We start from the raw sequence: 56,504 nt of genomic DNA, 5'->3' as shown, positions 1-56,504 counted from the left end.
CAGCTGAACTCAGCCTACTGATTCCGTCTCGCAGTGCATATCGTACAAGGCCAGGTACTGCTTGACCATCTGGTCGACGCCGTGATGTCGCTCGACAAACGCGCGGCCCGCTGCGCCATGACGCCGCCCCATCTCTGGGTGTTCGACATAGTCGGCAATGACTTTCACCAGAATTCGGGGACATGGCGAATCCACCAGCACACCAGTCACGCCATCGACGACGATGTCTGGAACGCCACCCACTGAGGGGGCCACGACCGGCACGCCGCTTGCCATCGCTTCCAGGACAGCGACCGGCATTGCTTCGGACAGTGACGGCAGCACGAACAGCGAGAATGTCTTCATGATGTCGGCGATATCGTTGCGTGATCCGGGAGTACTGACGAGATGGGCAATCCCAAGGCCGGCGATTTTTTCTTTCAAGGACGTCAATAGCGGACCGTCACCAATGACGGTCAGCGAAAGTTCCGGCCCGTTTCCCCTGAAGCGATCCAGCAGGAGGACAAAGGCGTCGATCAGGGCGGCCTGGTTTTTTACCTCGCATATCCGGCCTACTGTCCCGATCAAGAATCGGCCTTGGGAAGGAGCATGTCCAGGTCCTGTAGGGAGTGATATCGGGGCAGGTGAGAATTTGTCGGTATCGACGCCATTGGCGATACGTCTGATTTTTTGCCGGTGCAGGCCAACGATGTTTACCAGCCAGCTTTCCAGGTCGCCAGATACTGCAACGCAGGAATGCATCAGCAGTCCCATCGCGCGGCGCAACGCGTTGTATTTGCGGCTGCGTCCATCGGCCTCATTCAGGTTACGGCCGTGTTCCGAATGCACGCGCACCGGAACGCCCGCCAACACCCCGGTGGCGGTGTATTCGACCGCACTGACGCAGTACGTATGCAGGACCGTCGGACGCAGGCGCCTGAGCAGTTTCCACAGCCTGATATGTGCGACAAGACCCAGCCCCGCAGGTTTGTCGAGGCTGAAAATGGGCGTCCCGGTCCCGGCGATTTGTTCCACGAATGCGGAATAGCCGCTGGTGCAGACGATGGCATGGCGGTACCTGTGGCGGGGCATGCGGCGGATGCACTCGGCGAGCAGTGTTTCCAGACCGCCGACATCGAACCGGTAAATGACATGCACGATGAGCGGCACCTCCGCATGTGCTGGATCGGCGCTGCCCGGTCCTGCCGGCCTTGCCTGTGCAGGGGCGGCCGTATCATTCCGTGTCCGCATGGTTGTTCAGGCCAGGCAGGCCGCTATCGACTGTATTTGGTGACGGACCTTGCATCGCGCATGATCCGCTCACCGGCGCTGCAGTGGCAGTTTGGACAATCGAGCGCAAAGGCGGCGCGCGAAGCGGCCGTATGCGCTGGCGTGTAGAGCATGTCGCGCAGGCGCATCTGGTGCAGGTTTCCGAGCTTGAATGTAACGTAGCACAGCTGCACCGTACCATCCGCGCCTACCCAGATCATCTCGCGCGCTGCACAGGGCACCTTCATGCCGGGCCCTTGCAGCAGCCAGTCCGGCATCGAGCGGATCGCTTCGGGCGTATGCCGGATCATTTGCGGGTATTGCTCTTTCAATGCGAGCAATTCAGCGATGACGACATCGATCGCGTCCCGATCTTCCTCACGGAACTGCAGCTCACGGTCGGGACCCTCGGTGAAGTAGGGCAGGGAATAATGGACCATATCGATCTGCAGCGTCGTGTTGTACTTGCGTGCAAAGTCGAATGCTTCATGGAGCAATGCCAGGTTACAGGTCTGGCGCCGTAGCAGCCAGTTGATTTGCATCCTGACCGTATCGCCATATTTGCGTCTGACGTCGGCAATACCCGCTTCCATCTTCCTGGCCCGTCCTGGCCGCTGGGTGTATTCGTCATAGGCGTCGCCGACGCCATAAAAGCCGATGGTCAGGTCCCTGAGTCCCGCCGCATACAACTCATCGATCCTGGATGAGAGCGCAACCGCGTTGGTCGTTACCACCGGAGAAAGACCGATGTCTCTGCAATAGGCGATCATCCTGGGCAGGTCCGGATGAAGCAGTGGCTCTCCACCATACAGGCGCACCTTGTAGATGCCGGCTTCCCTGGCGTCGTCGAGAACGTCGCGGACATGTTCCCAACTCAGCTGCGAACCCGGCATGAAGTCCCTGCCATATTTGCACCCCTGGCAGCGCAGGTTGCAATAGCTCGTCAAGGAAAGCATGATCAGATGGGGACTGGGCCGAATGACTGCAGGAGCGATTCTCCCGATGGAGTGCTGCTGCCGCAACATCCAGGTCTCGACTCTGGCGGTCGCATTGCGAACGGCTGGCTGGGAGCGCAGCGCAGTTCCAAGTTGCTGGCGCACGCCATTCCACACCAGGTTTGACACTCTCCCATTACCCATCGATAGCTACTTTCTCTCTGTTAATAATTTTGACTTAAGAGAGAGCAACAATTATGCCACGTGGAAAATAAGAGTCTATTCAGTAGCTTACGTTTCCACGTTGCATAATGTGTAAGAAATACCGACAATAACTATTGTCAATCTGGTAGTTTGCCGGGGTTCAGGTCACGCCTTGCGCCAGCATCGCATCTGCTACTTTCACGAAGCCGGCGATATTGGCCCCATCGACATAGCTGATGCTGCCATCGGCGTGCGCGCCATACTTGATGCAGGCCGCGTGGATGCCCTGCATGATCTGCAGCAGGCGGGCGTCGACTTCGTCGCTCGGCCAGGACAGGCGCTCGGCGTTCTGGCTCATCTCCAGGCCCGACGTGGCGACGCCGCCGGCATTGCTGGCCTTGCCCGGCGCATACAGGACGCCCGCGGCCTCGAACGCTTTCGCCGCTTCGATGGTCGACGGCATATTCGCCCCTTCGGCCACGCACAAGACGCCGTTGCGGATCAACACGGCGGCATCGTTGGCGTCCAGTTCGTTCTGGGTGGCGCATGGCAGCGCCACGTCGACTGGCACATGCCAGGGCCGCACGCCGGCTTCGAAGCGGCTGCCGGTGCGCTCGGCATAGTCGCTGACGCGGCCATACAGGTGGTTTTTCACGTCCATCAGGATCGCCAGTTTCTCGGCCGTGAATCCTTCGCTGTCGATCACGGTGCCGCTCGAATCGGACACCGTGATGACCTTCGCCCCCAGTGACATCGCCTTTTCGATCGCGTACTGCGCCACATTGCCCGAGCCGGACACGCTCACCCGCAGGCCATCGAAAGAACGGCCGCGCGTCTTGAGCATCTCTTGTGCGAAATAGACGGTGCCGTAACCGGTCGCTTCCGGCCGCATCAGCGAGCCGCCGAAGCTCAGGCCCTTGCCGGTGAAGACGCAGTCGGCCCGGTTGCTCAGCTTTTTCATCATGCCGGCCATATAGCCGACTTCGCGGGCGCCGACGCCGATATCGCCAGCGGGTACGTCGGTATCCGAACCGACGTGACGGAACAACTCGCTGACGAAGGCCTGGCAGAAACGCATGATCTCGCCCTGGCTCCTGCCCTTGGGGTCGAAGTCCGAGCCGCCCTTGCCGCCGCCCATGGGCAGGGTGGTGAGCGCATTCTTGAACGTCTGTTCGAAGGCGAGAAACTTAAGCACCGACAAGTTGACCGAGGGGTGGAAGCGCATGCCGCCTTTATACGGCCCGATCGCCATGCTGTGCTGGATCCGGTAGCCGCGGTTGACCTGGACCTGGCCATGGTCGTCCACCCACGAGACCCGGAACATCACCACGCGCTCGGGCTCGACCAGCCGGTCGAGCAAGCCATGCTCGGCATACCTGGGATGCTGGGCGATGAACGGCCACAGGCTTTCCATCACTTCGGTCACGGCCTGGAGAAACTCGCCCTGGCCGGGATTGCGGTCGGCAACGTGTTGCAAGAACTGGTGTACGGATTCGTATTTCATGGTGGTCCTAAAGTGCGCAAGAAAGTCGGAGTTCAGGTACCTCGCCATCGATGCCGGTGTGCGACCTCATGTGGGGGAGGGAGGGGCAGCGTCACCTTGTGGGATCGGCGGCGCCGTAGCAGGAAGGGGCGGATCGCCACCCGATGGACGACAACGTGGTTGAGCAGGTCGCTCGCGTTTCGCCAGAGGATGATGTTATCAGATGTGTTGACCGCCCCGAAATGCGCTATGCCCGATTGTCCGGTGGTAAGCTATTCATGTTGCCACTTCAAGCCGAGGGAATCCTATGAAACCGCTGTTCTCCTCCGACGAGGAAGCGAACGCCGCGCCTGCGGCGCCAGTGACGCCCGCTGCGGGATTTCCACCCTTGCTCGATCCGGCCCGCGCGCCCGATTCGCTGCCGGCCTTGCATCCGCAGGCAAGCGCGGCGCCAGTGGTCCGGGTCGACCTGACCGGCATCGACGACAAGGCCATCGAGACGCTGGGCAGCGCCGCCGGCCCGGGCGTGGCGAAGGTCTCGGCCAAGCTGCTGGGCACCGTGCGCGCGTCGGACGCGGACGTGTTCGGCACCCAGTTGAACGAACTGATCGCCACTTCGAAGGGCCTGGACCCGGCCAAGCTGCGTTCCGGCGGCCTGCTGTCGCGTGTGTCGAACATGTTCGGCTCGGTCAAGGAAAAGATGCTGTCGCAATACCAGGTGGTCGAATCGCGCATGGACACCCTGGTCGCCGAGATGACCCGCCATGCGAACGTGCACCGGGCGCGCATCCACGATTTCGACGAGATGTACAAGGGCCTGGAAGCGTATTACCAGGGCCTGGACGCCGACGTGAAGAAGGGCGAAGCCTGGGCCGAGCGGCTGCGCCAGGCGGTCGCGCAACAGGGCGCGGCGGCCAACGCCTTCGAGGCGCAGCAGGCGACCGAACTCCGGCGCCGCCTGGAGCGGCTCGAAAAGCGCATCGACGACCTGCGCCGCGCGATGCTGATGGCCACCCAGATGGTGCCGCAGATCCGCCTGTCGCAAGATAATGCGCGCGCCCTGACCGACACCTTTACCGATATCGTCAATGTGTCGATTCCGGCCTGGCGCAATGTGTTCTCGCTGTATCTGCTGCAGCTCGAAGCCAAGCAGAGCGCAGCGGTCGCCAACGCCGCCTACGATGCCACCGACGCCGCCTTCCGCGCCCAGGCCGACATGCTGCTTGAAAATACCGAGACCGTGGCGCGCGCCAAGCAGCGCTCGATCGTCAGCCTGGAGACCGCCCAGCATGTACAAACCCAGCTGGTCACGGCCTTCGACAAGCTCGAGCAGATCTCGAACGAAGGCCAGCAGCGCCGCCGCGACGAGCTGCCCAAACTGCAGGAGCTCGAGCGCGAGCTGATCGCCCGCTTCTCGCCCGGCGCGTGACCCACGAACAACCCATTTTCACCATTTACAAGGAAAGCTCATGTCGACGACGCTCCAGACTGGCCATCGGATCAACCTCGAAAAGACCGCACCGGGCTTGAAACGCGTACGTATCGGCCTCGGATGGAAGGTCAATGCCGCCGAGGGCCATGCCTTCGACCTCGACTCGTCGGTGTTCCTGTGCCGCAAAGACGCGGACGACCATCCGGTCATGATCAGCAACGCCCACTTCGTCTACTACAACCACACGACCTCGCCCGATGGCGCCGTGGTGCACTCGGGCGACAACCGCACCGGCGACAAGGATGGCGACGACGAAGTCATCACCGTCGACCTGGCCAGGGTCGACCCGGCGGTGATGGAAATGCCGATCGTGGTGACCATCCACGACGCCGAGCTGCGCAAGCAGAACTTCGGCAGCGTGTCCGGCGCCTACGTCAAGGTGTACAACGACGAGAGCGGCGAGACGATCGCGCAATACGACCTGAACGAGGATTACTCGGACAAGACCGCGCTGCAGTTCGGCTCGCTGTATCGCAGGGATGGCGAATGGCGTTTCCAGGCCGTCGGCGCCGGATTCAAGCTGAACCTGGCGACCTTCATTCGCAAGCTCGGCGGCACGGTATAAGACGAGACGCACCGCGAACCATGCACGATGGCAGCCACCGGCAAGCAGGCAGATGAAACACGGCACGCCCAAGGCATTCGATTTTGGCAACGCGCAAGATGACGCGGCGGGCAAGGACGAGCGTGGCAGTCTGCCCAAGGCGCTGTCGTTCGACGATGTGCCGGCGGCGCCGGCGTCGGCCGCCCTGACCAGGAAAACCGCGGCCCGGCCCTTGTTCGACAGCGAGGACCATCCGGCGGTGCGCGACGCGCTCGCCATCGTCCACGCCGACTACCCGGAGCTGTTCGCGCATGCCGAACAGCGCCTGGCCACGCTGTTTCGCCGCATCCTGCCGGTCAGGCTGGCGCTGGTGACCGACTGGGCCGAGGCGCCGCTGCTGGAGCAGGCCGCGCTGCTCCAGCCCATCACCGAGCTGGTGCTGAAGTTCTCGCAGATGGGCGTGCCCGCGCTGCTCGCGGCTGCGCTCGAGACCACCAGGGGGCCGACCAGCATGTTCGGCAAGCTGTTCCGGCGCCCGACCTCACCGGCCGAATACCGGCCGGCATTGACCTCATCGCGTACCCAGCTTGCGCAGCTGATGGCCGACAGCGAGATCGCGATGCGCAACCTGGAAGCGTCGGCGCAGGGCCTGGGCCTGCACCTGACCGTGCTGGCCGTGGTGTCCAAACTAATCGAAGACGCGCCGGATGCGGTGCTGGTCGATGCGCTCGTGCAGCGCCGCACCCTGATCCAGCAGGCGGTGCGCCAGGCCGAGCTGTCGGTGCGGCAGATGGGACAGGTGCGCCAGCAGGCCGCCGACCTGATCGGGCAGATATCCTCGTTCCTCACCGTCACCTTGCCGGCGCTGGAGATGGCGCAGGCGCAGGGCGGCAGGGAGCCGGGCCGCCAGTAGCGGGGCGGCTGGCCTACGCTACGGCTGGCGCCGCGCGCGTTTCGTCGAAACACAGGATGGCCGGCGGCCATGCCTGCGCGTCGATCCCCGCCAGGGCCGCCGCCATGCGCGCCGCCAGCAGCGCATTGGCTGCGGCGGGCAGGGCGACCGGCGGCAGGTGGCGCCTGCGGCTTGCCAGCCTGACCGTCGCAAGCCAGGACAGTCCCGCAGTGCGCTGCAGCGTACGTCCCATATCAGCCTCGGCCATGCAGGCCAGGAAGCTGGCAACGACTTCGGCTTCTGGATGGCTGTCGCCAAAGGTCTCGCGCAGCCAGACCACCACCGCCGGGTCGATATCCGAGGCCAGCAGGTCGGCAAAGCTTGCATCCCACAATGCCGATGGCGTCGAAGACAGCATTCCATGCAGGGCCAGCGGCGTGACATGGCCGCGGCGGTCGTGGCGCTGGCCATGCGGCGCAGACCGCCACCATGCGGCCACGCGTTGCCAGCGCGATTGCGCGCTGCGATCGCCGGCGACGCTGGCGCCCACATCTTCCTGCTGGCGGCGCAGGAAGGCGGGTATATCGTACAGCTCGACCTGTGACGCGGCGCGCATCTCGGTGAACGTCGATTCGCGCCGCCACACCGCCGGCTGCCGGGGGAACTGGCCGGCGCCATGCACCGATCCCACGCCACCCCAGCCGGCGGGCAGCATCTGGGCCACCTGCTGCAGTTCCGGCATGGCGTGCGCCTTGTCGCCGGCGGCGCGCTCGAGCGTCAGCAGGAAGCTGGTCTGCGGCGTCACCAGGCCATAGTCGCAGGCCAGCCGCGTGCGTTGCGCCTGCGGGAGCTGGGCATCGCCCTGCAGCCGGGCATGGATGGCCATGCGGGCAAGGGCGCCATCATCCACGACTGGTGCAATGGTCGCAACGCCGATGGCGTGCTCGCCGCCGTCGCCATCGCGGCCGAACAGCCGCAGTTCGTCACCGGCGGCGTCGCCGTCGACGCAGGCGTAGACATGCACGCTGTCGTCGTTGAACACACTGTCGGGCAAGCTCGCCCACTGCACGCTGCGGCCGCTGGCCCAGGCCAGGCGCAGCTCGCCAAGACGGGGCGAGCGCAGGCGCGCGAACATGCGCTCGATCGCCCCTTCCACGGCTTGGCCCGGCGCCACGAAATCGACCGCGCCCTGGGTTGCCTGCGCCAGCCGGCGCAGATGCGATTCGGACACGGCACTGCCGATCGCCACGATGAACAGCCGGTGCCTGGCGCTGCGCGCCGCGTCGATGACGTCGTCGATCGCATGGATGTGGCCATCGGTGACGAGCAGCAGATCGCAGGGCGCCGCATCGTCGAGGGCGAAGGTGGAGGCGAGGGCGGCGGCCATCTCGGTTCCGCCCAGGTCCGCGTCGAGCTCACCAATCCAGCGCGCCGCGCCAAGGCGCGTGGCGTCGGTCGCTTTCCAGAGCCGGCGGCCGCGGTGCTGCACGGAGTCGCCGAAACGCGATAGCGAAAAACGGTCGCCCTCGCGCAAGCCGCGGATGACCGCTTGCAGCGCCTTGCGCGCGGCGGCGATGCTGTCGCCCGCCATCGACCCCGAGCAGTCGACCAGGATCTTGGTGCTGATCGGCCGGCACGCCGGTTCGGCGCAACGCGGCCGGAATCCGGCCAGCACCATGGTCTGTCCCGCTACCGTGGCGTCGGGCGCGGCGATCGCCTGCGAGGCGTGCTCAAGCCCCTCCAGGGTGAGCACGAAATCACGGTCGAGCGCTGCGTTCTGGCCCAGCATGACCCTGGCGCCTGCCGGCGTGTTGCGCACGGCGATCTTGTGGCTCGGGGAACCGATGGTCGCCGTTGCAAACCCGCTTGCCAGCTGCAGTGCGAGCGCAAACGGATAAGTTGCGAACATGTCGTGCGCTGGCACTTGGTGCGGATCGAGGCCGCCATCGCGCTGCGGATTGCCGAAACGCGGCGCGATGACGGTCGGGATGCACAGGCGCAGCCCATCGCCTTCGAAGCGCAGCGCCTGCGCGTAGCGCAGGCATACTTCGCCGGTCTCGCCGGGGCCGAGATTGCCGAAGTTGAGGCAATAGCTGCCGTCATGGGTGCGTTCGAGCATGATGGCGGTGTCGCCGTCGGCCAGGGTGTCTTCGTAGCGCGCGCTGGCTTCGCGTTGTTCGACCACGCTCCCCGTGAGCTGGCGCTCGCCCAGGCGCACCGTCAGCGACAGCAGAACCGCGTCGGCCGGGAGCGGGAAGCTGTAGACCAGCTCGAGGTGGGCGGCGCCGGGGTTGCGGAACACCTGGGTGGCCGAGACATCGAGCAGCATGCCATGTACTTTGCCCTCCACCTGCACCCCGTCGAATACGGCCCGGCCGCCATTGCGTGATTCGAGTCGTGCGTGCCTGGTGTCGCTCATGGTGTTGGTCCTTGGTCTGGGTTGGTCGTTCCGGTGATGTGCGCGTGCAGCGCCATGGCGCCGGCCAGGAATTGGCGTAGCTGCTCGGGCGACAGGCCGGCGCGGCCTGGCTCGATAACGACGTCGATCCCATCGGCGATATGAATGTGGCTGCGTACCTCGACCGAGCCTGGCGCGCGCGGGCGTGGCGCAACCGGGGGTTCGTCTCCTTGCAGAAGGTCGCGGATACGGTCCAGCGACAGGCCGGCGGCCGTCCATTTCTTGATCAAGAGAAGCTGCTCGAGCTGTCGGGTGGAATAGCGCGCAGCCCGGGTTTCTCCCTGCGGTCGATCGACCAGACCGATCTGGACGTAGTAGCGCACGGTGCGCGCTGGCAGGTCGGCCAGGGTGCACAGTTCAGCCAGCGTATGACTAGGTGTCGAATTCATACAGTTTATTAAATCAGTAACGCTGTACGAATGCAAGCGAAATCAGGCATGTGATGGCACCTTGAACCTTGCGAGCGCTGTTACACTTTGCGATCCTCTTGTAGCGCCCATTTATCGGAGTACACAAATCCTGCGTCTCTTACTCAAAGCGGTCATCGCCAGGCCAAGGCTGGCCATCGCGTTTGCCTTGCTCATACTGGTCGCCCTGGCCGGCACGATGACCTATACCGGTTTCTTGGTGGTCGGCGTACTGGCCGATTATCTTGGCACGGGCCGGGTCGTGGCAGGGCTGATCCTGGGCGGTCTTTTTGCGAGATTTCCCTGGATACGCAATGGCAAGCTGCGCATCGTCGGCCTGTTGCCGAAGCCTGTCCGTCGACCACTCATCATCGGCATTCTCGCGCTGTGCGCGTTGCACTTTGGATGGCAAGGCGACGCAGCGCCCGCGTTGTTGATGGTTTTCGCCATGGCTTTCCTGCTTGCCTACCCCTGGTTGAGGCGCGCGGTGTTCGATCGAATAACAGCGTCCGTCTTCAAATTCGAAGGGGGGCGACCTCCCCGCAAGCAGACCGATGACTTTGTGATCGAGGGTGAATTCAGGGAAAAGAAAGAGTAGTCCACGCGGCGCGAGCTGATATGCTGCGCCCCTTATCCTCCGGAGCCGCCGCCATGACCAACGAAAAACAGCCTTCCGCCAAACAGCCAACCAGGAAGCCCGCCGCCCGCGTGGACAATCCCTTCCTGGACGCCGAGTTCTACAGCCGCATGCGCGACTACACCGAACGCGATGCCGCTTTTTCAAAGGAAGTCAAAGCCATCGGCGACAGCGGCGCCGGCAAGCAAAGCACCGACATTCGCACGGCGCCCTCATTGCAATTGCTGCGTGCAGTCGTCAAGAAGGGTTTGTCGCTCGAGACCATGTTGGGTCGCATCGCGCAAGGCGTCGAATCGGGGCTGTGGGAGCCATGGATGAGCGCGTTCGGGATCGAGATCCGCGGCGTCAACTACGCCAAGCCCGAGCAGCGCAATGCGCGCCTGGCGCTCGACATGAGCCTGGCGTGCAAGGTCAATTCCGTGTTCGCCAATGCGGGCGTCGTCAATTGGCGCAGCCTGGTGGCCCAGGACTGCGCGCAGATCCAGATTGAAAAACCGACCGAAAAAACCGGCGCCAGGGTCTACGCCATCTTCTTCCTGGATGCGCCGGAAAAATAAGGCGTCAGGGCAGGCGCTGCCGATGGTCGTGCAGCCCGGTCCAATCACAATGACCAGGCCGCGCCCGGCTTAGGCCGATTCCTGGCGCGCAGGCAGCTTCCAGCCCGGCCGGATGAAGTGACAGGTGTAGCCGTTCGGATTGCGTTCCAGATAATCCTGGTGTTCCGGCTCGGCCTCCCAGAACGGCCCTGCCGCTGCGATCTCGGTGACGGCCTTGCCGGGCCAGAGGCCGGAAGCGTCGACGTCGGCGATGGTCTGCTCGGCCATGCGCTTTTGGGCATCGTCGAGATAATAGATGCCGGAGCGATAGCTCATTCCGCGATCATTGCCCTGGCGGTTCGGCGTCGTTGGATCGTGGATCTGGAAGAAAAACTCAAGGATCTGGCGATAGCTGATCTGGGCCGGATCGAATACCAGTTCGAGCGCTTCCGCGTGCGTGCCATGGTTGCGGTAGGTGGCGTTGGGCACGTCTCCGCCGGTGTAGCCGACGCGCGTCGACAGCACGCCGGGAATACGCCGCAGCAGTTCTTCCATGCCCCAGAAGCAGCCGCCGGCCAGGATGGCGGTTTCAGTTTGCGGTGTCATTGATTGTCCTTTGCATGAATGAGTGATGGGCCAAGAGCGCCTATCTTCCCACGTTGCTCGGTTCTTCGCTGTGCATGGTGCTCATGCGAGAGACCGGCTGCGGCATCGGTGCGCGCACCGGCGAGCGCACTCAGGATCAACTCGACGGTCTGGGCCGGCGCATCCCAGTGCGGGAAGTGGCCACAGCGATCGAACCAGTGCAGTTGAGCATCCGGGAACAAGGCCAGCGCGCGCGCCGCTTGACGCGGAAAGCAGACCCGGTCACGCCGTCCCCAGCCAATGACGAGCGGATGCGCGATGCTGTTGCGCGGGGCGCCTTGCTGCTCTTCGCCGTAGGCGAGTTCGGCCAGCAATTCATCGAACGCGGGCGAGGCCACATAGCTGCACAATTCATCGCTCACGGTGTCCGGCGCCAGCCTTGTCGGCCGGGCAGAAAATTGTGCCAGCAGCAAAGCGCGGCCAAGTGGATTGGCGCAAATTGCCGGCAATACGGGGCGCAGCAGGCGCAGCAGCCGGATCGACAGGTAGATCGAGCTGAAGAACGCGTGACGCTCCCATCCTTGCCAGAAGCCGCCTGGATTGAGCGCCACCACGCCGCCGACGCTGCCACCGCGTCGCGCCAGTTCCAGCACCAGCCGGGCGCCCATCGAACTGCCGACCGCGTCGATGCCGCTCAAGCCATTGGCATGCAGGAAGGCTGCGGTCTCATCGGCCAAAGTGCGGATCGAGGTTTCGCCGGCCAGCCTCGGCGTCTGCCCAAAGCCGGGCAAGTCCACCGCGATGACTTCGCGCCGCGTAGCAAGATCGGCCAGGATGGGATTCCAGCTTTGCCAATGGCCGCCCAGGCCGTGAATCAATAGCAAAGGCTTGCCAGTGCCGCGACGAATGTGATGCATGGTCGATCCTCCCGGCGCACGGGTGTGCGTATGCTGCAAGCCTACCTGAGCGGGTACGAGGGCTGCGTTCGTTAGGAATGCTGGTCCACGGCGAATTGCCTGGTTGCGATCCGCAATCGCTCGCTCGCCCGCTGCGCGCAGGGCATGACAACCACACAATGCCACCGGCGAATCGTCAATTGACGCCCCCAATTTCTCGTGCACAGCGACGAAAAAAGGTCGTCGTGACGCCTTGACAATCTGTGTTATTTGCCCCACAGAAATCCTTGAAAGTATCGTTTGTTGTCGGGAAATTGAGGAGCAATGCCTATAATCGTGCCACTCGGCAATACTTCCTATCCCTTTTCTCTCTCCTCTGCCCACGATCATGTCCATCCAAGAGAACCATAGCTCCATCGCCAGTTCCTTTTACCTAGCGTTTTATGGCCGTCCAGCTGACCCGGATGGGCTGAAGTTCTGGTCGCAGCAAATTGCCAATGCCAACGGCGACCTCAGTGCGATTGCCGATGCGTTTGCCACGTCGAGCGAGGCACAGGCGCGGTTTGGCGACAGCACTACGGCTGACCGGATCAGCGACATCTACCAGCAGTTGTTCAACCGTGCACCTGACCCGGTGGGGAAGGCGTTCTGGATTGACGCCGTCAGTAACGGCCATGCCAGCATGAGCGATGTGGCCATTGCGATTCTTAATGGCGCCCAGGGCACGGACCAATCGCTGGTTGACATGCGACAGCGAGCAATTGAAACGTTCACCGCCCAGGTCGACGCTTCGGGCAGCGATTACTCCGGCCTTGCCGCGGTCGAGGCGGCACGCATTCTGGTGCGCGCCGTGACACTCGAGACCAGCGCCGGCGATGTCGCCGCCCTTATCAACTCAACCGTGCAGTTTGCCGCGATCGCCACCAGGACACCTGCCGTCGTCGAAGCCATCGCCTCTGGTACCAATGGCTTGCTGGCATTGTTCGACACGGCACGTGGGGCGAGTAATCCAGTGGTCCTGGCCGAAGCGTTGAGCAATATGGCAACGGCTGCCGCCGATAATCCCGCGACCCTTGGCGCATTGCTGCGCGACGGCGGCATGGCCCGGGTGCTGAAAGACCTGCCCGCGGCCACATCGCTGCAGGACGTGGTCAAGGCGCTGGCCGAAGGCGGCATGCCAGCGGCGATCGAGCTCATCAATGCCCCGGCGCCGGTGATTCCGCCGACGCCAACGCCGACGCCAACGCCAACGCCAACGCCAACGCCGACGCCAACACCGACGCCGACGCCAACACCGACGCCAACGCCAACGCCTGACCCTCAGCCAGAACCGGAACCGGAACCGGAACCGGAACCGGAACCGGAACCGGAACCGGAACCGATTTTCGCGCTGGACATCGCTTTCAAGGGCGTTACCCAAGGCGCGCACGATACCAGGATCGATGGCGTTACCAATGTCGAGAAGGTCCAGGTCCAGTTCAGCTATACAGGCAGGGATCTCGGCAACAACCAGCATTTTGAATTCAGCACCGATGGCGTGCAGTGGAGTAAAGCCAATATCACGGTGTCAGAGGCCGAGAATATCGTTACCGTTGACGGCGTCAACCTGGGACTCGGCAAGCCGATGCTGCGTCCCGGCAACCCATTAGGTCTCGATAACGGAATGGATAACCTGTATACGACAGCTTATCTTCGGGCGGTCGACGCAAGCGGCGCCACGACGCCTGTGGTATCGAGGCAGATTTCCTACGACCGTTATGAAAACGCGCCTCATGTAAGCCTGGTCAACGATACGAATCGCTGGGACAAGATCACGTCGGACGGTGAATATGTGGTGGAAAGCGTTGCTCCGGATTCCATCGTGGAATACTGGATCGGTGATGCACCGGTGACAGGTGACACCTCCGGCAAAGCCTGGAGCAAGGATGCACCTGTCCCGCATGAAGGCGTGAATAACTTCGCCGTACGCGCGACCGATACGAGTGGCAACGTCAGTAAAAGCACGCAAGTGACCTTCACGGTCGATACCCTGGCCCCAACCGCGCCAGTCATTGCGCTCGTGCATGACAACGGTGCCGATGCGACCGATTTCATCACCGGCATCCCTAAAGTGGCGATCTCCGGCCTGGAGACCGCACAGCATTCATTTTGGGAATTCAGCGTCGACGGTGGCGCGAGTTGGAGATCCGCACCTCAAGGCACTAACCCCGGCGATACGGTACTCGACCTGAAGGATTATGGATTCCGCACGTTTGAACTGTTGGTGCGTCAGTACGACGTCGCTGGCAACCTCAGCGATGTATCGAACCTGCTCGAATTTACATATGACACCACGTTGCCAGCGGGAGAACTGAGTTTCCATCGCGTTGAAGCGCCGCGCTTTGCCAATAACACGACTGAGCTGAGCACGGCCGACGTCTATTTCAGGTTTGGCAGCGATCAGGAAGTAAGTGGGTTCGAGTACCGCCTGGACGATGGAGAATGGATTGCACTCGATGGCGACGCCTATCACAGTGCCTCTCAAATTCTGACGATCAGCCAGGTCGACCTGAGCCTGGCTGACCGCACCGTCGAGGTCCGTGTCGTCGATGCCTTGGGCCAGAAGGGCACGCCTGTGCGCCAGCTGATTGACAGCATTGTCAACAATGTGGCGGAGCGATCGGAGCTGACAGAGATCTCTCCCGACATGAGCGGCACCAATGGCCAGATCGTTTTCTCCTCCACCCCGCATTGGATCAGGTCCAATCAGGATGAAGGCGCTGACGCCGGCTTTGCCAACCGGGCGACTTTTGGCCTGCACGACCTGAGCACCGGCACGGCGCTGCCCACCGCGATCGACTACACCGACGGTGCGTCTTTCGGAATGGTGAACGAGACGCTGCACCTGGACGGTACGCCGGCGCTCGATTTGTACCAGCTCAGCTGGAAGGACGATACCTTCCTGACCAACGGCCCTTCGTATATCGGCTACCTGGCCGCGGGTAGCGCCGCCTTCGCCGGTGGCGTGCTTGGCGCGATGACTGTCAAAGGTTTTGCTGTCGAGGTCGCCCCACTCACCGGTGATGTCAATCACGGTGGCTGGGACTGGGTCAACACGGCCTTCATCGACGATGGTCAGTCGACCGCACGCGTGAGCACCGGCGGCGGCATGGATGTGGTTTCCGACAATGGCGGTACGCTCACTATTGCGTACACGTTCTTCGGATCGGCAGACTATGACGTCATCCTCGGTTTCGACAGTGGCAATGATGTCATCGAGATCAGCGGGCAGGCTGCCCAATCGCTTGATGATGATAAGGACGGCGTCATCGACTGGATCAGTGGCAGCGGCAAGATCATCGTTGGCAGCAGCGAAGCGGTCGCCTTGAAGACCGACGGCGCCATGTCAAGCGAATGGTGGGACGTGGAAGGCAGCCCGACGCTCGAGACGCTGAATGCGGGTCTCGATGTGAGCGGCGTGCAGTTGCGCGACGACTTGCTGATGCTCGTCAGCGGCGAGGATTACGCTGCGCTGTTTTACTATTACAACGTCGATAGCAACGGCAGGATCGATGAAGACGAACTAATGTTGGTCAGTGTTTTCGATAACAACGGCATCCAGACGAGCGACATCCAATTGCTTGGCGTTGACGTGACGCCGGCGTAATGGATCAGCGGCAGCGCGGCAGACAAGTAACACTGAGCGCTGCCGAGTTGACCGCCATTGCGCCATTGGGTAAGGCGATGGGCGTTGCTGCGAGCAAGCACGACGATCCTTAGAAGCGACAACGCCAACCTGCATGGGTTGGCGTTGTGCTTGGGATATTCTTGGTGGCCCGGGGCGGAATCGAACCACCGACACAAGGATTTTCAATCCTCTGCTCTACCAACTGAGCTACCAGGCCAAGAGCCCGCAATTATAGCAGCGTTTGCGCTGGATAAACAATCCCGTCGCGCCGACGCCTATCCCTTGGCCGCGATCCGCTGCGCATGATCCCGTTCCAGCGCCAGCCGCGACTCGCGCCGGCCCTTGGCTTCCTCGAAGCGGCGCACCTCGTCCGGCGACGATGACTCCAGCGGCGGAATCGCCGCGGGCTTCTTGTCATCCCCCACCGCCACCATGGTGAAGAAGCAGCTATTTACATGGCGCACCACCTTGCTGCGGATGTCCTCGGCAATCACCTTGATCCCGATTTCCATCGAGCTGCGGCCGGTGTAGTTGACCGCCGCCAGGAAAGTCACCAGCTCGCCCACATGGATCGGTTGGCGGAACGTCACCTGGTCGACGCTCATTGTCACCACATAGCGGCCGGCATAGCGGCTGGCGCAGGCGTAGGCAACCTGGTCGAGCAGTTTCAGGATGGTGCCGCCGTGCACATTGCCGGAGAAATTGGCGGTGTCGGGCGTCATCAACACCGTCATGCTGAGCTGGTGGGAGGGCAGGTTCATGGTCGCGTGTCGTTACAAGAATGAATCGGTACTTGATGTTGCCTTAGAAACTGCTACGCGGCAAGGCCGACCGTTGGCGGAGCCCCGGATTCAAGCGCATCAAAACACGCATATCAAAATGCAAATAAAATCGTAGGCATCGACATACGATTCGGATAGGCTCGGCAAAATGAACAGCGAATTTCCCCATCACGGCGGCTCGGTGCAGTGGCACCTCGGGCCCGTCATCGACGCATTGCGCACCTCGCGCGAATCGACCCACAATATCCGGCACCAGGGCAGGGTGCGTGAGCTGCCGTCGCGCGACGTCGTGCGCCAGATCGTGGACGGCATCTCGGCCGCCCTGTTTCCGACGCATTACGGCCGCCCCGACCTGAACGCCGAGAGCATCGACTACTATGTCGCCGACACGCTCAACGTGGCGCTCGACCGCCTGGCCGAACAGGTGCGGCGCGCGCTGCGCTTCTCGCCTGATTTTTCCGCCGACGACGACCAGACCGACGACGCCGTGCTGGCCGAGCGCGCGCGCGCCATCACGCGCGAATTCGCGGCCGGCCTGCCGGGCGTGCGTGCGCTGCTGGTGTCCGACGTGCAGGCCGCGCTGGCGGGCGACCCGGCCGCTACCTCGGTGGCCGAGATCATGCTGTGCTATCCCGGCACCATCGCCATCCTCTACCACCGCATTGCCCACTGCTTCAATCGCCTGGGCGTGCCGTTCCTGGCGCGGGTCGCGGCCGACATCGGCCACTCGCTCACCGGGATCGACATCCACCCGGGCGCGCAGATTGGCGGCAGCTTCTTCATCGACCATGGCACCGGCGTCGTCATCGGCGAAACCGCGATCCTGGGCGAGCGCGTGCGCCTGTACCAGGCGGTTACCCTGGGCGCCAAGCGCTTCCCGGTCGACGACAGCGGCGCCCTGGTCAAGGGCACGCCACGCCATCCGATCGTCGAGGACGACGTCGTCATCTACGCCGGCGCCACCATCCTGGGCCGCATCACCATCGGCGCCGGCTCGACCATCGGCGGCAATGTCTGGCTGACCCAGAGCGTCCCGCCGGGCAGCAATGTGTCGCAGGCGCAGATGCGCAATACTTAAATGGCGTGCACCGCGTGCAGGCTGTCGAGGATCGCCGGTTTCAACGGCGACAGCGCCAGCCTGCCGCGTTCGCGCGGCCACGGCGCATCGTTCGTGAACTCGGCGCGCACCGGCCCGGGCACGCCATCCATCAGCACCACCCGGTCGCTCAGATAGATCGCCTCGTCGATATCGTGCGTTACCAGCAGCACGGTCAGGCCGCGCTGGCGCGCCGCATCGGCCAGCAGGTCTTGCAGGCGCATGCGGGTAAACGCGTCGACCGCCGAAAACGGTTCGTCCAGCAGCAGCACATGCGGTTCAAGGTACAAGCCGCGCGCGATCGCCGCGCGCTGGGCCTGGCCGCCGGACAGCTGCTTGGGCAGCGCATCGCCATAGCCCTGCAGGCCGACTTCTTCCAGCAGGGCGTTGGCCCGCTCCAGGTTTGGCCGGTGATGGCCACCGAAGACGACGTTCTGCGCCACGGTCAGCCAGGGAAACAGGCGCGGCGCCTGGAACACCAGGCCGACGTCGGCATCCGGCCCGGTCAACGGGCGGCCATCGAGGCGCACCGCGCCGCGGTAATCGCGGTCCAGTCCTGCCACGATCGACAGCAAGGTGCTCTTGCCGCAGCCGCTGGCGCCGACCAGGCTGACGATCTCGCCCTGGTCCACCTTCAGGTGCAGGCCGCGCAGCACGCTGCGCGCGCCATGGCATTTTTCAATGATGGCGATGTCGAGGAAGGCGCTCATCGGTTCTCCTTGTCCACATAGCTGTCGCGCCAGGCCAGCCAGCGCCGTTCGAGGACCTGCATCGCGCTGTCGCTGGCCTTGCCCAGCAGGGCCAGCAGCACAATGGCCGCCAGCATGATGTCGGCGCGGCTCGATTCGCGGCCGTCGGTCAGCAGGTAGCCCAGGCCGCGGCTGGCGGCGATCAGTTCGGCCGCCACCATGAACATCCAGGCCAGACTGAGGCCGTTGCGCAGGCCGGTCAATACTGCGGGCAGGGCCGCCGGCAGCAAGACCCGGCGCGCCAGCGCCAGCGGAGGCAAGCGATACAACAGGCCGACTTCGGTCAGGCCGCGGTCGGCGCCGCGGATGGGTGAATCAGGCTGCCTGGATAGCGGGCAGGGGAGATGCGATCTCGATCTGGCTGCCGGGATGGCCTGGCGCCAGCCGTGGGCCTCGTCCCAGCAGCTGTTCGCGCAGGGTGCCGCCGCCAGGCATTGTTTCATAGCGGCCGCGCCGCGCCAGCTCGGGCACGATGTGCTCGACCACCAGGCCCATGTCTTCCAGCGGTAGGGCGAAAGCCAGGTTGAAGCCATCGGCGCCGGTCGCGTCGATCCACGACTCGAGTTCGTCGGCGACCTGGCGCGGGTCGCCGACGATGACCGGGCCGCGCCCGCCCAGGCCAATGAATTCGGCCGCCTCGCGCACTGTCCAGTCGCGGTCCGGATCGGCGGCGCTGAGCGAGGCCAGGGCCGAGCGGCCGGCGTCGGTGTCGATGTACTCGATGGTGTCGTCCAGATGGTGGCGCGCGAAGTCGACCCCGGTCCAGCCGGACAGCAGGGTCAGTGCGGCCTCGATGTCGATGTGGCGCCGGTAGTCTTCCAGCCTGGCCTGGGCCTCGGCCGCGGTCGCGCCGGTGACGATGAGGGCCTGGGCATACACCAGCAGGGCATCCGGAACGCGGCCCTCGGCGCGGGTGGCGGCACGCACGGCATCGACCCCGCATTTGACGACCTGCTTGCTCGGACCGCTGATGAAGGTTGCTTCGGCATGGCTCGCGGCAAAGCGCGCGCCGCGCGGCGAGGCGCCGGCCTGGTACAGGAAGGGCGTGCGTTGCGGCGACGGCTCGCACAGGTGAAAGCCCGGCACGTCATAGTAGCGGCCCTGGTGCCGGATCGGATGCACGCGCGCTGGGTCGGCATGGATGCCGCTCTCCTTGTCGCGCCGCAGCGCGCCATCTTCCCAGCTGCGCTCCCACAGCTTGTAGACGACCTCCATGTATTCGTCGGCCAGGTCGTAGCGTTCGTCGTGGCCGGGCTGGCGGCCCAGGCCCAGGTTGCGCGCGGCGCTGTCGAGGTAGCCGGTGACGATGTTCCAGCCAACCCGGCCGCCGCTCAGGTGGTCGAGCGTCGAGATGCGGCGCGCGAAGGTGTACGGGTGTTCGTAGGTCAGGGCGGCGGTGACGCCGATGCCCAGGCGCGTGGTGGCGTGGGCGATCAGGGGCACCAGGGCCAGCGGATCGTTCAGCGGCACCTGCACGCCGTGGCGCAGCGCGGCGTCCGGGCCCTTGCGGTAGACGTCGTACACGCCCAACACATCGGCCAGGAAAATGGCGTCGAAGCCGCCGCGTTCCAGCGTCTGCGCCAGCTCGACCCAGTAGCCGAGCGTCAGGTAACGCTCGCTGTTGGCGCGTGGATGCCGCCACAGCCCCGGCGACTGGTGGCTGGGGGTGTTCATCTGGAAGGCGTTGAAGCGGATGCGGCGCGCCATCACCTGGCTCCGGCCGTCGGCGTTTGCAGTGCCAGCTGGTAGTCGGTCTTGGCGTAGTCGGCGAAGTGCCTGTTGGTGACGTCGAGGAAGGCGCGCGAGCGGTAGGCGGCGGCCAGGTCGCGCGCGAACGGCTTGTCGCGGTCGGCGCTTCTCACCGCCACCAGGTTGGCATAGGCCGGCGAAATCTTTTCGGTGCGCAGCGCGTCGCGCAGCTTCAGGCCCGAGGCCAGCGCATAGTTACCGTTGACGAAAGCGTAGTCGGCGTCCTGCAGGGCGCGCGGCAGCTGGGCCGCCTCCAGTGGCAGCAGCCTGATGCCTTTCAGGTTGGCGGCGACGTCGCGCTCGGAGGCGCGGATCGGATCGACGCCGGGACGCAGCCTGATCCACCCCAGCCGGTCGAGCATGACCAGCGCGCGCGCCTGGTTGGTCGGGTCGTTCGGCAAGGCCACGCTGCTGCCGTTCTTGACCGCGTCGAGGCTCTTGTGGCGCCGGCTGTAGATCGCGATGGGCGCGGTCGGCACCTTCACCAGCTCGGCGATGGCCAGTTTGTGCTGGGCTGCGAAACGCCGCAAGTAGGTCGCGTGCTGGAATACGTTGGCGTCGAGCGCGCCTTCGGCCAGCGCGAAGTTGGGCTGGATATAGTCGTTGAACTCGACGATGCGCACCTTGTAGCCCTGTTGCTCGAGGATGGGCTTGATGCCCAGCTTGACCTGGTCGGCGTAGGGGCCGGCGCTGGTGCCGATCACGATTTCCTTCGGGTCCCTGGCCTGGGCATCGGTGGCGACGGCGAGGGCGATCGCCAGCACCAGGGGACTGGCGAGCAGGAAGCGGCGGGACAGGCTCATGATGGTTCCTTTTATTGTTTGATTTCGCTACTTAGCGGCTCAGCGCTTGTCGAGGCGGCGCGCGATGCGTCCGCCGCCGAACTGGATCAGCTGCACCATGGCGATCAGGATCGCCACCGTGATCGCCATGACGTCGGTCTCGAAGCGGTAGTAGCCGTAGCGGATGGCCAGGTCGCCAATGCCGCCGCCGCCGACCACGCCGGCCACCGCCGAATAGGACAGGAAGCTGATCGCCAGCACGGTCAGCGCCAGCACCAGGCCGGATCGCGCTTCCAGCAGCAGCACCCGGGTGACAATCTGCAGGCGGGTAGCGCCCATCGCCTCGGCCGCCTCGATCACGCCGCGCGGCACCTCGTGCAGCTGTTGCTCGACCAGGCGTGCAAAATACGGGATGGCGGCGATCGACAGCGGCACGCTGGCCGCCAGCGGGCCGATCGAGGTGCCGGCGACGATGCGCGTCAAGGGCACCAGCGCCACCATCAGGATGATGAAGGGGAAGGAGCGCACCGTGTTCACCAGCCAGCCCAGCGCCTGGCCGATGCGGTGGCCGCGGCCTGGTTCGCCCGCGCCGTTCAGGAACAGGGCCACGCCGAGCGGGCCGCCGAGCAGTACCGCGGCGGTCAGGCCGATGCCCAGCATCAGCACGGTTTCGCCAAAGGCGCGCCACAATTCGGGCGCGACGATCAGGAATTTTTCAAGCATGCAGGGCTCCCGGCCGCGTCTCGGCGCTGTAGTACAGCAGTTCGCGTCCCAGCGACGTCGTGCGCGGCGCGCTATGGTCGAGCAGGTCGAACAGTTCGGCGATGCGGCCATCTTCGACCACCGCCGCGCGCCCGCACAGGCTGCCCAGCGCCTGCAGTTCATGGCTGACGATGACAACCGTCACGCCAAGGCGCGCATTGATGTCGCGTAGCGTATCGAGCACGCTGCGGGTGGTGTCCGGGTCGAGCGCCGACGTCGGTTCGTCGCATAGCAGCACGGTGGGATAGCTGGCCAGCGCGCGCGCGATCGCCACCCGCTGCTTCTGGCCGCCCGACAGGCGCGACGGATAGCTGCCGGCCTTGTCGACCAGGCCGACCAGCTCCAGGCATTCGGCCACGCGCGCCTTGAGGCGCGGCGCGTTCATGGCGCCGTGGATGCGCAAGGGGAAGGCCACGTTTTCGAACACGGTGGCGTTGGCGAGCAGGTTGAAGTGCTGGTAGATCATACCGATGCGGCGGCGCGCTTCGCGCAGCGCGCGCGGGCTGAGCGAGGTCAGCTCCTGGCCGGAGACGGTAACGCTGCCGCTGTCGGGCTTTTCCAGCAGGTTCATCATGCGCAGAAGGGTCGACTTGCCGGCGCCGCTGCGGCCGACCAGGCCGAAGATCTCGCCCGGCAGGATGTCGAGCGAGATGTCGCGCACGGCGTCGAAGCGGCCGCCTTCGGGCAAATCAAAAGCCTTGCTGGCGCGCTCGATGCGGATCACCGGTGCGGGAGTCGGCGTCGTCATGGCGGCCTCGCTCACGAATAGGGTGTCGGATCGGGCACGCGGCCGCTGAGCGCATAGCGCCCGAGGTCGCGCAGCTTGTAGTCGACCGGGTCGTGCAGGGTATGCACGCGGGCATTGCGCCAGAAGCGGTCGAAGCCGAAGCGCGCCGAGGTGGCGCGGGCGCCGAGCAGCTCGAACATCTGGTTGCTGATCTCGATCGCGGCGCGGTGCGCCAGCACCTTGGCCTCGGCCACCGCGATCGCGACGGCGCCGCGTTCGCGCTCGTTCACGGCCTCGCCCCGGCGCAGCGCGGCGTCGAGCTGGCGCGCCGCCTCGTCGGCCAGCAGCACGGCCGGCCGCACGGTCAGCCACAGCTGGCCGTAGCGGTGCTGGGTGAAGGGATCGTCCACGGCGTCGTCGACGCCCGCCGCGAACCAGGGCCGCGCCTGTTCCAGGGTGTAGTCGCGCGCGGCCTCGAACGCGCCTTGCGCGATGCCGAGGTACAGATTGGTCATGACCAGCTGGGCGACCTGGGAGCGCAAGGTGGAGCGCGCGCTCGGGGCCTGGCCCGGGGCTTGCAGCACCAGTGCGGTGGGCAGGTAGACCTTATCGAAATGGACGTTGCCGCTATCGGTCTGGCGCTGGCCGAAGGCGTCCCAGTCGGCCTCCACGTGCACGCCGGCCTGCTCGGTCGGCACCACGGCGATCAATGCGGCATCGGCCTCCTTGTCCCAGGCCGACACCGTCAGCCAGTCCGAGCCCACCGAGCCCGATGAAAAACTCTTGACGCCGTCGAGGATGTAGCCGGCCGGCGAGGCGCTGGCGCGGGTGCGCTTGTCGAGCGGGTTCAGGGCGTTCCCCCAGAACAGCTTCTGGCGCACGGTGGCGGTGAGCAGGCTGCGCTGCTGCAGCTCGCTGCCATACAACTGTATGCCGGCCAGTTGCAGGTGGTGAAAGCCAAACAGGTGGGCCAGCGCGCTGTCGGCCTTGGCCAGGATGCGCACGGCCGCCATCACGGTGGCCCAGTCGGCGCCCTGGCCGCCGAATTCGGCGGGGATCGAGAGCGTGAGCAGGCCGGACGCGCGGATCAGTTCACGCTCGTGCTTGGGGTGGCCGCCGGCGCGGTCGCGCTCGACCGCGGTGGCCGCCAGGCGCTCGGCCAGGTTGGCGGCGATGGCCAGCGGATCCGGCACCGGTGCCGGGGCGTAGGCGTCTTGTGGACGCAGTTGTTGCAGGATGGAAGACATGGATGGACGCTGCCGATCTTGGATGAGATGCCATCTTGCTCCCGCAGGCGGCGCCGCGTGAACGAAGAAATCCGGTCATGAATATGCGCGAAAAGTTAAAACGGCGAACGCATATCGATGGGCGAAACGATTCGTTGGGAAGCCCGGGCGCGCGCATTACGCTGTGGCGATCGTCGTCAACACTGAAATGCACCATGAGCGTCATCTTGCTGGGCGGTAGCCCGTCGTCGCAGTCGTCCTGCAGCCGCCTGCTGCACCATGTCGGCGAAAAACTCGCCATCCACGGCTGGCGCACGACGCGCATCGAGGTGCGCGAGCTGCCTGGCCCGGCCCTGCTGCGCATGGATGTCAACGACCCCGAGCTGGCCCGTGCGCTGGCGCTGGTGGCCCAGGCCGACGCGCTGGTGGTGGCCACGCCGATCTACAAGGCGGCCTACACCGGCATGCTCAAGCTGTTCCTCGACCTGCTGCCGCAGGATGGCTTGCGCGGCAAGGTCGTGCTGCCGCTGGCGACCGGCGGCAGCCAGTCGCACCTGCTGGCGCTCGACTATGCATTGCGGCCGGTGCTCGCTTCGATGTCGGCGCGCGCGATCCTGTCGAGCGTCTATGCGACGTCCGAGCAGATCGCCTGGGACAGCGAACGCGGCACCCGCCTGGCGGCGCCGATCGCCGAGCGCGTGGCCGAAGGCATCGAACAGCTCGACGACGAACTCCAGGCGCGCGTACGCACCGCCGCCGCCGCTTGATCCACCGAGGAGTCACCGTGTCATCCCCGAATATCTTCTGGTTCATCCCCACCCATGGCGACAGCCGCTACCTCGGCACCAGCAAGGGTGCGCGCGCGGTCGACGCCGATTACCTGAAACAGGTCGCGGTCGCCGCCGGTACCCTCGGCTACGACGGCGTGCTGCTGCCCACCGGGCGCTCCTGCGAGGACGCCTGGATCGTCGCTTCGTCGCTGATTCACGCCACCACCAGGCTCAAGTTCCTGGTCGCGATCCGGCCCGGCCTGTCGACGCCGGGGCTGGCGGTGCGCATGGCGTCCACCTTCGATCGCCTGTCGAACGGGCGCCTGTTGATCAATGTCGTCACCGGCGGCGACCAGGGCGAGCTCGAAGCCGACGGCCTGTTCGCCGACCATGCGAAGCGCTACGAGATCTCGAGCGAGTTTTTCAAGGTCTGGCGCGCCAGCATGGCGGGAGAAGGCGGCGCGGCGGGCTACGATTTCGAGGGAAAGCACATCCAGGTCAAGGGCGCCAAGACCTTGTATCCGGCCGTGCAGAAACCGTATCCGCCGCTGTACTTCGGCGGCTCGTCGGAGCCGGCGCACGAGCTGGCGGCCGAACAGATGGACGTCTACCTGACCTGGGGCGAGCCGCCATCGGCGGTGGCCGAGAAGCTGGCCGACATCCGCGCGCGCGCCGCCCGGCATGGACGTACCCTCAAGTTCGGCATCCGCCTGCATGTGATCGTGCGCGAGACCAATGAAGAAGCCTGGCGCGCGGCCGACCAGTTGATCAGTCACCTGGACGACGACACGATCGCCAAGGCGCAGGCCGCGTTCGCGAAGATGGATTCGGTCGGCCAGCGCCGCATGGCGGCCCTGCATGGCGGGCGCCGCGACCAGCTCGAGATCGCGCCCAATCTGTGGGCCGGCGTGGGCCTGGTGCGCGGCGGCGCGGGCACGGCGCTGGTGGGCGATCCCGAAACTGTGGCGGCGCGCATGCGCGAGTATGCACAGCTGGGCATCGAGACCTTCATCCTGTCGGGATATCCGCACCTGGAAGAGTCGTACCGTTTCGCCGAGCTGGTGTTCCCGCTGCTGGGCAAAGGAAAGGCCCAGGGCGAGCAGTCGATCACCGGCCCGTTCGGTGAGATCATGGCCAGCGACATCCTGCCCAAGAAGGCGGCCTGACCTGCTTCATGCGCGCGCCTTTGCTATGATGGCGCGATGACGATCCTGCTGGTTCCCGGTTATATGCTCGATGCGACGCTATGGGACGATATGCGCGAGCGGCTGGCCCCATTCGGGCCGCTGGCGCATGCCGACCTGCGTCACGATTCCACCATCGAAGACCTGGCGCGCCGCGCGCTGGCCGATGCGCCGCCGTCCTTCATCCTGGTCGGCTTTTCGATGGGCGGTTATGTGGCGCGCGAGATGGTGCGCCAGGCGCCCGAACGGGTGCGCGCGCTGGTATTGATCGCGACCTCGACCCGCCCCGATTCCGACGCTGTCCGCCAGGGCAAGCGCGCGGTGGCGAAGGCGGCGCCGTCGGTGTCGTTCGCCGGTTTGAGCCGCACCGCGATCGCCAGTTCGCTGCATGCGCGCGAACGCGGCAACGAGACCCTGATCGAGCGCGTGCGCATGATGGGCGTGCGCCTTGGCGGCATGGCGTTTCGCAACCAGTCGATGGTCGAGCGGCCGGGCGACCTGCACCTGCTCGATGCGATCCGCTGTCCGACGCTGGTGGTCGCGGCGGGGCACGATCGCCTGCGCGGTCTTGATGAAGCACAGGAGCTGCATGCGGGGATCGCGGGCGCGCAGTTCGCCGTGATCGAAGACAGCGGGCATATGATTCCGCTCGAGGCGCCCGCTGCGCTATGCGACGTGGTCGTGCCCTGGATCGCGCGCTTGAGCGATACCTGAGATGCCTGACGCCTGAATCAGGCCGGCGCCAGCGCGAAGCGCGTGCACCAGCCATCCAGGCCGCGGATCGCTTCTTCCTTGAGCTTGGCCTCGATCTCGATATATGGCGCCTCGAGATAGGACGAGGGCATGGTCGCGATCAGGTCTGAATGCTGGCGGTCGTTGAAGCCTTCGCGGCCATTCGAGATGTGCACCAGTTGCTGCGCCGGATCGGGCCAGGTGGCGCGTGCCTTGGCCACCATCGCGGCCACGCTCGGGTGCTCGTAGCTGTCCAGTTTTTCGTGCACGATGTGGTGGTGGGCGTCGAATACCATCGGCACGCCGGCGCGCACGCAGACCGCGTGGATCTCGTCGGCGCTGTAGGCGTACTCGTCGTTCTCCAGGCCGATGCGGCAGCGGATCGCGTCCGGCAGTTCGGCGATGCGCGCGACCAGCTTGTCTTCGCGGTCGGCCTTGCCGCCATGGATTTCCAGCAGCGCCCACGGCGAGCGGGGTTGGTCCAGCAAATCCATGATGTCGGCGTGCATCTGCAAGATCTTGACGCTATTGGCGACCACGTCGTCCGAATCCGAACTGAGCACCACGAACTGATCGGGATGCATCACCAGGCGGATGCCGCGCTCGATCGCGCGCCGGCCCGAGCGGCCCAGGGTTTCCTTGAACTGTTGCAGGATGTCCAGGCCGGATGGCGTGTCGGCAAACGGAAAGATCGAGGACGGCATGCGGTACAGGGCGATGCCTTCGCGCTCGCAGTAGCGCAGGGCGTTGTCCAGGGTCTGGATATTGTCGCGGTAAATGTCTTCGAGCACGCGCCGCTGGCCATCCTCGGCATGCTCGAGCAGGCGCTTGCGCGTGAGCGCGCGGTAGCGCACGTCCTTGGACACGGTAATGCAGACGAGGCCGAGTCGTGGTTGGGACTGGATCATGGGGCTGGGCCGGCACAGCGCGGCGGGAGGTTGATGTTGAAAGGCAGTCTATCCGAAGCAGCTTTTGCGGGAGGCACGCCACGCGCGCAATCCGGGACGAAAGCGGGGCAGGCTTGGCGGCCGCCATGTCGGCGGATGCGCTTGGCCCGCCTAATGCGGCGTGCCGAAGACCTGGGTCCAGTAGATGATGCCGGCCTGCCGTTGCGGGGTGACGCCGTAGGCGGCGCCCATCTCGGTGAAGTCGCGGTTCATGATGTTGGCGCAGTGGCCGGGGCTGTCGAGCCAGCCCTCGACGGCCTCGCGCGGCGAGCGCTGGCCGAAGGCGATGTTTTCGCCGACCCGGCGCCAGGTATAGCCGGCGCGCAGCGCGCGCTCGGCGGCCTGGCTGCCGTCCCGGGCGTGGTGGCTGAAGTAGCGGCGCGTCGCCATGTCCTGGCTATGGGCCAGCGCGGCGTTGCCCAGCGCGGGATTCCAGGCCAGGGGCGGGGCCGCCTTGAAGGACTGGTCGCCGCAGGCCCGGGCGCTGGCGCGCGCCTGGTTGACTTCATCCAGGATTTCGCGGCCGGCCTCGCGCCAGTCGGGATAGGTCATGGATGGCAGCGGTGGGGCCGGACGTGCCAGTACGACGGTCCAGGTCGTCCCTTCGCGATAGCTGCCCACCGCCGAGAAACGATCGCTCAGCAATACCTTGCAGTAGGTCCGCGCCAGCACGGTCATGGCGGCCTGGGCATCTTCGGGACCGGTGACATGGACCGCCTGCGCCTCCTCGACGGCATAGCCGGCGCGCTCCAGGGCGGACTCGATGAAGGTGCCGGCGCCGATGCGCAGCCCGGCCAGGGCCGGCTGCTGGGTGAGCGCGACGACGGGCGCCGCGGGACTGCCGTCGCAGGCGCCGGGCGCGGCACGGTAGGCGTTGACGGACGCCGCCAGCGGATCGGCGTTGCTGGCGGGAGCGGGCAGGGCCTGGACATTGGGCGCCAGCAGGCTGGATACCACGACGGCGGTGCCGGCGTACAGGTTTGGCAATGTGAACATTCTTCTAAAAAGCAAAATCGCCAACGGGGCGTTGGCGTGACGACTGCGTCATGCTGTTGTTGAAGATGGGGACGGCGGCAGGGATTTCCAGGCGTGATGAAGCCGTGCACGATGGCGGCATCGGCGCCTGGCTTTTTATGGCGCCGGCTGTTGCAGTTGCGTTTGTGGGGTGCGTACCAGCTTGGAAACATCCAGCCCCTGGGCCGTCAGGCGCGTGAGCAGGGCGTCGTAGTCGGCGGGGGCGACCTGGGGTGTGCGCGACAGGATCCACAAGTATTCGCGCTTGGGCTCGCTCACGGCGGACAGCTGGTATTTTTCGTCGAGGTCGATTACCCAGTAGTCGCCCCACACCATCGGAACGAAGGACAGGAATGCCGGTGCGAAGCGCACCTTGAGCTTGGGCGAGGTCGCGCCGCCGAGCTGGCGGGCGACGCCATCGGCCACGTCGGAGCTGCCATCGGCGGTACGGCAGCGGTTGACCACCTGCACCCGTCCATCCTCGCCCACGTTATAGGTGGCGGTAGTATCGCCGACGCACTTTTTTTGGAAATCGTTGGGGAATTTCGCGATCTCGTACCAGACGCCCATATAGCGTGGCACCACGAGCGTATCGATCGGCTGCAGCGGACGGGCGGCGCTCGCTGCCAGCGCCGGGACGGCGCACAGGCCGGACAGGACCAGGACGGCGCACGACGCGAAGAACGAAGGCTTGGCGATCATCGGAACCTCTAATGGATATGTGGGCTCCTAGCTTAAATGACAACTGGCTTGCTGTGTCGCCTGATTTGCGTGCACAGCGCATGGTTGAGCCGGAGATTGCCTGTCAGAGTGCCGACAGGGCTGGGCCCTCCGATTTGCCCAGCCAGGTGGTCGCAAATTGCTTCTGCACTGCAGCAAGTGCGGCTTCGTCACCGCGCTGGCGATACACCTCCATCAAGCCTCGCAGCGCCCAGCCATTGCTTGGAGTGCGTGCCAGTGAATCGCGGAATACTTTTTCTGCGGCATCTGGCTGCCCACTACGCAAGAGCGCCACGCCGAGTGACTGGCGCACCGGGTAGTACCAGTAGGGCGGTTCCATATAGGGCAGTGCATCCTGCACCGCGATCGCATTGCGGTAGGCGCCGATCGCGCGCGGCAAATCGCCCCGCGCATCGGCGATCCGGGCCTGCGCCACTGAGCGGGCCGTCTGGACAATGTCTTTGCCGGGAATATTCCAGTCATTCACGGCCTTGAAATCCCCGCTTTTTTCGATCTTGTCGAGCGCCGCGACCTCGCGCGTGGCCGCATCGAAGTCGCCCTTGCGCGCGTGGCCGACAGCGCGGGCGTAGTGCCACATCGCCTGCACCAGCACGAACTCGGGCCCGGGATCCGGCAGGGCGAGCAGGGTATCCGCATCGCTGAACTGGACATGCGCGAAATAGGGCGCCGACTTGACCGGCTGCAGCGCGCCAATGGCTTTTAACAGCTCGGGCGTGATCACTTTGTCGAGCTTGCCCGCAGCTTCGAGCGCCGTACGACCGTCGCCACCCATCAGGGCCGACACCATCACGAAATGGATATTGTGCGGGTAATAGGCGCCCCGGTAGACGGGATCGCTGGCCGCTCCGGCGAAGTAGCGCTCGTCGGTGGCCACCGCCAGGACGTTCGAGCGCAGCGCTTCGCGGTACATGCCCAGGCGGTAATAGATGTGCGAGGGCATGTGGACAATGTGCCCGGCGCCCGGGATCTGGCTGGCCAGCACGCGGGCGGCAGGCAGGGCTTTCTCTGGCCGGGTCGAGGCTTCCATCGCATGGATGTAATAGTGGGCGGCTCCGGCATGGGTCGGGTTGCGCGCCAGAACCTTTTCGAGCGCCGCGACCAGCTCGGCAGTGCGGTTCTTGGGCTGGGCGCCGCCGGCCGCCCAGTAATCCCAGGGCGACAAGTCCATCAGCGATTCGGCGAACAGCACCTGGATGGTGTCATGGGTCGGGAAGCTGCGCGCGGCCTCGGCCATGGCATCGGCATAGGCCTTGTCGAGCGCGGCCCGGTCGGCGCCGGGATCGGCGCTGTAGCGCCGTGCCACGGCGCGGATCACGGCCTGCTCTTCGGGCCGGGTGCGCGGCGCCAGGCGGCTGGCCTCGGCCGCGGCGGCCACTGCCGGTGCGACGGCCTCGGGAAACATGGGGGCATTGATGTTGGGGCCCAGCACCAGCGCCTCGCCCCAGTAGCACATGGCGCAGTTGGGGTCGGCGTCTTGCGCGGCGCGGAAGGCGCGCGCCGCCTCGGCATGGTTGAACGCGAAGGTCAGGCGGATGCCCTGGTCGAAATAGGCCTGGGCGCGCTTGCTGGTGGTGGTGACCGGCACGTGCAGCTTGCCGAGATTGTCGTACAGGGGCGGCGGGGCGGCCTTGCCCGGCCTGGCGGCAACTTTGTCGCCGGCCGTGGCCGTGGCCGGGGCCTGCTGGCCGGGTGCGAAGGGGCGGGTTTCAGGCTGGGGTTGGGCCTGGCCGCGGGCCTGGGCCTGGGATTGGACCTGCGCCTGGGCCTGGGCCCGCACCAGATGGGCCAGCAGCGGCGGTGCGCCCGCGCGTGCCGGCGCACAACTGGCGCCGTTGGTGCCAGCGAACAATGGATCGAAATCGGTATAGGCCGTGCCGCGGCCCGACCAGAGCGACGGCATGGCGGCCAGCGCCACTGCGCCGATGACGCCAATGGCAAGAATGAGCAATGCGGCAACGGCAGCAACGCCACGTGGGACAAGAAGGCGTATCATTGACGGGCTCCTCACAGAGTCGACGCAGCAAGTGGTGCCTGCTTTGTCATTGGAGTTTAGTCGGCCGGTCGAATTCCCGCTACTGGATTGAGGAGGCACAAGGTGCAGTGGCGAACCGGAAGGCGGCATGGCCAGTCATATTGAAAACATCTCTGTTCCAGGAGGTTCGATCATGACCAATCCAGTCCAACCCACCTCATCGACACCGGCTGGCCCCGCCACCCCCGGGCCCGACCTCGCCGCTATCAAGCAGCGCCAGCAGGCCACCTGGGCCAGCGGCGATTTCGCTGTCGTCGGCGTTACCCTGCAGATCGTCGGCGAGCTACTCGCCGAGGCCACCGACGTGCGCGCCGGCGAGCGCGTCATCGACATTGCCGCCGGCAATGGCAACGCCACGCTGGCCGCGGCGCGCCGCTTCGCCCGCGTCACCTCCACCGACTACGTGCCGGCACTGCTCGAGAAAGGCAGGGCACGCGCCGCCGCCGAAGGCCTGGCGATCGATTTCCGCGAGGCCGACGCCGAGGCGCTGCCTTTCCCGGACGCCAGTTTCGATGTCGCCCTGTCCACCTTTGGCGTCATGTTCGCGCCCGACCAGGCGCGCGCCGCCGCCGAGATACGGCGCGTGGTGCGGCCCGGCGGACGCATCGGCATGGCCAACTGGACGCCCGAGGGTTTCATCGGCCAATTGTTCAAGGCGGTCGGCAAGCACATGCCGCCGCCGGCCGGGCTGGTGTCGCCGCTATTGTGGGGGAACGAAGACCATGTGCGCCAGTTGTTCAGCGCCGATGCGCTCCAGGCGCGCATCACGCGCAAGATGTTCAACTTCCGCTATGCGTCGCCCACGCACTGGGTGCATGTCTTCCGCGATTACTACGGCCCGCTGAACCGGGCGTTCGCGGCCCTGACGCCAAGCGCGGCCGACGCGCTGGAACAAGATTTGCTGGCCCTGATCGACCGCTTTAATACGGCCGGGCCCGACTCGATGGTGGCGCCGGCCGAATACCTCGAGATCGTGCTCACCCGCGAGGCGGCGGGCGCCTTGCACTAGGCCCCGGCGTACGCCACACGGCAAAAGGCGGAGGGCAAACGGCGGAAGGTAAACGGCGGACGGCGCATGACCAATGGCGGGTGGCGCATATGGTTGGCGCAAGGCGCATGGTGGCGCCAGTGGACGGAGCCTGTTGCAGCGCAGCTTGGCTAGGCTTGCGCAGGGATAGTGCGCAAGAAGGTATTTACACCTTGCGCACGAACTCCGTCTTCAGGCTCATGGCGCCGAAGCCGTCGATCTTGCAGTCGATGTCGTGGTCGGCATCGACCAGGCGGATATTCTTGACCTTGGTGCCCTGCTTGATCACGCCGCCCGAACCCTTGGGTTTCAGGTCCTTGATCACGGTGACGGTGTCGCCATCCTGGAGGATATTGCCTGAAGCATCTTTGTAGACGCGCACGCCGTCGCTGGCGGCGGCGTCTGCGGCCTGGACTGGCCACTCATGGGCGCATTCCGGGCAAACATACTGGCCAGCGCCGTCTTCGTAGGTGTAGGCCGATTGGCATTGGGGGCAGGGGGGAAGTGTGTGCATGGCTGGCCTCGGAATGCAAAAACGCCACCCGAAGGTGGCGTTTTCTGAATCTTGGTGGCCCGGGGCGGAATCGAACCACCGACACAAGGATTTTCAATCCTCTGCTCTACCAACTGAGCTACCAGGCCAAGAGAGGCATGATTATAGCCAGCGATTTTCGGTTGCGCAAGTACTAGTTGCTGCAATGTTGATGCAATTGTTAGGGTAGGGTGGACGGCTACGCCGTCCACGCGTTCAGCCAACGCACGCACGCCAACGCACGCACGCCAGCTAACGCACGCGTTGCTAACGCCCCCATTGTTGCAACGCGTTTGTGATATGGGCATGCGCTATGATTGCGCGTCCTCGATCTGGACGCGTGGACGGCAGAGCCGTCCACCCTACGTCACGGTGCCGGCGACGCATGCAGGGGTTGAACGCGTGAACGGCAGAGCCGTCCACCATATGTAGTCGGCAGCGCCGATTTCCCAGCCTATCGCGCCAGCGACAGCGCAACGCGACGACAGACGACACGATCCGGTGCGGCATTGGCATATCGCTATAATGCCCCCATGACCACGCTCACGACCTCCACCACCCGGACCGATGTCTGCATCGTCGGCAATGGCGCCATCGCCAAGACCACCGCCCTCGGCTTTGCCCAGGCCGGGCATCGCGTGACCCTGCTGGCGCCACCCGCGCGTCCGGGCAGCGAGGCGCAGCCTGCCTCAACGGCCTCGGCCGCGGAGCGTCCGTGGGACGTGCGTGTCTATGCGCTCAACCACACCGCCCACGACCTGCTGGCCTCGCTCAAGGTATGGGGCGCCCTCGACCTGGCGCGGGTGGCCGCGGTCGATGCGATGGATGTGCATGGCGATGGCCAGAATGGCGGCAACCTCGGGTTCGACGCGTTCGGGGCCCGGGTCGGCACCCTGGCCTGGATCGTCGAAGACCACAACCTTAACCAGGCGCTCGATGCCGCCCTCAAGTTCGCCCACAACGTGCAGCGGATCGAAGGCCGCGCCTGCGAGCTGAGCTGCAGCGACGAAGGCGCCGCGTTGCGCCTGGACGATGGCCGCCGCATCGAATGCGCGCTGCTGGTCGGGGCCGACGGCCGCGAATCCTGGGTGCGCGGGCAATGCGATATCGGCGTGGACTACCGCATGTACCACCAGCGCGCCATCGTCACCAATTTCGCCTGCGACAAGCCACACCACGGCGTGGCCCACCAGTGGTTCACCTGCGCCGACGGCATCATCGCGCTGCTGCCGCTGCCGGGCAACCGCGTTTCGCTGGTGTGGTCGGCGCCCGAGACCCTGGCCGATACCCTGATGGACGAGTCGCTGGGCGAACTGGCGATCCGGCTCGGCGAGTATGCCGACGACAAGCTGGGCGCCCTGCGCCCGTTGCAGCCCGAGACGGTGGCCGCAGTGCCGCTGGCGCTGGTCAAGCCGCATGCGATCGTCGCGCCGCGGGTGGCGCTGGTGGGCGACGCCGCCCACGCCGTGCATCCGCTGGCTGGCCATGGCATGAACCTGGGCTTCGGCGACGTGGTCGACCTGCTGGCCACCGTGCGCGAGCGCGAGGAGCGGCGCGCCATCGGCGACGAGCGGGTGCTGGCGCGCTACGCGCGCAAGCGCAAGGAAGAGGTAGTCATGATGCAACTCGCCACCGACGGCCTGGAGCGCCTGTTCGGCGCCAACCTGGAACCGCTGCGCGTGGTGCGCAATATCGGGCTCAACTTGCTTGATAAAATGCCGGCAGTGAAGCGGCGCCTGATGGCGCATGCAATGGGCAAGTCATAATCTGAGGAATTCAAGCATGGTCAAAATGAAGCTCGCCGTATTGCTGGCGACCGCACTGCTCGCGTCGTGCGTCGATGCGCAGAACACGGTCGAAGCCAGCATCAAGAAGGCGCTCGAGCCGCACCTGGGCGGCGCCAAGATCGAGTCGGTCAAAGAGACGCCGTATGGCGGCCTGTATGAAGTGCGGGTCGCGGGCGACATCCTGTATACCGACAAGAAGGGCGAGTTTCTGGTGATCGGCCAGGTATACGACGTCAAGAGTTCGCGCAACCTCACGCGCGAACGCCTGGATGACATCAACAAGATCAAGTTCAGCGACCTGCCGCTCGAGATGGCGCTCAAGCAGGTCAAGGGCAACGGCAAGCGCGTGATCGCGGTGTTCGAAGACCCGAACTGCGGTTACTGCAAGCGCCTGCGCCAGACCACGCTCAAGGACATCGACAACGTCACCATCTACACCTTCCTGTACAACATCCTGTCCGAGGATTCGTTCACGAAATCGAAGAATATCTGGTGCGCGCCGAACCGCAACAAGGCCTGGGATGACTGGATGATCAGCGGTAAAGTGCCGCCGGCGACCCCGGCTGCCTGCGAATCGCCGAACGACAAGGTGCTGGCGCTCGGCCAGAAGCTGCGCATCACCGGCACCCCGGCCATCTTCTTCGCCGACGGCACCCGCATCCCGGGCGCGATCGACCTGAAGGCGCTCGAGGCCAAGTTCGATGCGCTGGAAGCCAAGCCGGCAAAATAAGCCGGTCGCCAGCGGCCGATCACGGTTGTCGTCCAGCCAGGGAGTGCGTTCATGCTGACCTTGAACATCAACGGAAGAGACCTGCAGCTCGATGCCGATCCCGCCACGCCCGTGCTGTGGGCGCTGCGCGACAACCTCGATCTCACCGGCACCAAGTTCGGCTGCGGCGCCGCCTTGTGCGGCGCCTGCACCGTGCACCTGGACGGCGCGCCGATCCGCGCCTGCGTCACCCCGATCGCGGCGGTCGTGGGCCAGCGCATCACCACCATCGAAGCGATGGAATCCGACCCGGTCGGCAAGGCCGTCCAGGACGCCTGGGTGCGCCACGACGTGCCCCAGTGCGGCTATTGCCAGAGCGGCCAGGTGATGAGCGCCGTCGCCCTGCTGCGCGCCAACCGGCATCCGGACGATGCCGCCATCGATAACGCCATGAGCGGCAACCTGTGCCGCTGCGGCACCTACCAGCGGATCCGCGCGGCCATCAAGGATGCCGCCGTGGCGCTGCAAGCATGAGCCGATGGCGCTGACTGGCATCCTGTTGGCCGCGGGCCGCGGCCGCCGCTTCGATCCCTCGGGGGAGCGCAACAAGCTGTTGCAACGCCTGCCCGGCGGCGAGCCGGTGCTCGGCGCCAGTGCGCGCACCTTGCTGGCCGTATGCGCGCGCGTGGTGGCGGTGGTGGCGCCGAACGATGGCGGGGCAGGCGAGCTGCTGCGCCAGCTCGGCTGCGAAGTCACGGTCTGCCCTGACGCCGACGGCGGCATGGGTCTCTCGCTGGCGCATGCGATCGGCTACTCGCTGCACGACCAGCCGCCCGGGCAGGGGTGGCTGGTGGCGCTGGGCGACATGCCTTTCGTCGCCCCATCCACCCTGCGCGCACTCGGCGCGGCGATCGACGACGGCGCCGCCATCGCCGCGCCGCTATTCGAGGGCCGGCGCGGCAACCCGGTCGCCTTCGGCGCCGCGCACCGCGATGCCCTGCTGGCGCTGGAGGGCGACCAGGGCGCGCGGGGCCTGCTGGCAAGCTGCCCGGTGACCACGATCGCCGTGCTTGACTGCGGCATCCTGCGCGACATCGATTCCCCAGTTGACCTGCCTGGATAGGCTGCGCGCCAGGCATCCACCACGCATGGCGGAAGTTTTGCCTGGCCCGATCGATTACACTATGCCCATTCGGCGCGTCCCGAGAGACCCTACAAAAAGATCATGAAAAAGCCATCGCAGAAGAAGCAGAGCGCAATCGACTACACCATCGTTCCCAAGGACCTGGCCGGTCACCTGTTCAATGTGACCGTCACGGTCGCCAATCCCGATCCCGACGGCCAGGTGTTCGCGCTGCCGGCCTGGATCCCGGGCAGCTACATGATCCGCGAGTTCGCGCGCAATATCGTGCGCATCCGCGCCGAGAGCGGCGAAGGGGAGGCGAGGGTCGTCGCGCTCACCAAGCTCGATAAACACGCGTGGCGCGCGGCGCCGACCGCCGGACCCTTGACCCTGCACTACGAAGTCTATGCCTGGGACCTGTCGGTGCGCGCCGCCCACCTCGACCAGACCCATGGTTTCTTCAATGGCACCAGCGTATTCCTGCGCGTGCTGGGACAAGAAACGCTGGCGCACCGGGTCGATATCCAGCGCCCGCTCGACCCGTCGGCCAAGACCTGGCGCGTGGCCACCGCGATGCCCGAAGCTGGCGCCAGGCGCTATGGCTTCGGCGTCTACGCCGCCGCCAACTACGATGAACTGATCGACCATCCGGTCGAGATGGGCGACTTCGAGCTGGCCACCTTCGAGGCCCACGGCGTGGCGCACGATATCGTGATCACCGGCCGCGTGCCCAACCTCGACATGGCGCGCCTGCAGGCCGACCTGAAGGCGATCTGCGAAACCCAGATCGCCTTCTTCGAACCGGAGACCAGGCGCGCCCCGCTCGGACGCTACGTGTTCATGACCATGGCGGTGGGCGATGGCTATGGCGGCCTCGAACACCGCGCCTCGACCGCCCTGATCTGCGCCCGCGCCGACCTGCCGAGCCTGGCCACGCCCAAGGCGGCCGAGCCAAGTGAAGGCTACCTGCGCTTCCTGGGCCTGTGCAGCCACGAGTATTTCCACACCTGGAACGTCAAGCGCATCAAGCCGGCCGTATTCGCCCCCTACGACCTGCAGGCCGAGAACTACACGCCGCTCCTGTGGCTGTTCGAAGGCTTCACCAGCTACTACGACGACCTGATGCTGGTGCGCGCCGGGATCATCGGCGAAGCCACGTATTTGAAATTGCAGGCCAAGACCATCGGCGGCGTGCTGCGCGGCAGCGGACGCCTCAAGCAAAGCGTGGCCGATTCGAGCTTCGACGCCTGGAGCAAGTACTACCGCCAGGACGAGAACTCGCCCAATGCGATCATCAGCTACTACACCAAGGGTTCGCTGATCGCGCTGGCCTTCGACCTCACCATCCGCGCCAGGACCAATGGCGCCCGGTCGCTGGACGACATCATGCTGGCGCTGTGGGAACGCTATGGCCGCGACTTCTACAACGGCGCCGGCCGTGGCGTGACCGAGCAAGAGGTCGAGGCGCTGTTCGACGAAGTCAGCGGCCTCAAACTCAAATCGATGTTCGAACGCTATGTGCGCGGCACTGACGACCTGCCCCTGGCCAAGCTGTATGCGCCGCTGGGCGTGAAACTGAGCGACGAGCGCAAGGGCGGCAAGGTGTCGCTCGACGCCGGCATCGGCCGCGACCCGCTCGGCGCCAAGCTGACCCAGGTCCACGAGGGTGGCGCCGCCCACCAGGCCGGCCTGTCGGCGCTCGACGTCGTGATCGCGATCGACGGCCTGCGCGTGAACGGCAATCCGCCCAACGTCGACACCCTGCTGGCGCGCTACCGCGTCGGCGACCGCGTGACCGTGCACGCCTTCCGGCGCGACGAGCTGATGGCCTTCGACGTCACGCTGCAGGCCGACCGCGTGCCGTGCATCGCCCTGTCGCAGGCGGTGGCGGGGCGCAAATCGGCGGCGATCAAGCGGCCCAGCGCGGTGTAATTCCAAGATTCTCCCTAACCACAAGCATCCCATGACACTTACCCGTATCGCCGCGGCGGCCGCCCTGGCCGCCTCGCTGGCACTGTCCGCGCCCCCCGCCCTGGCCCAGCAGGCCGCACCGCTCAAGAACGACGTCGTCGCCAGGGTCGACGCCATGTATCCGTGGCTGGACGCGATCTATAAAGACCTGCACGCCCATCCCGAGATCGCCTTCCAGGAAGTGCGCACCGCCGGCAAACTGGCGGCCGAGATGAAGAAACTGGGCTTCACGGTCACCGAGAAGGTCGGCAAGACCGGTATCGTGGCGGTGCTCAAGAACGGCGCCGGCCCGACGGTCCTGGTACGCACCGACATGGATGGCCTGCCGATGGAAGAAAAGACCGGCCTGCCGTACGCCAGCCGGGCGCGCGCCACCAGCGAGGGCCGCGAGACCTTCGTGACCCACAGCTGCGGCCACGACGTGCACATGGCCAGCTGGCTGGGCACCGCGCGCACCCTGGTCGAATTGAAATCGCAGTGGAAGGGCACCCTGGTCTTCATCGGCCAGCCGGCCGAGGAAATCGTCTCGGGCGCCAAGGCCATGCTCGACGACGGCCTATTCAAGCGCTTCCCGAAACCGGATTACGCCTTCGCCCTGCATTCCTGGCCGCTGGCGTATGGCACGGTGGGCTTCAACGACGGCCCGGTATCGTCCAACTCGGACTGGCTCGAGATCACCTTCAAGGGCCGTGGCGGCCATGGCTCGGCGCCCGATAAGACCATCGATCCGGTGGCGATCGCGGCGCGCTTCGTGGTCGACGTCCAGACCGTGGTCAGCCGCGAGAAGGATCCGAAGGAATTCGGCGTGGTGACGGTCGGCGCCATCCAGGGCGGCACGGTCGGCAACATCATCCCGGACAGCGTGCAGGTGCGCGGCACCATCCGCTCGTACAGCCCGTCGGTGCGCGCCAAGCTGCTCGAAGGCGTGCGTCGCGTGGCCGAAGGCTCGGCCGCGATGGCCGGTGCGCCCAAGCCCGATATGCTGATCGGCGGCGGTGGCCAGGCCATCGTCAACAGCACCGAGCTGGTCAACAAGACCGAGGTGGTGTTCAAGGAAGCGTTTGGCGCCGACAAGGCGGTGCGCATGCCGGCGATGACCGCCAGCGAAGACTTCTCGCTGTACGCCAACGAAGGCGTGCCGTCGATGTTCTTCTTTACCGGCGTGTATGACCCGAAGGTAGTGGCCGAAGCCGAACGCGAAGGCGGCAAGCCGATCGCCTTCAACCACTCGCCGTTCTATGCCCCGGTGCCGGAACCGTCGATCAAGACCGGCGCCCAGGCCATGACGCTGGCCGTGCTCAACGTGCTCGGAAAATAAACAGCACATCGACTATATGAAAACGGCCGGTCGCTTGCGCACCGGCCGTTTTTTTGTCAGGACTTGAGGCAGTCGGCGCAGCGGCCGTACAGGGTCAGCTCGTGGCTTTCGACGCTGAAGCCCTTGGGCGCCATGTGCTCGATGTCGCCGGGGCAGGCGTGCACGTCGAACACGCGCTGGCAGGCGGTGCACTGGAAGTGATGGTGGTGGTGCTCGGCCGCGCTGGTCGATTCGTAGCGCGCGCCTTCGCCCGGCAGGGTAACGACCTTGAGCGCGCCGTCGTCGACCAGCGACTTCAGGTTGCGATAGACGGTCGCCATGCCCAGTTGGCTGACCTCGCGGCTAGCTTCATCCAGGATCTCTTGTGGCGACAGCGGGCGCTGCGCATGCTCGATCGCATGCAGGATGGCGGATTTTTGGCGTGTATTGCGTTGCATAGGCGAAGGATACCTCAAAGCGCAAAGCGGGATCAAAAAAGCGGTTGAATGCTTAATGATAATGACTTATCATTTCATTGCTAATGATAACGGCTTATCGTTATCGCCACATAGGCATCCTGTCATCTATCTCGAGGAACCACCATGTCCGACTTTTCCTGCAAACGTACGCCGCTGACCCTGGCGCTGATGCTGGCCTTTGGCGCGCCCCTGGCCGTCCATGCCCAGACGACCAGCCGCGCGGCGTCGGATCCGGACAGCGTGCCGACCGTGGTGGTATCGGCCAGCGCCCTGGGCGTGGTGGACGACGATATGATCACGCCGGTGACGTCGCTCGGCGGCAGCGAGCTGGTACGGGCCCGTGAATCGACGCTGGGTGAAACCCTGGCCCACCAGCCCGGCATCACCTCGAGCCACTTCGGCGCCGGCGCCAGCCGTCCCGTGATCCGCGGCATGGATGGCCCGCGCGTGAAGATCCTGTCCGATGGCGCCGAGATCCAGGATGCCTCGACCATCAGCCCCGACCACGCGGTTGCGTTTGAACCTGTGCTGGCCGAGCGCATCGAAGTGCTGCGCGGTCCGTCGGCCCTGGCCTATGGCGGCGGCGCGGTGGGCGGGGTGGTCAATATCCTCGACCGCAAGATCCCGACCGCGATGCCGGAGAACGGCCTGGAAGGCAGCGCCGAAGTGCGCGCCAATTCGGCGGCCCGCGAAAAGACCGGCGCCTTCGAATTCACCACCGCCGCCGGCAGCAACCTGGTCCTGCATCTCGAAGGCGTCAAGCGCGATGCCGACGATTACCGCGTCGGCAAGGACTGGGATGAAGGCCGCCGCGTGAACGGCAGCTACAAGGAATCCGAGACCGGCACCGTCGGCCTGTCGTGGATCGGGAAGAACGGTTATATCGGCGCCGCCTTCACCAAGGAGCGCACCGAGTACGGCATTCCGGGCCATAGCCATGATTTCGCGAGCTGCCACCCGCATGGCGACCACCTGCATTGCGGCGGCCATGGCCATGAGGAAGAAGAGGAACACGGCCACGACCATGGCGAGGAAGGCCATGACCATGACCACGACCACGAACATGGCGTGCCGATCGTGAAGCTCGACAGCGAGCGCTGGGACATCCGCGGCGAGTACCGCAACCCGGTGACTGGCATCGAGCGCGTGCGCATGCGTGCCTCGTTCACCGAATACGTGCACGACGAACTGGAAGAGAACGTGGTCTCGACTTCGTTCCGCAACAAGGGCCACGATGCGCGCCTGGAAGCGGTGCACGCGCCGATCGCCGGCTGGCGCGGCGTGTTCGGGCTGCAGACCACGCGCCGCGACTTCTCCGCCATCGGCGAAGAAGCGTATGTGCCGCCGACCCTCACCAAGAAACACGCCGCCTTCCTGACCGAGGAATACAAGCTGGACAACTGGCGCTTCGAGGCCGGCCTGCGCCACGAGTGGCAAGACATCGCGGTTGAGGCGCCGGGCCTGCGCGACACCGATGCGCGCGGCACCTCGGCCTCGGTCGGCGCCGTATGGAAGCTGGCGCCGCAATACTCGCTGCGCGCGTCGCTGTCGCGCAGCCACCGCCTGCCGACCGCCGAGGAGCTGTATGCCGACGGCGTGCACCTGGCCACCGCCACCTATGAAGTCGGCAACCAGGACCTGGAAAAGGAAACCTCGAACAACGTCGACCTTACCCTGCGCAAGTTCGAAGGCGACACCACGTTCTCGGTCAGCGCCTTCCACAACCGGGTCGACAACTATATCTACGCGCATACGCTGGACAACCACGAAGGCTTCCAGCTGGTGGAGTACACCCAGCGCGACGCCACCTTCACCGGCCTGGAAGGCGAGATCCGCCAGAAGCTGACCCCGACGATCAGCGCGACCGTGTTCGGCGACTATGTGCGCGCCCGTTTCGAGGAGGGCCAGGGCAGCCGCAACCTGCCGCGCATCCCGGCCTCGCGCATCGGCGTCAAGTTCGACGGCGACTGGAACGCGTGGCATGGCATGGTCGAGCTGTACCGGGTGGGCAAGCAGGACAAGCTGGCCGAGTACGAGACCGAAACCGCGGGCTATAACATGCTCAATATCGGCGCCCATTACTCGACCCGCATCGGCGGCGTGCCGACCCAGTTCTATGCGCGCCTGAACAACCTGACCGACGAACTGGCGTATAGCCACACCTCGTTCATCAAGAACGCCGCGCCGCTGACCGGCCGCAATCTGACGGCGGGGATTCGCGTCATCTTCTAACGCACACAACACCGCCAATCGACCGGCGCGAGGCATCGCCAGCCTCGCGCCGGTTTTTTCGTGGCCGCGCCCGATTGCAGTACCGCGTTGAATCCTTAACGATAATCGGTTATCATTAGATTTGACTAATCAAGGATTTCCCATGACTGACTTCACTGGCAAGCGTACGCCGCTCGCACTGGCTTGCGCCCTGGTCCTTGGCGGCCCGCTGGCCGCCACCGCCCACGCGCAGTCGGGCGGGGTGCCCGCGACCGTCGTCGTGTCCGCCAGTGGCCTGGGCGTGGCAAGCGACGACATGGTCACGCCGGTGACCTCGCTCGGCGGCAATGAGCTGGTGCGTACCCGCCAGTCGACCCTGGGCGAAACCTTGTCGAGCATGCCGGGCATTACCTCAAGCCACTTCGGCGCCGGCGCCAGCCGCCCGATCATTCGCGGTATGGATGGCCCGCGCGTCAAGATCCTGTCCGACGGGTCCGAAATCCAGGACGCATCGACCATCAGCCCCGATCACGCCGTTGCTTTCGAGCCGGTGCTGGCCGAGCGCATCGAAGTCCTGCGCGGCCCATCGGCGCTGGCCTATGGCGGCGGCGCCGTGGGCGGCGTGGTCAACATCATCGACCGCAAGGTGCCGACCGCGATGCCGCAGAACGGCCTGGAAGGCAGTGCCGAGGTGCGCGCCAATTCGGCCGCCCGCGAAAAGACCGGCGCCTTCGAGCTGACCACCGGCAGCGGCAACGTCGCCCTGCACGTGGAGGGCGTCAAGCGCGATGCCGATGACTACCGCGTCGGCAAGGACTGGGAAGGCGGCCGCCGCGTCCCCGGCAGTTACAAGGAAACCGAGACCGGCACCGTTGGCCTCTCATGGGTCGGCAAGGATGGCTACCTGGGCGCCGCCTTCACCAAGGAGCGCGGCCAGTACGGCCTGCCTGGCCACGGCTTCGAGAACGAAGCGGGCCAGATCGAGGCGCCGGTGGTGGACCTGGACAGCGAACGCTGGGATGTGCGCGGCGAATACCGCAATCCGGTGGCCGGCATCGAGCGGGTGCGCCTGCGCGCCTCGTTCACCGACTACATCCACGACGAAGTCGAGGGCAGCGCGGTCGCCACCACCTTCAAGAACAAGGGCCACGACGGCCGCCTGGAATTCGTGCACGCGCCGGTCAAAGGCTGGCATGGCGTGTTCGGCCTGCAGACCACGCGCCGCGATTTCTCGGCCATCGGCGCCGAGGCTTATGTGCCACCGACGCTGACCAAGAAACACGCCGCCTTCCTGACCGAGGAATACCGGTTGGGCAATGTGCGCTTCGAGGCCGCCGTGCGCCACGAATGGCAGGACGTCGACGTCGAGGTGGACAAGCCGGACAGCCACACGCGCGGTACCTCGCTGTCGCTGGGCGCGGTGTGGAAGTTCGCACCCGAATACTCGCTGGGTACCTCGCTGTCGCACACGCACCGCCTGCCGACCGCCGAAGAACTGTTCGCCGACGGCCCGCACCTGGCCACCAACACCTATGAGATCGGCAATCCGAACCTGGTGAAGGAAACCTCGAACAATCTCGACCTGACCCTGCGCAAGTTCGCCGGCCGGACGACTTTTTCGCTCAGCGCCTTCCACAACCGGATCGGCGACTACATCTATTCGCAGACGCGCGGCCAGTTCGAAGGCCTGCAGCTGATCAATTACGCCCAGCGTGACGCCACCTTCACCGGGCTGGAAGGCGAGGTCGCGCACAATCTGTCGTCGGTGTGGAAGGCCACCGTGTTCGGCGACTATGTGCGCGCGCGTTTCGATGAAGGCCCGGGCAGCCGCGACATCCCGCGCACGCCGGCGCACCGCCTTGGCGTCAAGCTCGAAGGCGACTGGGGCGCATGGAATGGCCTGGCTGAACTGGTAAGTAGGGGCAAGCAGGACAAGATCGCCGAGTTCGAAACCGAGACCGGCGGCTACACGACGCTCAACCTCAGCACGCATTACTCGACCCGCATCGGCAACTTGCCGGCGCAGTTGTACGTGCGCCTGAATAATGTGACCGACCGCCTGGCCTATAGCCATACCTCTTTCATCAAGGATTATGCACCGCTGACTGGCCGCAACCTGACGGCCGGCCTGCGCGTGCTGTTCTGACCGAAACTCATCGCCGGCGAATGAATGCATGATCATCCGCTATCGCATCGTAGGGTGGATGGCTTTGCCATCCACGCGTTCGACAAGCGTAGGCGCAGCCGCGATGCAACAGTGATTTGATGCGCCGCCGCGATGCAACAGTGATTTGAACGCGTGGACGGCGAAGCCGTCCACCCTACGCACCCCACCGGTGGAGTACACAGTACTGCGCCGATTAGCGAAGAAAGGAACAGGGTTCATGAAATCCCTGATCAAATACGGCGATGTCGCCGGCATGGCGGCATCGATCCTGTGCCTGCTGCACTGCATGGCGATGCCGCTCGTGATCCTGGCGTTTCCGATGCTCGGGCTGGCGCATGCGCACGACACCTTCCACGACACCCTGATCGCGGCAATCACCTTGCCCGTCTTGCTGGCGCTGGTGCCTGGCTACCTGAAGCACCGCGACAAGACCACCTTGCTGGTCGGCTGCGCCGGCCTGGCGATGTTTCTGGGCGCCGTATTCGTCGTCAGCCCGCTGTTTGGCGAAGAGGCGGAAGCGGTGTTCGCCGTCATCAGCGGGTTCATGCTGCTGTACGCGCATCTGCGTAATCGCCGCCACTGCAAGCGTTGCAGCATGCGCGCCAAGGACGATGCTGCCCACCCGGCGGCGGCATCGTGCCACAGCCACTGATGCTGCTACAGGCCTGTACGCTGCGGCCCTGCCAGCGTGCGTAGCTGGAAGCGGTAGCGGTCTCCAAACAGGAAAGTCTCGGAAAATGTCATCAGGTCGGCATGTCGCGGCGCCAGGCCATGGGGCGGCGGTAGCGGACCACTGCGGCGCAGCGATGCCAGCGCGACCTCGGAGGCGCCTGCATCGCGCGAACGCTGTACCTGGATGTCATGCAGCCGGCCGTCGCGGTCGACCGTGATGTTCAGCACCACCACCGCCGGCAGCATGGGCGGCAATTCTCCCTCGAATACGCGCTCAGGATTGCGCTGCATGACGTGGCGCGCGACGTCGGCCTTGTAGGCGTTGAGCGTGCGTGTCGTGGGAGGGGCGGGAACGGGTGTCAGTAAGATGACCACCGCGTCGGAGGGCGGCTGCGGGGCCGGCGGCGCCGTCGATGTGCCGCATGCGGCCAGTGCCGCGAGCAGGATCAGTGCGAAAAGAAAGCATGCGCTGCGAAGATGGGTCTTCATGGTGGATGCAGGACGGTCGCAGGTTGCGCCGGTATTGGCGTAACCGTTAGACCTCATCCAACCATCCGGAGTTCCTCTGCCTTAAGCCCCAATCCTAGGCAAACAGGCGCTGCAGCTCCTGGCCGGGGTCTTGCGCGCGCATGAAGGCTTCACCGACCAGGAAGGCGTGGACATCGGCCTCGCGCATGCGCTGCACGTCGGCCGCGCCGAGGATGCCCGATTCGGTCACCACCAGGCGATCCTTCGGAATGCGCGGCAGCAGGCCGAGCGTGGTGTCGAGCGTGACCTCGAAGGTGCGCAGGTTGCGGTTATTGATGCCGAGCAGCGGAGTCTTGAGCTTGAGCGCCGCATCGAGTTCCGCGCCGTCGTGCACTTCGACCAGCACGTCCATGCCCAGGTCCATGGCGCAGGCTTCGAGTTCGGCCATCAGGCCGTGGTCGAGCGCCGCGACGATCAGCAGGATCGCATCGGCGCCCATCGCGCGCGCTTCATACACCTGATAAGGGTCGACCATGAAATCCTTGCGCAGCACCGGCAGCGCGCAGGCGGCGCGCGCCTGCTGCAGGTAGTCCACCGAGCCCTGGAAGAACTGGACGTCGGTCAGCACCGACAGGCAGGCCGCGCCATGTTCGGCGTAGCTGTGCGCGATCGCGGCCGGCTGGAAGTCGGCGCGCAGCACGCCCTTCGATGGCGACGCCTTCTTGACTTCGGCGATCACGCCAGCGTGGCCAGCGGCGATCCTGGCGCGCAGGCCGGCTTCGAAACCGCGCACGGCGGCGCGCGCCGCATGATCGCTTTCGACGTCGCGGCGCAGGCTGAGCAGGTCGCGGTGCTTGCGCGCCGCGGCCACTTCGTCGGCTTTCACGGCCAGGATCTTGTTCAGGATATCGGACATCGGTGCTCTCGCAATAAGTTTAGTTGACCGCGCCGAGCTGGCGCGTGACCTGCACGAACTGCTCCAGCTTGGCGATGGCGGCGCCGGAGGCGATCGCTGCGCGCGCCTTGTGCAGGCCGGCTTCGATCGAGTCGGCCACGCCGGCCGCATACAGCGCGGTGCCGGCATTGAGGGCCACGATATCGTGCGCCGGACCCGGTTCGCCGCGCAGCGCTTCGAGCACGCGTACCTTCGATTCCTCGGCATTGGCTACCTTGAGGTTGCGGCTCGAGATCATCGCCAGGCCGAAGTCTTCCGGGTGGATTTCGTATTCGCGGATCTCGCCGTTCACCAGTTCACCGACCAGGGTGCCGGCGCCGAGCGAGACTTCGTCCATATTGTCGCGGCCCCAGACCACCATCGCATGTTCGGCGCCCAGGCGCTGCAGCACGCGCACCTGGATCCCGACCAGGTCGGGGTGGAACACGCCCATCAGGATGTTCGGCGCGCCGGCCGGATTGGTCAGCGGCCCGAGGATGTTGAAAATGCTGCGCACGCCCAGCTCGCGCCGCACCGGCGCCACGTGCTTCATCGCCGCGTGGTGGTTGGGAGCGAACATGAAGCCGATGCCGGTCTGGGCGATCGACTGCGCGATCTGCTCGGGTTTCAGGTCGATGTGGGCGCCGAAGGCTTCGATCACGTCGGCGCTACCGGACGAGGACGAGACGCTGCGCCCGCCGTGCTTGGCCACGCGCGCGCCGGCGGCTGCCGCCACGAACATCGAGGCGCTCGAGATATTGAAGGTGTTGGCGCCGTCGCCGCCGGTGCCGACGATGTCGAGCAGGTGGGTAGTGTCGGCCATCGGCACCTTGGTCGAGAACTCGCGCATCACCTGGGCCGCGGCGGTGATCTCGCCGATGGTTTCCTTCTTGACGCGCAGGCCCATGGTCAGGGCCGCGACCATGGTCGGCGACATCTCGCCGGCCATGATCTGGCGGAACAGGTGCAGCATCTCGTCGTGGAAGATCTCGCGGTGTTCGATACAGCGCAGCAGCGCTTCTTGTGGAGTGATCGGCATGATGGTTCCAGTCGTTTAGGCGTAATAAGGGCACGGCGCCGCGCAAGTGGCGCTCACGCATGGACGCATCAGCGCGTCAGGAAGTTCTTGAACAGGGCGTGGCCGTGCTCGGACAGGATCGATTCGGGGTGGAATTGCACGCCCTCGATGTCATAGTCCTTGTGGCGCACGCCCATGATCTCGCCGTCGTCGGTCCATGCCGTCACTTCGAGGCAGGCCGGCAGCGAAGAACGCTCGATCGCCAGCGAGTGGTAGCGGATCACGGTAAAGGGACTGGGCAGGTCGGTGAACACGCCTTCGCCGATATGGGCGATGCTCGAGGTCTTGCCGTGCATGACCTGCTTGGCGCGGATCACATTGCCGCCGAAGGCTTCGCCGATCGCCTGGTGGCCCAGGCATACGCCCAGGATCGGCAGCTTGCCCTTGAATTCACGCAGGATGTCGAGCGAGATGCCGGCATCCTTGGGCGCCTTCGGGCCGGGCGAGATGCAGATGCGGTCGGGTTTCAATGCCGCGATTTCGTCGATCGTGATCTCGTCGTTGCGCACGGTACGCACGTCCTCGCCCAGCTCGCCGAAGTACTGCACGATGTTGTAGGTGAACGAGTCGTAGTTGTCGATCATTAGCAGCATGTCAGAACTCCCCATCCAGGCCATCTTGCACTTGCTCGGCGGCGCGCAGCACGGCGCGCGCCTTCTTTTCGGTCTCTTGCCATTCCATCTCGGGGATCGAATCGGCCACGATGCCGGCCGCGGCCTGCACGTACAGGTTGCCGTCCTTGATCACGCCGGTGCGGATCGCGATCGCGACATCCATCTCGCCGCCGAATGACAGGTAGCCGCAGGCGCCGCCATAGATGCCGCGCTTGACCGGCTCGAGTTCATCGATCACTTCCATCGCCCGCACCTTCGGCGCGCCGGTCAGGGTGCCGGCCGGGAAGGTCGCGCGCAGCACGTCGAGGTTCGACATGCCGTCTTTCAGCTTGCCCTCGACGTTCGAGACGATGTGCTGCACGTGCGAGTATTTTTCGATCACCATGCGGTCGGTGACCTTCACCGAGCCGATGTCGGCGATGCGGCCGATGTCGTTGCGCGCCAGGTCGATCAGCATCACGTGCTCGGCGACTTCTTTCGGGTCGTTCAGCAGCTCTTCGGCCAGCTCGGCATCTTGCTCGGGCGTGGCGCCACGGCCGCGCGTGCCGGCGATCGGCCGCAGGGTGACCTTGCGGCCGCCTTCCGGCAGGGTCTCGTTGCGCACCAGGATCTCGGGCGAGGCGCCGACGATCTGCATGTCGCCGAAGTTGTAGTAGTACATATACGGCGACGGATTCAGCGAGCGCAGCGAGCGGTACAGCGACAGCGGCGAATCGACATACGGCTTGCGGATGCGCTGGCCGATCTGCACCTGCATCAGGTCGCCGGCCATCACGTAGTCGTGGGCCTTGGCGACGGCCTTGAGGTAATCTTCTTTGCCAAAGTCGCGCACGGCTTCGGTACGCACCGAGCTCGACGTGACCGGGGCGTCCACGCTCCGGCGCAGCATCATGCGCAGGTCTTTCAGGCGCTGGCGGCCGCGCGAGTACGCCTCTGGCTGGCCCGGGTCGGCGTAGACGATCAGGTACAACTTGCCGGACAGGTTGTCGATCACGGCCAGTTCTTCGGTCACCATCAGCTGGATGTCCGGCAGGCCGAGTTCGTCGCGCGGGCAGGTGTGCTCCAGCTTGCGCTCGATGTGGCGCACGGTGTCGTAGCCGAAGTAGCCGGCCAGGCCGCCACAGAAGCGCGGCAGTCCGGGACGCAGGGCGACCTTGAAGCGCGCCTGGAATTGCTCGATGAAGTCGAGCGGGTTGCCCTGGTGCGATTCGATCACTTCGCCATGGCGCACGATCTCGGTGGTGTTGCCGGTGGTGCGCAGCAGCGTGTGGGCCGGCAGGCCGATGAAGGAGTAGCGCCCGAAACGCTCACCGCCGACCACCGATTCGAGCAGGAAGGTGTTCTTGCCGGTGTGCTGGGACTGGGCCAGCTTGAGGTAGAGCGTGAGCGGGGTTTCGAGGTCGGCGAAGGCTTCCGCGATCAGTGGAATGCGGTTGTAGCCCTGGTTGGCCAGCGACTTGAATTCGAGTTCGGTCATGTTTTCTCCGTGCCGCCCGGGTGTGGTGGGGCGGTGGTGTGCTTCAAAAAACCTGCCGGGTTGGCATCGCGGACGCGAACACCGGCAGCAATCGATACGGCTTAATTAGCCCAGGATTGCCAGCGTCGCCAAAGCCAGGCCTCAAGGGCACCGGTTTGGTTGACAGTGTGTTTTTTGGTGAAAAACATGTATAGATAACTTAGTGTGCAGTGCGATTGTGTGCGGCGATCAGATTCGCCGCGTCGAGTAGCGAATCAACTATACCATCGGATTGAATTTCTTGTACAGGGCGTCCGTGGTTATATCCATATGGGACAGTCAGCACGAAGCAACCCGCGCCGCGCGCGCTTTCGGCATCGTTGGACGAGTCGCCGATCGCCACCACCCGGCCCGGCGCCAGGTCGAGCGCGGCGCAGGCTTCGCGCATGGGCATCGGATCGGGCTTCTTCTTGGCAAACGAGTCGCCACCGAACACCTGCTCGAAGTAGGGCGCCAATCCCTTCTGCTCCAGAAGGGGAAGCGTGAACGCCACCGGCTTGTTGGTCACGCACACCAGGCGCAGGCCGAGCGCGCGCATCGCTTGCAGGCCCTCGATGACGCCGTCGAACAGGGTGCTGCGGTCGCCGTTGATGGCCAGGTAGTGACGCTGGTAGCCGGCAATGGCGTCGTCATACGCCGCGTCGACGCGCGCCGCGTCCCAGTCCAGCAGCAGCGCATCGCGCACCAGTTTCTCGGAACCCTTGCCGACCAGCGGCTTGATGACGGCCTGGGTGATGGGACCCAGGCCCAGGTCGGCGCGCATGCCGTTCAGGGCCGCCTCGAAATCGGGCACCGTGTCGAGCATGGTGCCGTCCAGGTCGATGATGGCGGCCCGGATGCCTGCTGCGCCGGCCCTCATTACTTGCCCACCGTCGCCAGTTCGGCGCGCATGGCGTCGATCACCGCCTTGTAGTCCGGCTTGCCGAAGATGGCCGAGCCGGCCACGAAGGTGTCGGCGCCGGCGGCAGCGGCGGCGGCGATGTTGTCGGCCTTGATGCCGCCATCGACTTCGAGCAGGATGTCGCGGCCTGATTCGTCGATCATGCGGCGCGCGATCGCGATCTTCTTGAGCGCCTCAGGGATGAAGGACTGGCCGCCGAAGCCCGGGTTGACCGACATGATCAGGATCATGTCGATCTTGTCCATCACGTGTTCCAGGTAGTGCATCGGGGTGCCCGGATTGAACACCAGGCCAGCCTTGCAGCCGTTGTCGCGGATCAGCTGCAGGGTGCGGTCGATGTGTTCCGAGGCCTCGGGGTGGAAGGTGATGATGTTGGCGCCGGCCTTGGCGAAATCGGGGATGATGCGGTCCACCGGCTTGACCATCAGGTGCACGTCGATCGGCACGTCCACGTGCGGACGGATCGCCTGGCATACCAGCGGGCCGATGGTCAGGTTCGGGACATAATGGTTGTCCATCACGTCGAAGTGGATGATGTCGGCGCCGGCGGCGACGACATTGCGCACTTCCTCGCCCAGGCGGGCGAAATCGGCGGACAGGATGCTGGGAGCGATGCGGTAGGTGGTCATGGGACGATGGGGCGGGATTGAACAAGAAGCCGCTATTCTACGCCGGTCGGGCGCCGTGCTGCAGTGTTGCCGCCCCGATCGCGCCAGGTGGCGCACGATTCGGGCCGCAGGCGGTATCATTATTGTTGTTTGCGCCACACGGCGCGCCGGCCGCCGCCCAAAGCGCTGCGGCCTTGTTCACGATCATCCAAGGAAACCCGATGCCCGCCTACGATTTCACTGTTACCGTCAGAACGCAGTACCTGCCGGAGCAGTCCGACCCTGACCGGAGCCAGTTCGTGTTCAGCTATACCATCACGATCAAGAACACCGGCAGCATCGCGGCCCAGCTCATCTCACGCCATTGGGTGATCCTTGACGCCAACAACCAGATGCAAGAGGTGCGTGGGCTGGGAGTGGTCGGCCACCAGCCGCTGCTGCAGCCCGGCGAACAGTTCGAATACACCAGCGGCACCCAGCTCGGCACCGCCCAGGGCTCGATGCGCGGCGAATACTTCTGCGTGGCCGAAGACGGTCACCGCTTCGAGTCGCCGATCCCTGAATTCGTGCTGTCGCCACCGCGCTCGCTGCACTGATCAACGCTCGCGATCGTCGCGCTCTTGTTCGTCGGCCCTGCGGTCGGCGTCCTTGCGGCCGGCGAACATCGTCCACCAGACGATAAATACGAGCAAAAAGAACGCCACGCCGGCTTCGACCATCAAGATCCACATGCTTGTCTCCACGTCTTTTATGTATACGACACGCCGCAGTGTACCTTCCCTGATCGCGCTCGTCGCGTTGTTGAGCGCCTGTTCGACCACGCCGGCGCCGCAGCAGCCGCCGATCACGATGCCGCCGCCGGTGGGGCCGGTCGTGGTGCCGCCGGCCCCACCGGCCGAGCAGCCGGCGCCCGCGCCGACGCCGCCCCTGACCCCGGTCGGTTTCGACGCGCTACCGGGCTGGCAGCAGGACGATGTGCGCCAGGCGTGGCCGGCGTTCCAGCAGTCGTGCAGCGTGCTGGCCGCGCGCGCGGCCGAATGGAAGACCGCGTGCGCCGCGGCGCGTTCGGTCGACGCGCAAGATGGCGCGGCGGTGCGGCGCTTCTTCGAGACGTATTTCGTGCCCAACCAGGTGCGCAACCCGGACGGCAGCGATACCGGCATGATCACCGGCTACTACGAGGCCATGCTGTACGGTGCGCGCAAGCGCGGCGGCGCCTACCAGACGCCCCTGTACCGGGTGCCCGGCGACCTGGTCACGGTCGACCTGGGCGCGCTGTATCCCGACCTCGAGAACCGGCGCCTGCGTGGCCGGCTGTCCGGCAAGACCCTGGTGCCTTACCCGAGCCGCGCCGAGATCGACCGCGCGCCACTGAGCGGCAGCGAGCTGCTGTGGGTGAACGATCCGGTCGAGGCCTTCTTCCTCGAGGTGCAGGGTTCGGGCCGGGTGCGGCTCGATAGCGGCGAAACCGTGCGCGTGGGGTATGCCGACCAGAACGGTCATCCTTATAAAGCGATCGGCCGCTGGTTCGTCGAGCAAGGAATACTGAGCCCCGATCAAGTCTCGGCGCAGTCGATCCGCGCCTGGCTGGCGGCCAATCCGGCACGCCGCCAGGAGGTGCTCAACGTGAACGCCAGCTATATCTTCTTCACCGAACACAAGGTGACCGATCCCAATGCGGGCCCGCGCGGCGCGCTCAGCGTGCCGCTCACGCCGGGGCGCTCGATCGCGATCGACCGCAGCATCCTGCCGCTGGGCGCGCCGGTGTGGCTGTCGACCACCATGCCCAGGGATGGCGCGCTGCTGCAGCGCCTGGTGATGGGGCAGGACGTCGGCGGCGCCATCCGGGGTGCGGTGCGGGCCGATTTCTTCTTCGGCTTCGGGCCTGAGGCAACCGATAATGCGGGGCTCATGAAGCAGCAGGGATCGCTATGGGTGCTGCTGCCGAAATAAGCGACGGCCGGCTGGACTTGACGCATACGGAAAGCGCTACAATCGCGACAGTAAAGTCAACTCTATAAGGATGCAATATGGAATACGCTGACCTGTTGATCGAGAACCACGGCAAGGTTGCCGTGGTACGCCTGAACCGGCCGAAGGCGCTCAATGCGCTCAACGACAATATGATGAACGAGCTGGGCGACGCCCTGCGCAAGTTCGACAAGGATCCGGCGATCAATGTGATCGTGCTGACGGGCAGCGACAAGGCCTTCGCGGCGGGGGCGGACATTGCCGCCATGGCCAATTACGATTACCAGGAAACCTACGGCAATAACTATATTGGCCGTAACTGGGAGCACATTCTGGACATCCGCAAGCCGGTCATTGGCGTGGTGTCGGGCTATTGCCTCGGCGGCGGCTGCGAGCTGGCCATGATGTGCGACTTCCTGGTCGCGGCCGACAGCGCCAAGTTCGGCCAGCCAGAGATCAAGGTCGGCGTGACCCCGGGCGCCGGTGGCACCCAGCGCCTGCCGCGTGCGATTTCCAAGTCGAAGGCGATGGACATGCTGCTCACCACGCGCATGATCGACGCGGCCGAGGCCGAGCGCACCGGCCTGGTGTCGCGCGTGTACCCGGCGGCCGAGGTAATGCAAGAGGCGATCAAGATTGCCCAGGGTATCGCCGAGATGCCGGTGTCGGTGGCGATGCAGATCAAGGATTGCGTCAACCAGGCCTACGAGACGACCCTGAGCCAGGGTGTGGCCTATGAGCGCCGCTATTTCCACGCCGGTTTCGGCACGCCTGCACAAAAAGAAGGCATGTCGGCCTTCCTCGACAAGCGCAAGCCGGAATTCGACGGCCTGTAAGCATGCACAAGCGCGGGGTGTGGCTGGTGCTGCCAGGGGCGCTGATCGCGCTGACCCTGACGCTGTCGAGTTGCTCGTCGCTACCGCCGCTCGAGGGCAGGGTGGCGAGCACCGCGTTTTCCCATACCGACGATACCCGCCTCGGCAAGGCCTTGACGCCGCTGACGATGGCGCACCCCGGCTTGGTGGGCATCCACGCCCTCGCGGATGGACGGGACGCCTTTGCCGCGCGCGCCGTGCTGGCCCAGGCCGCCGACCGCAGCCTGGACGTCCAATACTATATCTGGCGTGACGACACCACCGGCCGGCTGATGTTCGAGGCACTCAGGACGGCGGCCGAGCGCGGCGTGCGCGTGCGCCTTCTGCTCGACGATAACAACACGGCCGGGCTCGACGCCCCGTTGGCCGCGCTCGACGCCCATCCCTTGATCGAGGTACGGCTGTTCAATCCCAATGCCATCCGCTCGATGCGGGCCGTGGGCCTGGTTGCCGATTTCATGCGCCTGAATCGTCGCATGCACAATAAATCGTTCACGGCCGATAATCAGGTCACGATCATTGGCGGGCGCAATGTGGGGGACGAGTATTTCGGAGCGGCCGGCGAAATTTCCTTTGCCGACCTCGATGTGATCGCGGCCGGCCCGGTAGTGCGCGCCGTGTCGGACGATTTCGACCTGTACTGGAATAGTCCGTCGGCCTACCCGCTGGCGCTGCTGGCGCCGGATGCGGTCGTTGCCGCGCCTGGGCCGGCGTTGAAACCCGATGCTAAAGCCAGTGCCTATATAGAGGCGATCAAGCGCTCTGAGTTTTTAGAGCAATTGGTTGGAGGAAGTCTGCCGCTGGAGTGGGCGCGCACCAGGTTTGTCAGCGACGACCCGGCCAAGGTGGTCGGCAAGGCAGCGCCAGAGGCGAATATCGCCTATAAGCTCAAGGACCTGCTGGGCGAGCCGCAGCGCAGCCTGGATCTGGTCTCGCCCTATTTCGTACCGGGAGAAGAGGGCGCTGCCGCCTTCGTCGATCTGGCTGGCAAGGGTGTGCAAACCCGCATCCTGACCAATTCGCTCGAGGCGACCGATGTCGCGGCGGTGCATGCGGGCTATGCCAAGTGGCGCAAGCCGTTGCTCGAGGCTGGGGTAACCCTGTATGAACTGCGCCGCGAAGCGACCGACGAGCCGTCGCGCCAAAAGCGCGGCAGCGGCAGCGGGATCGGCAGTTCTGACGCCAGCCTGCATGCCAAGACCTTTGGCGTGGATGGAAACCGCGTGTTCGTCGGCTCCTTCAATTTTGACCAGCGTTCGATCCACCTCAATACCGAGATGGGGATGGTGATCGACAGCCCCGCGCTGGCGACGCGGCTGTCCGAGACCCTCGGCCGGACCTTGCCGACTCGCGCCTACGAAGTGCGGCTCGATGAGCAAGGCTCGGTTATCTGGATCGAACGGCGCGGGGAACAGGTGATTCGCCATGACAAGGAACCTGGTACCAGCTGGTTCAAGCGCGCCGCCGTGAAGGCGCTGTCGTGGCTGCCGATCGACTGGTTGTTGTAGCCCCTGCACTTTCTTTCCCACCCCCTTGCGGACTCTGCAGTTGGTTTGCTATAGTTCGCCTCCGCTTCGGTACTGACCGAAAAACGCAAGCCAAATCAACCGGTTAGCGTGGTGAAGTCAGCAGTGAAAACTGCGACGAAGCGAAATGAAGGGGTTGACGGAAAACGAAAAACACTTCATACTCTCTTTCCTCTGCTGCTGACGAACACAACGATTCGAAGCAAACGGCAGATGAAGCAGCACCGAATAGGTTCTTTAAAAATTAACAGTCGATAAGTGTGGGCGTTTGATGAAGGTGCCAGGAACTTCGGTTCTTGATTACTTAAATTATCAAATGTTCACGAAAAAGAAATACGTTGTCTCAGCAATGAGATAACGGTCAGTATTTTGAGTGAGCGACCCCTGCAGCAATGCAGGGTGGCAGCAATGCCAACAAACAGAGATTGAACTGAAGAGTTTGATCCTGGCTCAGATTGAACGCTGGCGGCATGCTTTACACATGCAAGTCGAACGGTAACAGGGAGCTTGCTCCGCTGACGAGTGGCGAACGGGTGAGTAATATATCGGAACGTACCCAAGAGTGGGGGATAACGTAGCGAAAGTTACGCTAATACCGCATACGATCCAAGGATGAAAGCAGGGGACCTTCGGGCCTTGTGCTCCTGGAGCGGCCGATATCTGATTAGCTAGTTGGTGAGGTAAAGGCTCACCAAGGCGACGATCAGTAGCTGGTCTGAGAGGACGACCAGCCACACTGGAACTGAGACACGGTCCAGACT

At 65.0% G+C, this 56,504-nt stretch carries 52 protein-coding genes, 2 tRNA genes, 1 rRNA gene and 1 pseudogene; 25 read left to right on the top strand and 31 right to left on the bottom strand.

Annotation, left to right across the window (positions count from 1 at the left end; genetic code table 11):
- Window positions 1-9: 9 nt before the first annotated feature.
- The 3 genes from GNT67_RS00275 to gdhA form a co-directional block, all read right to left on the bottom strand.
- Entirely contained in the window at window positions 10-1,137 is a 1,128-nt protein-coding gene (locus tag GNT67_RS00275; protein WP_229407862.1) for a glycosyltransferase, read from the bottom strand.
- A 116-nt stretch (window positions 1,138-1,253) separates the two neighbouring features.
- Complete coding sequence (locus GNT67_RS00270; RefSeq protein WP_159627492.1) at window positions 1,254-2,204, bottom strand: radical SAM protein; 951 nt, start codon at window positions 2,202-2,204, stop codon at window positions 1,254-1,256.
- A gap of 343 nt (window positions 2,205-2,547) precedes the next feature.
- Window positions 2,548-3,891, bottom strand: a complete 1,344-nt coding sequence (gene gdhA / locus GNT67_RS00265) for an NADP-specific glutamate dehydrogenase (RefSeq protein WP_159627490.1) — start codon at window positions 3,889-3,891, stop codon at window positions 2,548-2,550.
- A gap of 286 nt (window positions 3,892-4,177) precedes the next feature.
- Between gdhA and GNT67_RS00260 the strand changes: the two genes are divergently transcribed.
- The 3 genes from GNT67_RS00260 to GNT67_RS00250 are packed head-to-tail and all read left to right on the top strand — an operon-like array spanning window position 4,178 to window position 6,819.
- Window positions 4,178-5,299, top strand: a complete 1,122-nt coding sequence (locus tag GNT67_RS00260) for a toxic anion resistance protein (RefSeq protein WP_159627488.1) — start codon at window positions 4,178-4,180, stop codon at window positions 5,297-5,299.
- A 40-nt stretch (window positions 5,300-5,339) separates the two neighbouring features.
- Entirely contained in the window at window positions 5,340-5,927 is a 588-nt protein-coding gene (locus GNT67_RS00255) for a TerD family protein (RefSeq protein ID WP_159627486.1), read from the top strand.
- Window positions 5,928-5,979: 52 nt separating this feature from the next.
- Entirely contained in the window at window positions 5,980-6,819 is an 840-nt protein-coding gene (locus GNT67_RS00250; protein WP_159627484.1) for a hypothetical protein, read from the top strand.
- A 13-nt stretch (window positions 6,820-6,832) separates the two neighbouring features.
- Here the strand turns inward: GNT67_RS00250 and GNT67_RS00245 are convergent, their stop codons facing one another.
- Together GNT67_RS00245 and GNT67_RS00240 are read right to left on the bottom strand one after the other, a co-directional pair.
- Window positions 6,833-9,217 (bottom strand): VIT domain-containing protein, encoded by a 2,385-nt coding sequence (locus tag GNT67_RS00245; protein WP_159627482.1) that lies wholly within the window; start codon window positions 9,215-9,217, stop codon window positions 6,833-6,835.
- Window positions 9,214-9,645, bottom strand: coding sequence for a helix-turn-helix domain-containing protein (locus tag GNT67_RS00240; protein ID WP_159627480.1), 432 nt, complete (start codon window positions 9,643-9,645; stop codon window positions 9,214-9,216). Before GNT67_RS00240 ends, GNT67_RS00245 begins: the two co-directional genes overlap by 4 nt.
- 61 nt (window positions 9,646-9,706) lie before the next feature.
- On the opposite strand from GNT67_RS00240, the gene GNT67_RS00235 reads away from it, so the two are divergent.
- Together GNT67_RS00235 and GNT67_RS00230 are read left to right on the top strand one after the other, a co-directional pair.
- Entirely contained in the window at window positions 9,707-10,261 is a 555-nt protein-coding gene (locus tag GNT67_RS00235; protein WP_159627478.1) for a hypothetical protein, read from the top strand.
- A 53-nt stretch (window positions 10,262-10,314) separates the two neighbouring features.
- Complete coding sequence (locus GNT67_RS00230; protein ID WP_159627476.1) at window positions 10,315-10,857, top strand: hypothetical protein; 543 nt, start codon at window positions 10,315-10,317, stop codon at window positions 10,855-10,857.
- Between the two features lie 69 nt (window positions 10,858-10,926).
- On the opposite strand, the gene msrA is transcribed toward GNT67_RS00230, so the two are convergent.
- Together msrA and GNT67_RS00220 are read right to left on the bottom strand one after the other, a co-directional pair.
- On the bottom strand, window positions 10,927-11,442 hold the full coding sequence (gene msrA / locus GNT67_RS00225; protein ID WP_159627474.1) for a peptide-methionine (S)-S-oxide reductase MsrA: 516 nt from the start codon (window positions 11,440-11,442) through the stop codon (window positions 10,927-10,929).
- Window positions 11,439-12,338 carry an alpha/beta fold hydrolase gene (locus GNT67_RS00220; RefSeq protein ID WP_159627472.1) on the bottom strand — a complete coding sequence of 300 codons (900 nt, stop codon included), beginning with the start codon at window positions 12,336-12,338 and terminating at the stop codon, window positions 11,439-11,441. The genes msrA and GNT67_RS00220 overlap by 4 nt, the downstream gene beginning before the upstream one ends.
- 367 nt (window positions 12,339-12,705) lie before the next feature.
- Here GNT67_RS00220 and GNT67_RS02985 point away from each other — a divergent pair, with 367 nt between their 5' ends.
- On the top strand, window positions 12,706-15,963 hold the full coding sequence (locus GNT67_RS02985; protein ID WP_201447546.1) for a DUF4214 domain-containing protein: 3,258 nt from the start codon (window positions 12,706-12,708) through the stop codon (window positions 15,961-15,963).
- A 162-nt stretch (window positions 15,964-16,125) separates the two neighbouring features.
- Here the strand turns inward: GNT67_RS02985 and GNT67_RS00210 are convergent.
- Window positions 16,126-16,201, bottom strand: a tRNA-Phe gene (locus GNT67_RS00210).
- A 58-nt stretch (window positions 16,202-16,259) separates the two neighbouring features.
- Entirely contained in the window at window positions 16,260-16,745 is a 486-nt protein-coding gene (locus GNT67_RS00205; protein WP_159627470.1) for an acyl-CoA thioesterase, read from the bottom strand.
- Between the two features lie 169 nt (window positions 16,746-16,914).
- On the opposite strand from GNT67_RS00205, the gene epsC reads away from it, so the two are divergent.
- The gene (gene epsC / locus GNT67_RS00200; protein WP_159627468.1) at window positions 16,915-17,844 is read left to right on the top strand and encodes a serine O-acetyltransferase EpsC; all 930 of its coding nucleotides are present in this window, start codon (window positions 16,915-16,917) and stop codon (window positions 17,842-17,844) included.
- Here the strand turns inward: epsC and GNT67_RS00195 are convergent.
- From GNT67_RS00195 to GNT67_RS00165, 7 genes and pseudogenes are all read right to left on the bottom strand, one after another.
- On the bottom strand, window positions 17,841-18,572 hold the full coding sequence (locus GNT67_RS00195) for an ABC transporter ATP-binding protein (RefSeq protein ID WP_159627466.1): 732 nt from the start codon (window positions 18,570-18,572) through the stop codon (window positions 17,841-17,843). The two genes, epsC and GNT67_RS00195, sit on opposite strands and share 4 nt — an antisense overlap.
- Window positions 18,569-18,919 (bottom strand): annotated as a pseudogene (locus GNT67_RS00190) (ABC transporter permease); the annotation flags it as partial. The pseudogene GNT67_RS00190 and the gene GNT67_RS00195, both read right to left, overlap by 4 nt.
- Before the next feature lie 7 nt (window positions 18,920-18,926).
- On the bottom strand, window positions 18,927-20,318 hold the full coding sequence (locus tag GNT67_RS00185; protein WP_159627464.1) for an LLM class flavin-dependent oxidoreductase: 1,392 nt from the start codon (window positions 20,316-20,318) through the stop codon (window positions 18,927-18,929).
- Window positions 20,318-21,163: a MetQ/NlpA family ABC transporter substrate-binding protein gene (locus GNT67_RS00180; protein ID WP_159627462.1), complete on the bottom strand. Its 846-nt coding sequence runs from the start codon at window positions 21,161-21,163 to the stop codon at window positions 20,318-20,320. The genes GNT67_RS00185 and GNT67_RS00180 overlap by 1 nt, the downstream gene beginning before the upstream one ends.
- 39 nt (window positions 21,164-21,202) lie before the next feature.
- Window positions 21,203-21,865 carry a methionine ABC transporter permease gene (locus GNT67_RS00175; protein WP_159627460.1) on the bottom strand — a complete coding sequence of 221 codons (663 nt, stop codon included), beginning with the start codon at window positions 21,863-21,865 and terminating at the stop codon, window positions 21,203-21,205.
- Window positions 21,858-22,652: a methionine ABC transporter ATP-binding protein gene (locus tag GNT67_RS00170; RefSeq protein ID WP_159627458.1), complete on the bottom strand. Its 795-nt coding sequence runs from the start codon at window positions 22,650-22,652 to the stop codon at window positions 21,858-21,860. The genes GNT67_RS00175 and GNT67_RS00170 overlap by 8 nt, the downstream gene beginning before the upstream one ends.
- 11 nt (window positions 22,653-22,663) lie before the next feature.
- Window positions 22,664-23,878, bottom strand: coding sequence for an acyl-CoA dehydrogenase family protein (locus tag GNT67_RS00165; protein ID WP_159627456.1), 1,215 nt, complete (start codon window positions 23,876-23,878; stop codon window positions 22,664-22,666).
- Between the two features lie 194 nt (window positions 23,879-24,072).
- On the opposite strand from GNT67_RS00165, the gene ssuE reads away from it, so the two are divergent.
- The 3 genes from ssuE to GNT67_RS00150 are packed head-to-tail and all read left to right on the top strand — an operon-like array spanning window position 24,073 to window position 26,525.
- Window positions 24,073-24,624: an NADPH-dependent FMN reductase gene (gene ssuE, locus GNT67_RS00160; protein ID WP_159627454.1), complete on the top strand. Its 552-nt coding sequence runs from the start codon at window positions 24,073-24,075 to the stop codon at window positions 24,622-24,624.
- 17 nt (window positions 24,625-24,641) lie between these two features.
- Window positions 24,642-25,793 carry an FMNH2-dependent alkanesulfonate monooxygenase gene (gene ssuD, locus GNT67_RS00155; protein WP_159627452.1) on the top strand — a complete coding sequence of 384 codons (1,152 nt, stop codon included), beginning with the start codon at window positions 24,642-24,644 and terminating at the stop codon, window positions 25,791-25,793.
- A 36-nt stretch (window positions 25,794-25,829) separates the two neighbouring features.
- Window positions 25,830-26,525, top strand: a complete 696-nt coding sequence (locus GNT67_RS00150) for an alpha/beta fold hydrolase (protein ID WP_159627450.1) — start codon at window positions 25,830-25,832, stop codon at window positions 26,523-26,525.
- Between the two features lie 17 nt (window positions 26,526-26,542).
- On the opposite strand, the gene uvsE is transcribed toward GNT67_RS00150, so the two are convergent.
- The 4 genes from uvsE to GNT67_RS00130 all read right to left on the bottom strand — a co-directional run bounded on the left by uvsE (window position 26,543) and on the right by GNT67_RS00130 (window position 31,238).
- The gene (gene uvsE / locus GNT67_RS00145) at window positions 26,543-27,451 is read right to left on the bottom strand and encodes a UV DNA damage repair endonuclease UvsE (protein ID WP_159627448.1); all 909 of its coding nucleotides are present in this window, start codon (window positions 27,449-27,451) and stop codon (window positions 26,543-26,545) included.
- Window positions 27,452-27,601: 150 nt separating this feature from the next.
- A complete protein-coding gene (locus GNT67_RS00140; RefSeq protein ID WP_159627446.1) occupies window positions 27,602-28,486 on the bottom strand; it encodes a CAP domain-containing protein in 885 nt (294 codons plus the stop codon).
- Between the two features lie 135 nt (window positions 28,487-28,621).
- Window positions 28,622-29,206 carry a lipocalin family protein gene (locus GNT67_RS00135; RefSeq protein WP_159627444.1) on the bottom strand — a complete coding sequence of 195 codons (585 nt, stop codon included), beginning with the start codon at window positions 29,204-29,206 and terminating at the stop codon, window positions 28,622-28,624.
- Between the two features lie 103 nt (window positions 29,207-29,309).
- Window positions 29,310-31,238, bottom strand: a complete 1,929-nt coding sequence (locus tag GNT67_RS00130; RefSeq protein ID WP_159627442.1) for a tetratricopeptide repeat protein — start codon at window positions 31,236-31,238, stop codon at window positions 29,310-29,312.
- 172 nt (window positions 31,239-31,410) lie between these two features.
- Here GNT67_RS00130 and GNT67_RS00125 point away from each other — a divergent pair, with 172 nt between their 5' ends.
- Window positions 31,411-32,286 (top strand): class I SAM-dependent methyltransferase, encoded by an 876-nt coding sequence (locus tag GNT67_RS00125; protein ID WP_159627440.1) that lies wholly within the window; start codon window positions 31,411-31,413, stop codon window positions 32,284-32,286.
- 184 nt (window positions 32,287-32,470) lie between these two features.
- On the opposite strand, the gene GNT67_RS00120 is transcribed toward GNT67_RS00125, so the two are convergent.
- Together GNT67_RS00120 and GNT67_RS00115 are read right to left on the bottom strand one after the other, a co-directional pair.
- A complete protein-coding gene (locus GNT67_RS00120) occupies window positions 32,471-32,818 on the bottom strand; it encodes a zinc ribbon domain-containing protein YjdM (protein WP_159627438.1) in 348 nt (115 codons plus the stop codon).
- 52 nt (window positions 32,819-32,870) lie between these two features.
- A tRNA-Phe gene (locus tag GNT67_RS00115) sits at window positions 32,871-32,946 on the bottom strand.
- A gap of 423 nt (window positions 32,947-33,369) precedes the next feature.
- On the opposite strand from GNT67_RS00115, the gene GNT67_RS00110 reads away from it, so the two are divergent.
- The 6 genes from GNT67_RS00110 to GNT67_RS00085 all read left to right on the top strand — a co-directional run bounded on the left by GNT67_RS00110 (window position 33,370) and on the right by GNT67_RS00085 (window position 39,744).
- Complete coding sequence (locus GNT67_RS00110) at window positions 33,370-34,602, top strand: FAD-dependent monooxygenase (protein ID WP_159627436.1); 1,233 nt, start codon at window positions 33,370-33,372, stop codon at window positions 34,600-34,602.
- 16 nt (window positions 34,603-34,618) lie between these two features.
- Window positions 34,619-35,353 (top strand): DsbC family protein, encoded by a 735-nt coding sequence (locus GNT67_RS00105; RefSeq protein ID WP_159627434.1) that lies wholly within the window; start codon window positions 34,619-34,621, stop codon window positions 35,351-35,353.
- Between the two features lie 51 nt (window positions 35,354-35,404).
- Entirely contained in the window at window positions 35,405-35,866 is a 462-nt protein-coding gene (locus GNT67_RS00100) for a (2Fe-2S)-binding protein (RefSeq protein ID WP_159627432.1), read from the top strand.
- A 4-nt stretch (window positions 35,867-35,870) separates the two neighbouring features.
- Window positions 35,871-36,455, top strand: a complete 585-nt coding sequence (locus GNT67_RS00095; protein WP_159627430.1) for a nucleotidyltransferase family protein — start codon at window positions 35,871-35,873, stop codon at window positions 36,453-36,455.
- Window positions 36,456-36,557: 102 nt separating this feature from the next.
- Window positions 36,558-38,387, top strand: a complete 1,830-nt coding sequence (locus tag GNT67_RS00090; RefSeq protein ID WP_159627428.1) for a M61 family metallopeptidase — start codon at window positions 36,558-36,560, stop codon at window positions 38,385-38,387.
- A gap of 31 nt (window positions 38,388-38,418) precedes the next feature.
- On the top strand, window positions 38,419-39,744 hold the full coding sequence (locus tag GNT67_RS00085; protein WP_159627426.1) for an amidohydrolase: 1,326 nt from the start codon (window positions 38,419-38,421) through the stop codon (window positions 39,742-39,744).
- A gap of 56 nt (window positions 39,745-39,800) precedes the next feature.
- Here GNT67_RS00085 and GNT67_RS00080 read toward each other — a convergent pair whose 3' ends face one another.
- Window positions 39,801-40,181 (bottom strand): Fur family transcriptional regulator, encoded by a 381-nt coding sequence (locus GNT67_RS00080; protein WP_137172093.1) that lies wholly within the window; start codon window positions 40,179-40,181, stop codon window positions 39,801-39,803.
- 144 nt (window positions 40,182-40,325) lie between these two features.
- Here GNT67_RS00080 and GNT67_RS00075 point away from each other — a divergent pair, with 144 nt between their 5' ends.
- From GNT67_RS00075 to GNT67_RS00065, 3 genes are all read left to right on the top strand, one after another.
- The gene (locus GNT67_RS00075) at window positions 40,326-42,434 is read left to right on the top strand and encodes a TonB-dependent receptor domain-containing protein (protein ID WP_159627424.1); all 2,109 of its coding nucleotides are present in this window, start codon (window positions 40,326-40,328) and stop codon (window positions 42,432-42,434) included.
- Between the two features lie 142 nt (window positions 42,435-42,576).
- Window positions 42,577-44,559 (top strand): TonB-dependent receptor, encoded by a 1,983-nt coding sequence (locus GNT67_RS00070; RefSeq protein ID WP_159627422.1) that lies wholly within the window; start codon window positions 42,577-42,579, stop codon window positions 44,557-44,559.
- Window positions 44,560-44,797: 238 nt separating this feature from the next.
- Entirely contained in the window at window positions 44,798-45,232 is a 435-nt protein-coding gene (locus tag GNT67_RS00065) for a MerC domain-containing protein (RefSeq protein WP_159627420.1), read from the top strand.
- A gap of 5 nt (window positions 45,233-45,237) precedes the next feature.
- Here the strand turns inward: GNT67_RS00065 and GNT67_RS00060 are convergent, their stop codons facing one another.
- The 7 genes from GNT67_RS00060 to rpe form a co-directional block, all read right to left on the bottom strand.
- Window positions 45,238-45,741: a TonB C-terminal domain-containing protein gene (locus GNT67_RS00060; RefSeq protein ID WP_159627418.1), complete on the bottom strand. Its 504-nt coding sequence runs from the start codon at window positions 45,739-45,741 to the stop codon at window positions 45,238-45,240.
- Window positions 45,742-45,835: 94 nt separating this feature from the next.
- Window positions 45,836-46,636 (bottom strand): indole-3-glycerol phosphate synthase TrpC, encoded by an 801-nt coding sequence (gene trpC / locus GNT67_RS00055; RefSeq protein WP_159627416.1) that lies wholly within the window; start codon window positions 46,634-46,636, stop codon window positions 45,836-45,838.
- A gap of 19 nt (window positions 46,637-46,655) precedes the next feature.
- Entirely contained in the window at window positions 46,656-47,693 is a 1,038-nt protein-coding gene (trpD, locus tag GNT67_RS00050; RefSeq protein WP_159627414.1) for an anthranilate phosphoribosyltransferase, read from the bottom strand.
- A gap of 68 nt (window positions 47,694-47,761) precedes the next feature.
- Window positions 47,762-48,325, bottom strand: a complete 564-nt coding sequence (locus GNT67_RS00045; protein ID WP_159627412.1) for an anthranilate synthase component II — start codon at window positions 48,323-48,325, stop codon at window positions 47,762-47,764.
- 1 nt (window position 48,326) lies between these two features.
- On the bottom strand, window positions 48,327-49,823 hold the full coding sequence (gene trpE, locus GNT67_RS00040) for an anthranilate synthase component I (RefSeq protein WP_159627409.1): 1,497 nt from the start codon (window positions 49,821-49,823) through the stop codon (window positions 48,327-48,329).
- Between the two features lie 199 nt (window positions 49,824-50,022).
- Window positions 50,023-50,721 carry a phosphoglycolate phosphatase gene (gene gph / locus GNT67_RS00035; RefSeq protein WP_159627407.1) on the bottom strand — a complete coding sequence of 233 codons (699 nt, stop codon included), beginning with the start codon at window positions 50,719-50,721 and terminating at the stop codon, window positions 50,023-50,025.
- Window positions 50,721-51,392 carry a ribulose-phosphate 3-epimerase gene (gene rpe / locus GNT67_RS00030; RefSeq protein WP_159627405.1) on the bottom strand — a complete coding sequence of 224 codons (672 nt, stop codon included), beginning with the start codon at window positions 51,390-51,392 and terminating at the stop codon, window positions 50,721-50,723. The genes gph and rpe overlap by 1 nt, the downstream gene beginning before the upstream one ends.
- A gap of 200 nt (window positions 51,393-51,592) precedes the next feature.
- Between rpe and apaG the strand changes: the two genes are divergently transcribed.
- Window positions 51,593-51,967: a Co2+/Mg2+ efflux facilitator ApaG/CorD gene (gene apaG / locus GNT67_RS00025; RefSeq protein WP_159627404.1), complete on the top strand. Its 375-nt coding sequence runs from the start codon at window positions 51,593-51,595 to the stop codon at window positions 51,965-51,967.
- Here the strand turns inward: apaG and GNT67_RS03025 are convergent, their stop codons facing one another.
- Entirely contained in the window at window positions 51,968-52,102 is a 135-nt protein-coding gene (locus tag GNT67_RS03025) for a hypothetical protein (protein ID WP_267872694.1), read from the bottom strand.
- Window positions 52,103-52,121: 19 nt separating this feature from the next.
- Here GNT67_RS03025 and mltA point away from each other — a divergent pair, with 19 nt between their 5' ends.
- The 4 genes from mltA to GNT67_RS00005 all read left to right on the top strand — a co-directional run.
- A complete protein-coding gene (mltA, locus tag GNT67_RS00020) occupies window positions 52,122-53,324 on the top strand; it encodes a murein transglycosylase A (protein ID WP_159627402.1) in 1,203 nt (400 codons plus the stop codon).
- A gap of 77 nt (window positions 53,325-53,401) precedes the next feature.
- The gene (locus GNT67_RS00015) at window positions 53,402-54,178 is read left to right on the top strand and encodes an enoyl-CoA hydratase (protein ID WP_159627399.1); all 777 of its coding nucleotides are present in this window, start codon (window positions 53,402-53,404) and stop codon (window positions 54,176-54,178) included.
- Window positions 54,179-54,180: 2 nt separating this feature from the next.
- Entirely contained in the window at window positions 54,181-55,725 is a 1,545-nt protein-coding gene (locus GNT67_RS00010; RefSeq protein WP_159627397.1) for a phospholipase D family protein, read from the top strand.
- A 445-nt stretch (window positions 55,726-56,170) separates the two neighbouring features.
- Window positions 56,171-56,504 (top strand): 16S ribosomal RNA (locus tag GNT67_RS00005); the annotation flags it as partial.

Source organism: Massilia puerhi, from assembly GCF_009861485.1.
Note: the sequence above shows the minus strand (reverse complement) of the source record. Positions and strands in the feature narration are given on the sequence as shown.

Coding starts and splice junctions, on each gene's coding strand:
- GNT67_RS00150 (WP_159627450.1), top strand. CDS start 25,830: ATGACGATCCTGCTGGTTCCCGGTTATATGCTCGATGCGACGCTATGG.
- epsC (WP_159627468.1), top strand. CDS start 16,915: ATGAACAGCGAATTTCCCCATCACGGCGGCTCGGTGCAGTGGCACCTC.
- GNT67_RS00175 (WP_159627460.1), bottom strand. CDS start 21,865: ATGCTTGAAAAATTCCTGATCGTCGCGCCCGAATTGTGGCGCGCCTTT.
- GNT67_RS00085 (WP_159627426.1), top strand. CDS start 38,419: ATGACACTTACCCGTATCGCCGCGGCGGCCGCCCTGGCCGCCTCGCTG.
- GNT67_RS00110 (WP_159627436.1), top strand. CDS start 33,370: ATGACCACGCTCACGACCTCCACCACCCGGACCGATGTCTGCATCGTC.
- GNT67_RS03025 (WP_267872694.1), bottom strand. CDS start 52,102: ATGTGGATCTTGATGGTCGAAGCCGGCGTGGCGTTCTTTTTGCTCGTA.
- mltA (WP_159627402.1), top strand. CDS start 52,122: ATGTATACGACACGCCGCAGTGTACCTTCCCTGATCGCGCTCGTCGCG.
- trpC (WP_159627416.1), bottom strand. CDS start 46,636: ATGTCCGATATCCTGAACAAGATCCTGGCCGTGAAAGCCGACGAAGTG.
- GNT67_RS00195 (WP_159627466.1), bottom strand. CDS start 18,572: ATGAGCGCCTTCCTCGACATCGCCATCATTGAAAAATGCCATGGCGCG.
- GNT67_RS00270 (WP_159627492.1), bottom strand. CDS start 2,204: ATGCTTTCCTTGACGAGCTATTGCAACCTGCGCTGCCAGGGGTGCAAA.
- GNT67_RS00120 (WP_159627438.1), bottom strand. CDS start 32,818: ATGCACACACTTCCCCCCTGCCCCCAATGCCAATCGGCCTACACCTAC.
- rpe (WP_159627405.1), bottom strand. CDS start 51,392: ATGACCACCTACCGCATCGCTCCCAGCATCCTGTCCGCCGATTTCGCC.
- ssuE (WP_159627454.1), top strand. CDS start 24,073: ATGAGCGTCATCTTGCTGGGCGGTAGCCCGTCGTCGCAGTCGTCCTGC.
- GNT67_RS00060 (WP_159627418.1), bottom strand. CDS start 45,741: ATGAAGACCCATCTTCGCAGCGCATGCTTTCTTTTCGCACTGATCCTG.
- GNT67_RS00100 (WP_159627432.1), top strand. CDS start 35,405: ATGCTGACCTTGAACATCAACGGAAGAGACCTGCAGCTCGATGCCGAT.
- GNT67_RS00080 (WP_137172093.1), bottom strand. CDS start 40,181: ATGCAACGCAATACACGCCAAAAATCCGCCATCCTGCATGCGATCGAG.
- GNT67_RS00045 (WP_159627412.1), bottom strand. CDS start 48,325: ATGCTGCTAATGATCGACAACTACGACTCGTTCACCTACAACATCGTG.
- GNT67_RS00125 (WP_159627440.1), top strand. CDS start 31,411: ATGACCAATCCAGTCCAACCCACCTCATCGACACCGGCTGGCCCCGCC.
- GNT67_RS00130 (WP_159627442.1), bottom strand. CDS start 31,238: ATGATACGCCTTCTTGTCCCACGTGGCGTTGCTGCCGTTGCCGCATTG.
- GNT67_RS00230 (WP_159627476.1), top strand. CDS start 10,315: ATGACCAACGAAAAACAGCCTTCCGCCAAACAGCCAACCAGGAAGCCC.
- GNT67_RS00070 (WP_159627422.1), top strand. CDS start 42,577: ATGACTGACTTCACTGGCAAGCGTACGCCGCTCGCACTGGCTTGCGCC.
- trpE (WP_159627409.1), bottom strand. CDS start 49,823: ATGACCGAACTCGAATTCAAGTCGCTGGCCAACCAGGGCTACAACCGC.
- GNT67_RS00170 (WP_159627458.1), bottom strand. CDS start 22,652: ATGACGACGCCGACTCCCGCACCGGTGATCCGCATCGAGCGCGCCAGC.
- trpD (WP_159627414.1), bottom strand. CDS start 47,693: ATGCCGATCACTCCACAAGAAGCGCTGCTGCGCTGTATCGAACACCGC.
- GNT67_RS00165 (WP_159627456.1), bottom strand. CDS start 23,878: ATGTCTTCCATCCTGCAACAACTGCGTCCACAAGACGCCTACGCCCCG.
- GNT67_RS00090 (WP_159627428.1), top strand. CDS start 36,558: ATGAAAAAGCCATCGCAGAAGAAGCAGAGCGCAATCGACTACACCATC.
- GNT67_RS00180 (WP_159627462.1), bottom strand. CDS start 21,163: ATGAGCCTGTCCCGCCGCTTCCTGCTCGCCAGTCCCCTGGTGCTGGCG.
- GNT67_RS00075 (WP_159627424.1), top strand. CDS start 40,326: ATGTCCGACTTTTCCTGCAAACGTACGCCGCTGACCCTGGCGCTGATG.
- uvsE (WP_159627448.1), bottom strand. CDS start 27,451: ATGATCCAGTCCCAACCACGACTCGGCCTCGTCTGCATTACCGTGTCC.
- GNT67_RS00105 (WP_159627434.1), top strand. CDS start 34,619: ATGGTCAAAATGAAGCTCGCCGTATTGCTGGCGACCGCACTGCTCGCG.
- gph (WP_159627407.1), bottom strand. CDS start 50,721: ATGAGGGCCGGCGCAGCAGGCATCCGGGCCGCCATCATCGACCTGGAC.
- apaG (WP_159627404.1), top strand. CDS start 51,593: ATGCCCGCCTACGATTTCACTGTTACCGTCAGAACGCAGTACCTGCCG.
- GNT67_RS00245 (WP_159627482.1), bottom strand. CDS start 9,217: ATGAGCGACACCAGGCACGCACGACTCGAATCACGCAATGGCGGCCGG.
- GNT67_RS00205 (WP_159627470.1), bottom strand. CDS start 16,745: ATGAACCTGCCCTCCCACCAGCTCAGCATGACGGTGTTGATGACGCCC.
- GNT67_RS00240 (WP_159627480.1), bottom strand. CDS start 9,645: ATGAATTCGACACCTAGTCATACGCTGGCTGAACTGTGCACCCTGGCC.
- GNT67_RS00065 (WP_159627420.1), top strand. CDS start 44,798: ATGAAATCCCTGATCAAATACGGCGATGTCGCCGGCATGGCGGCATCG.
- msrA (WP_159627474.1), bottom strand. CDS start 11,442: ATGACACCGCAAACTGAAACCGCCATCCTGGCCGGCGGCTGCTTCTGG.
- GNT67_RS00185 (WP_159627464.1), bottom strand. CDS start 20,318: ATGGCGCGCCGCATCCGCTTCAACGCCTTCCAGATGAACACCCCCAGC.
- GNT67_RS00255 (WP_159627486.1), top strand. CDS start 5,340: ATGTCGACGACGCTCCAGACTGGCCATCGGATCAACCTCGAAAAGACC.
- GNT67_RS00250 (WP_159627484.1), top strand. CDS start 5,980: ATGAAACACGGCACGCCCAAGGCATTCGATTTTGGCAACGCGCAAGAT.
- GNT67_RS00140 (WP_159627446.1), bottom strand. CDS start 28,486: ATGTTCACATTGCCAAACCTGTACGCCGGCACCGCCGTCGTGGTATCC.
- GNT67_RS00220 (WP_159627472.1), bottom strand. CDS start 12,338: ATGCATCACATTCGTCGCGGCACTGGCAAGCCTTTGCTATTGATTCAC.
- GNT67_RS00010 (WP_159627397.1), top strand. CDS start 54,181: ATGCACAAGCGCGGGGTGTGGCTGGTGCTGCCAGGGGCGCTGATCGCG.
- GNT67_RS00135 (WP_159627444.1), bottom strand. CDS start 29,206: ATGATCGCCAAGCCTTCGTTCTTCGCGTCGTGCGCCGTCCTGGTCCTG.
- GNT67_RS00015 (WP_159627399.1), top strand. CDS start 53,402: ATGGAATACGCTGACCTGTTGATCGAGAACCACGGCAAGGTTGCCGTG.
- gdhA (WP_159627490.1), bottom strand. CDS start 3,891: ATGAAATACGAATCCGTACACCAGTTCTTGCAACACGTTGCCGACCGC.
- GNT67_RS02985 (WP_201447546.1), top strand. CDS start 12,706: ATGTCCATCCAAGAGAACCATAGCTCCATCGCCAGTTCCTTTTACCTA.
- GNT67_RS00260 (WP_159627488.1), top strand. CDS start 4,178: ATGAAACCGCTGTTCTCCTCCGACGAGGAAGCGAACGCCGCGCCTGCG.
- GNT67_RS00095 (WP_159627430.1), top strand. CDS start 35,871: ATGGCGCTGACTGGCATCCTGTTGGCCGCGGGCCGCGGCCGCCGCTTC.